General features: G+C 70.6%; 52 protein-coding genes and 1 tRNA gene (1 of these 53 only partly in view). 37 read left to right on the top strand and 16 right to left on the bottom strand.

The window, feature by feature from the left end:
• The 12 genes from atpD to KV106_RS32570 all read left to right on the top strand — a co-directional run.
• A protein-coding gene (gene atpD / locus KV106_RS32625) for a F0F1 ATP synthase subunit beta (protein WP_057593976.1) crosses the window boundary here: on the top strand, positions 1–1,293 show its 3' portion. 108 nt of this gene lie to the left of the window's left edge; only the last 1,293 of its 1,401 coding nucleotides appear in the window; its start codon lies off the left edge, out of view; its stop codon occupies positions 1,291–1,293.
• A gap of 12 nt (positions 1,294–1,305) precedes the next feature.
• The gene (locus KV106_RS32620) at positions 1,306–1,725 is read left to right on the top strand and encodes a F0F1 ATP synthase subunit epsilon (RefSeq protein WP_057593975.1); all 420 of its coding nucleotides are present in this window, start codon (positions 1,306–1,308) and stop codon (positions 1,723–1,725) included.
• 253 nt (positions 1,726–1,978) lie between these two features.
• Positions 1,979–3,148: an ROK family protein gene (locus tag KV106_RS32615; RefSeq protein ID WP_057593974.1), complete on the top strand. Its 1,170-nt coding sequence runs from the start codon at positions 1,979–1,981 to the stop codon at positions 3,146–3,148.
• Positions 3,145–4,662, top strand: a complete 1,518-nt coding sequence (locus KV106_RS32610; protein WP_261215519.1) for a sugar ABC transporter ATP-binding protein — start codon at positions 3,145–3,147, stop codon at positions 4,660–4,662. Before KV106_RS32615 ends, KV106_RS32610 begins: the two co-directional genes overlap by 4 nt.
• Positions 4,663–4,685: 23 nt before the next feature.
• Complete coding sequence (locus tag KV106_RS32605; protein WP_057593972.1) at positions 4,686–5,696, top strand: ABC transporter permease; 1,011 nt, start codon at positions 4,686–4,688, stop codon at positions 5,694–5,696.
• A gap of 67 nt (positions 5,697–5,763) precedes the next feature.
• Positions 5,764–6,726, top strand: a complete 963-nt coding sequence (locus tag KV106_RS32600; protein ID WP_057593971.1) for a substrate-binding domain-containing protein — start codon at positions 5,764–5,766, stop codon at positions 6,724–6,726.
• An 84-nt stretch (positions 6,727–6,810) separates the two neighbouring features.
• Positions 6,811–7,974, top strand: coding sequence for a Gfo/Idh/MocA family protein (locus KV106_RS32595; protein ID WP_261215516.1), 1,164 nt, complete (start codon positions 6,811–6,813; stop codon positions 7,972–7,974).
• Between the two features lie 49 nt (positions 7,975–8,023).
• Positions 8,024–8,734, top strand: coding sequence for a phosphatase PAP2 family protein (locus KV106_RS32590; RefSeq protein WP_261215514.1), 711 nt, complete (start codon positions 8,024–8,026; stop codon positions 8,732–8,734).
• Between the two features lie 88 nt (positions 8,735–8,822).
• Complete coding sequence (locus tag KV106_RS32585) at positions 8,823–9,368, top strand: DUF3617 domain-containing protein (protein WP_261215512.1); 546 nt, start codon at positions 8,823–8,825, stop codon at positions 9,366–9,368.
• Positions 9,369–9,466: 98 nt separating this feature from the next.
• Complete coding sequence (locus KV106_RS32580) at positions 9,467–10,513, top strand: ligase-associated DNA damage response exonuclease (protein ID WP_261215510.1); 1,047 nt, start codon at positions 9,467–9,469, stop codon at positions 10,511–10,513.
• Positions 10,510–12,165 (top strand): ATP-dependent DNA ligase, encoded by a 1,656-nt coding sequence (locus KV106_RS32575; RefSeq protein ID WP_261215508.1) that lies wholly within the window; start codon positions 10,510–10,512, stop codon positions 12,163–12,165. The genes KV106_RS32580 and KV106_RS32575 overlap by 4 nt, the downstream gene beginning before the upstream one ends.
• Complete coding sequence (locus tag KV106_RS32570) at positions 12,162–14,765, top strand: ligase-associated DNA damage response DEXH box helicase (protein WP_261215506.1); 2,604 nt, start codon at positions 12,162–12,164, stop codon at positions 14,763–14,765. Before KV106_RS32575 ends, KV106_RS32570 begins: the two co-directional genes overlap by 4 nt.
• 4 nt (positions 14,766–14,769) lie before the next feature.
• Here the strand turns inward: KV106_RS32570 and trxC are convergent, their stop codons facing one another.
• Positions 14,770–15,219, bottom strand: coding sequence for a thioredoxin TrxC (gene trxC / locus KV106_RS32565; protein ID WP_057593964.1), 450 nt, complete (start codon positions 15,217–15,219; stop codon positions 14,770–14,772).
• Between the two features lie 107 nt (positions 15,220–15,326).
• On the opposite strand from trxC, the gene pdeM reads away from it, so the two are divergent.
• Complete coding sequence (gene pdeM / locus KV106_RS32560; protein ID WP_261215504.1) at positions 15,327–15,992, top strand: ligase-associated DNA damage response endonuclease PdeM; 666 nt, start codon at positions 15,327–15,329, stop codon at positions 15,990–15,992.
• Positions 15,993–16,001: 9 nt separating this feature from the next.
• On the opposite strand, the gene KV106_RS32555 is transcribed toward pdeM, so the two are convergent.
• Genes KV106_RS32555 through KV106_RS32545 form a run of 3 tightly spaced genes read right to left on the bottom strand, consistent with a single transcriptional unit; the run spans position 16,002 to position 18,061 of the window.
• Positions 16,002–16,520, bottom strand: coding sequence for a TPM domain-containing protein (locus tag KV106_RS32555; RefSeq protein WP_261215502.1), 519 nt, complete (start codon positions 16,518–16,520; stop codon positions 16,002–16,004).
• Between the two features lie 2 nt (positions 16,521–16,522).
• Positions 16,523–17,446 (bottom strand): TPM domain-containing protein, encoded by a 924-nt coding sequence (locus tag KV106_RS32550; RefSeq protein ID WP_261215490.1) that lies wholly within the window; start codon positions 17,444–17,446, stop codon positions 16,523–16,525.
• Positions 17,447–17,461: 15 nt separating this feature from the next.
• On the bottom strand, positions 17,462–18,061 hold the full coding sequence (locus KV106_RS32545) for a LemA family protein (protein WP_395349219.1): 600 nt from the start codon (positions 18,059–18,061) through the stop codon (positions 17,462–17,464).
• A 47-nt stretch (positions 18,062–18,108) separates the two neighbouring features.
• On the opposite strand from KV106_RS32545, the gene KV106_RS32540 reads away from it, so the two are divergent.
• The 4 genes from KV106_RS32540 to KV106_RS32525 all read left to right on the top strand — a co-directional run bounded on the left by KV106_RS32540 (position 18,109) and on the right by KV106_RS32525 (position 21,076).
• The gene (locus KV106_RS32540) at positions 18,109–18,894 is read left to right on the top strand and encodes a hypothetical protein (protein WP_261215483.1); all 786 of its coding nucleotides are present in this window, start codon (positions 18,109–18,111) and stop codon (positions 18,892–18,894) included.
• 70 nt (positions 18,895–18,964) lie between these two features.
• Complete coding sequence (locus KV106_RS32535; RefSeq protein WP_057593960.1) at positions 18,965–19,417, top strand: YybH family protein; 453 nt, start codon at positions 18,965–18,967, stop codon at positions 19,415–19,417.
• Positions 19,418–19,443: 26 nt separating this feature from the next.
• Entirely contained in the window at positions 19,444–20,535 is a 1,092-nt protein-coding gene (locus tag KV106_RS32530) for a YheT family hydrolase (protein WP_409976581.1), read from the top strand.
• Between the two features lie 4 nt (positions 20,536–20,539).
• The gene (locus KV106_RS32525) at positions 20,540–21,076 is read left to right on the top strand and encodes a DUF2946 family protein (RefSeq protein ID WP_261215482.1); all 537 of its coding nucleotides are present in this window, start codon (positions 20,540–20,542) and stop codon (positions 21,074–21,076) included.
• 101 nt (positions 21,077–21,177) lie between these two features.
• Here KV106_RS32525 and KV106_RS32520 read toward each other — a convergent pair whose 3' ends face one another.
• From KV106_RS32520 to KV106_RS32505, 4 genes are all read right to left on the bottom strand, one after another.
• Positions 21,178–21,840: a c-type cytochrome gene (locus KV106_RS32520; protein ID WP_261215481.1), complete on the bottom strand. Its 663-nt coding sequence runs from the start codon at positions 21,838–21,840 to the stop codon at positions 21,178–21,180.
• A 139-nt stretch (positions 21,841–21,979) separates the two neighbouring features.
• Entirely contained in the window at positions 21,980–23,506 is a 1,527-nt protein-coding gene (locus KV106_RS32515; RefSeq protein ID WP_296739136.1) for an efflux transporter outer membrane subunit, read from the bottom strand.
• Positions 23,493–26,660, bottom strand: a complete 3,168-nt coding sequence (locus tag KV106_RS32510; RefSeq protein WP_057593956.1) for an efflux RND transporter permease subunit — start codon at positions 26,658–26,660, stop codon at positions 23,493–23,495. The genes KV106_RS32515 and KV106_RS32510 overlap by 14 nt, the downstream gene beginning before the upstream one ends.
• Positions 26,661–26,678: 18 nt before the next feature.
• Positions 26,679–27,968 carry an efflux RND transporter periplasmic adaptor subunit gene (locus tag KV106_RS32505; protein WP_057593955.1) on the bottom strand — a complete coding sequence of 430 codons (1,290 nt, stop codon included), beginning with the start codon at positions 27,966–27,968 and terminating at the stop codon, positions 26,679–26,681.
• Positions 27,969–28,146: 178 nt separating this feature from the next.
• Here KV106_RS32505 and KV106_RS32500 point away from each other — a divergent pair, with 178 nt between their 5' ends.
• Positions 28,147–28,818, top strand: coding sequence for a TetR family transcriptional regulator (locus KV106_RS32500; protein ID WP_261215472.1), 672 nt, complete (start codon positions 28,147–28,149; stop codon positions 28,816–28,818).
• 42 nt (positions 28,819–28,860) lie between these two features.
• Positions 28,861–28,935: transfer RNA gene (locus KV106_RS32495), tRNA-Arg, on the top strand.
• A gap of 79 nt (positions 28,936–29,014) precedes the next feature.
• Here the strand turns inward: KV106_RS32495 and KV106_RS32490 are convergent.
• The gene (locus tag KV106_RS32490; protein ID WP_261215470.1) at positions 29,015–29,638 is read right to left on the bottom strand and encodes an SGNH/GDSL hydrolase family protein; all 624 of its coding nucleotides are present in this window, start codon (positions 29,636–29,638) and stop codon (positions 29,015–29,017) included.
• 304 nt (positions 29,639–29,942) lie between these two features.
• Between KV106_RS32490 and baeS the strand changes: the two genes are divergently transcribed.
• Positions 29,943–31,328, top strand: coding sequence for a sensor histidine kinase efflux regulator BaeS (gene baeS / locus KV106_RS32485; RefSeq protein ID WP_261215468.1), 1,386 nt, complete (start codon positions 29,943–29,945; stop codon positions 31,326–31,328).
• 61 nt (positions 31,329–31,389) lie between these two features.
• Positions 31,390–32,097 carry a response regulator gene (locus tag KV106_RS32480; RefSeq protein WP_261215467.1) on the top strand — a complete coding sequence of 236 codons (708 nt, stop codon included), beginning with the start codon at positions 31,390–31,392 and terminating at the stop codon, positions 32,095–32,097.
• Here the strand turns inward: KV106_RS32480 and KV106_RS32475 are convergent.
• On the bottom strand, positions 32,079–32,864 hold the full coding sequence (locus KV106_RS32475; protein WP_261215465.1) for an AraC family transcriptional regulator: 786 nt from the start codon (positions 32,862–32,864) through the stop codon (positions 32,079–32,081). The two genes, KV106_RS32480 and KV106_RS32475, sit on opposite strands and share 19 nt — an antisense overlap.
• A 112-nt stretch (positions 32,865–32,976) precedes the next feature.
• On the opposite strand from KV106_RS32475, the gene KV106_RS32470 reads away from it, so the two are divergent.
• Both KV106_RS32470 and KV106_RS32465 read left to right on the top strand, forming a co-directional pair.
• Positions 32,977–33,801: a sulfite exporter TauE/SafE family protein gene (locus tag KV106_RS32470; protein ID WP_261215463.1), complete on the top strand. Its 825-nt coding sequence runs from the start codon at positions 32,977–32,979 to the stop codon at positions 33,799–33,801.
• 94 nt (positions 33,802–33,895) lie between these two features.
• Entirely contained in the window at positions 33,896–34,624 is a 729-nt protein-coding gene (locus KV106_RS32465; protein WP_261215461.1) for a glutathione S-transferase, read from the top strand.
• A 1-nt stretch (position 34,625) separates the two neighbouring features.
• Here the strand turns inward: KV106_RS32465 and KV106_RS32460 are convergent, their stop codons facing one another.
• On the bottom strand, positions 34,626–35,126 hold the full coding sequence (locus tag KV106_RS32460; protein ID WP_261215459.1) for a hypothetical protein: 501 nt from the start codon (positions 35,124–35,126) through the stop codon (positions 34,626–34,628).
• Positions 35,127–35,221: 95 nt separating this feature from the next.
• Between KV106_RS32460 and KV106_RS32455 the strand changes: the two genes are divergently transcribed.
• Both KV106_RS32455 and KV106_RS32450 read left to right on the top strand, forming a co-directional pair.
• The gene (locus KV106_RS32455; protein ID WP_261215457.1) at positions 35,222–36,115 is read left to right on the top strand and encodes a LysR family transcriptional regulator; all 894 of its coding nucleotides are present in this window, start codon (positions 35,222–35,224) and stop codon (positions 36,113–36,115) included.
• On the top strand, positions 36,112–36,672 hold the full coding sequence (locus KV106_RS32450) for an RNA 2'-phosphotransferase (RefSeq protein ID WP_261215455.1): 561 nt from the start codon (positions 36,112–36,114) through the stop codon (positions 36,670–36,672). The genes KV106_RS32455 and KV106_RS32450 overlap by 4 nt, the downstream gene beginning before the upstream one ends.
• Before the next feature lies 1 nt (position 36,673).
• Here the strand turns inward: KV106_RS32450 and KV106_RS32445 are convergent, their stop codons facing one another.
• Both KV106_RS32445 and aceE read right to left on the bottom strand, forming a co-directional pair.
• Positions 36,674–37,231: a MarR family winged helix-turn-helix transcriptional regulator gene (locus KV106_RS32445; RefSeq protein WP_057597384.1), complete on the bottom strand. Its 558-nt coding sequence runs from the start codon at positions 37,229–37,231 to the stop codon at positions 36,674–36,676.
• Between the two features lie 62 nt (positions 37,232–37,293).
• Complete coding sequence (gene aceE / locus KV106_RS32440; RefSeq protein ID WP_261215453.1) at positions 37,294–39,963, bottom strand: pyruvate dehydrogenase (acetyl-transferring), homodimeric type; 2,670 nt, start codon at positions 39,961–39,963, stop codon at positions 37,294–37,296.
• A gap of 328 nt (positions 39,964–40,291) precedes the next feature.
• On the opposite strand from aceE, the gene KV106_RS32435 reads away from it, so the two are divergent.
• From KV106_RS32435 to KV106_RS32420, 4 genes are all read left to right on the top strand, one after another.
• Complete coding sequence (locus KV106_RS32435; RefSeq protein WP_261215452.1) at positions 40,292–42,070, top strand: 1-deoxy-D-xylulose-5-phosphate synthase; 1,779 nt, start codon at positions 40,292–40,294, stop codon at positions 42,068–42,070.
• Between the two features lie 242 nt (positions 42,071–42,312).
• The gene (locus KV106_RS32430) at positions 42,313–44,190 is read left to right on the top strand and encodes a sensor histidine kinase (RefSeq protein WP_261215612.1); all 1,878 of its coding nucleotides are present in this window, start codon (positions 42,313–42,315) and stop codon (positions 44,188–44,190) included.
• A 42-nt stretch (positions 44,191–44,232) separates the two neighbouring features.
• On the top strand, positions 44,233–44,976 hold the full coding sequence (locus KV106_RS32425; RefSeq protein WP_261215450.1) for an energy-coupling factor ABC transporter ATP-binding protein: 744 nt from the start codon (positions 44,233–44,235) through the stop codon (positions 44,974–44,976).
• Positions 44,969–45,562 carry an energy-coupling factor transporter transmembrane component T family protein gene (locus tag KV106_RS32420; RefSeq protein ID WP_261215448.1) on the top strand — a complete coding sequence of 198 codons (594 nt, stop codon included), beginning with the start codon at positions 44,969–44,971 and terminating at the stop codon, positions 45,560–45,562. Before KV106_RS32425 ends, KV106_RS32420 begins: the two co-directional genes overlap by 8 nt.
• On the opposite strand, the gene KV106_RS32415 is transcribed toward KV106_RS32420, so the two are convergent.
• Complete coding sequence (locus tag KV106_RS32415; RefSeq protein WP_261215446.1) at positions 45,563–46,054, bottom strand: DUF6314 family protein; 492 nt, start codon at positions 46,052–46,054, stop codon at positions 45,563–45,565.
• Positions 46,055–46,340: 286 nt separating this feature from the next.
• Here KV106_RS32415 and KV106_RS32410 point away from each other — a divergent pair, with 286 nt between their 5' ends.
• The 7 genes from KV106_RS32410 to mnmA all read left to right on the top strand — a co-directional run bounded on the left by KV106_RS32410 (position 46,341) and on the right by mnmA (position 53,580).
• On the top strand, positions 46,341–46,721 hold the full coding sequence (locus KV106_RS32410; RefSeq protein WP_261215444.1) for a helicase SNF2: 381 nt from the start codon (positions 46,341–46,343) through the stop codon (positions 46,719–46,721).
• Positions 46,722–46,800: 79 nt separating this feature from the next.
• Complete coding sequence (locus KV106_RS32405; RefSeq protein WP_261215442.1) at positions 46,801–47,250, top strand: hypothetical protein; 450 nt, start codon at positions 46,801–46,803, stop codon at positions 47,248–47,250.
• A gap of 61 nt (positions 47,251–47,311) precedes the next feature.
• Positions 47,312–47,866, top strand: coding sequence for a DUF6891 domain-containing protein (locus KV106_RS32400; protein WP_261215440.1), 555 nt, complete (start codon positions 47,312–47,314; stop codon positions 47,864–47,866).
• Positions 47,863–49,695, top strand: coding sequence for a VanW family protein (locus tag KV106_RS32395; protein WP_261215438.1), 1,833 nt, complete (start codon positions 47,863–47,865; stop codon positions 49,693–49,695). Before KV106_RS32400 ends, KV106_RS32395 begins: the two co-directional genes overlap by 4 nt.
• Positions 49,692–51,365 carry a TFIIB-type zinc ribbon-containing protein gene (locus tag KV106_RS32390; protein ID WP_261215436.1) on the top strand — a complete coding sequence of 558 codons (1,674 nt, stop codon included), beginning with the start codon at positions 49,692–49,694 and terminating at the stop codon, positions 51,363–51,365. The genes KV106_RS32395 and KV106_RS32390 overlap by 4 nt, the downstream gene beginning before the upstream one ends.
• A 44-nt stretch (positions 51,366–51,409) precedes the next feature.
• On the top strand, positions 51,410–52,402 hold the full coding sequence (locus tag KV106_RS32385; RefSeq protein ID WP_261215435.1) for an LLM class flavin-dependent oxidoreductase: 993 nt from the start codon (positions 51,410–51,412) through the stop codon (positions 52,400–52,402).
• Positions 52,403–52,467: 65 nt separating this feature from the next.
• Positions 52,468–53,580: a tRNA 2-thiouridine(34) synthase MnmA gene (gene mnmA, locus KV106_RS32380; protein ID WP_261215434.1), complete on the top strand. Its 1,113-nt coding sequence runs from the start codon at positions 52,468–52,470 to the stop codon at positions 53,578–53,580.
• Positions 53,581–53,586: 6 nt separating this feature from the next.
• On the opposite strand, the gene KV106_RS32375 is transcribed toward mnmA, so the two are convergent.
• Positions 53,587–54,069 carry an NUDIX hydrolase gene (locus tag KV106_RS32375; RefSeq protein WP_057597609.1) on the bottom strand — a complete coding sequence of 161 codons (483 nt, stop codon included), beginning with the start codon at positions 54,067–54,069 and terminating at the stop codon, positions 53,587–53,589.
• Positions 54,070–54,160: 91 nt separating this feature from the next.
• A complete protein-coding gene (locus tag KV106_RS32370; protein ID WP_261215433.1) occupies positions 54,161–54,886 on the bottom strand; it encodes a response regulator transcription factor in 726 nt (241 codons plus the stop codon).
• A 446-nt stretch (positions 54,887–55,332) separates the two neighbouring features.
• Here KV106_RS32370 and KV106_RS32365 point away from each other — a divergent pair.
• A partial coding sequence (locus tag KV106_RS32365; RefSeq protein WP_261215611.1) for a hypothetical protein occupies positions 55,333–55,440 on the top strand: 108 nt, incomplete at its 3' end.

The raw sequence follows: 55,440 nt of genomic DNA, 5'->3' as shown, positions 1-55,440 counted from the left end.
CTGACCCTCGAAGTGCAACAACAGCTCGGTGATGGCGTGGTGCGCACGATTGCGCTGGGCTCGTCGGACGGCCTGCGCCGCGGCCTCGTCGTGACCAACACCGGCGCACCCATCACGGTGCCGGTCGGCAAGGCCACCCTCGGCCGCATCATGGACGTGCTGGGCGCGCCCATCGACGAGCGCGGTCCCGTCAGCCAGGAGCTGACCGCCCCCATCCACCGCAAGGCCCCCGCGTACGACGAACTGTCGCCCTCGCAGGACCTGCTGGAAACCGGCATCAAGGTGATCGACCTGGTGTGCCCGTTCGCCAAGGGCGGCAAGGTGGGCCTGTTCGGCGGCGCCGGCGTGGGCAAGACCGTGAACATGATGGAACTCATCAACAACATCGCGAAGGCCCACTCGGGTCTGTCGGTGTTCGCCGGCGTGGGTGAACGTACCCGCGAAGGCAACGACTTCTATCATGAAATGTCGGACGCCAAGGTGGTGGACCTCGACGACCTGCCGAACTCGAAGGTGTCGATGGTCTACGGCCAGATGAACGAACCCCCGGGCAACCGTCTGCGCGTGGCGCTGACCGGCCTGACCATCGCCGAGTCGTTCCGCGACGAAGGCCGCGACGTTCTGTTCTTCGTCGACAACATCTACCGCTACACGCTGGCCGGTACCGAAGTGTCGGCACTGCTGGGCCGCATGCCTTCCGCCGTGGGCTACCAGCCGACGCTGGCCGAGGAAATGGGCCGCCTGCAAGAGCGGATCACCTCGACCAAGGTCGGTTCGATCACCTCGATCCAGGCCGTGTACGTTCCCGCTGACGACTTGACCGACCCGTCGCCCGCCACCACCTTCGCCCACCTGGACTCGACCGTGGTGCTGTCGCGCGACATCGCTTCGCTCGGTATCTACCCCGCCGTGGATCCGCTGGACTCGACCTCGCGCCAGCTCGACCCGAACGTGGTCGGCGAAGAGCACTACAACGTGGCCCGTGCCGTGCAAGGCACGCTGCAGCGCTACAAGGAACTGCGCGACATCATCGCCATTCTGGGCATGGACGAACTGGCGCCCGACGACAAGCTCGCCGTGGCCCGCGCCCGCAAGATCCAGCGTTTCCTGTCGCAGCCCTTCCACGTGGCCGAAGTGTTCACGGGCTCGCCCGGCAAGTACGTGCCGCTGTCGGAAACCATCCGCGGCTTCAAGATGATCGTGAACGGCGAAGCCGACCACCTGCCGGAACAGGCGTTCTACATGGTGGGCAGCATCGACGAAGCGTTCGAGAAGGCCAAGAAGGTCGCTTAAGAAGGAATCACCATGGCAGGCACCATTCATGTGGACGTGGTCAGCGCGGAAGAGTCGATCTTCTCGGGCGAAGCCAGGTTCGTCGCGCTGCCCGGTGAAGCCGGTGAGCTCGGCATCTATCCGCGCCACACCCCGCTGATCACGCGCATCCGCCCCGGCGCCGTGCGCATCGAAACGGCCGACGGCAACGAGGAGTTCGTCTTCGTCGCCGGCGGCATCCTCGAAGTGCAGCCGAACGCCGTGACCGTGCTGTCGGACACCGCGATCCGCGGCAAGGACCTCGACGACGAGAAGGCCAACCAGGCCAAGGCCGCCGCCGAGGAAGCGCTGAAGAACGCCAAGAGCGACATCGACATCGCGATGGCGCAATCGGAACTGGCCGTGATGGCCGCGCAGATCGCAGCGCTGCGCAAGTACCGCCAGAAGAAGTAAGCCCGCGCGCTTGCTCCTCGCAAAAGCCGCCCCTCGAGGCGGCTTTTTTTTCGTCCCGGCCCGGGGCGGAGCGGGCCCGTCAAGATCGAATCGAGTCATCTTCGATCCGAATATGGTCGAAGTTCAGCCTTGCCCGGCTGAAGCCGGCCTCCTAGTATTCGCCTTCGCCCGCCGGCCTCGATGCCGCCGGGTCCCGACAAAGAACCGGAGACAAGCGCGCGTGGCACCCTGGAGCGGCATCACTGCGGACGAAATGCGTTTGCTGGAGACCACCTTCTGGTCGGCCGGCGGTTCGCGCCATGCCATGGCCGAGGAGCTCGGCTTCTCCAAGAGCAAGGCCAATGCGCTCATCGCCGGGCTGCTCGAGCAGGGCCTGCTGGCCGAAGCCGGCCTGCAGCGCTCCTCGGGCGGACGCCGCCCCGAAAACCTCCAGCTCCATGCCGACCTCGGCGTGCTCGTGGGCGTCGACATCGGCGCCACCAGCCTCGGCGTCGCCGTGCTGCAGCCCGACCTCACGGTGCTCGCGCAGCACGAGGAAGCGGCCGACGTGCGCGACGGCCCCGCGGTCGTGCTGGCGCGCGTGCGTGCGCTGATGCGCGAGCTGCTGGGCCGCTGCGGCCGCACGGCGCGCGACGTGTTCGGCATCGGCATCGGCGTGCCCGGACCGGTCAACTTCGAGATCGGCCAGCTCGTCAATCCGCCGCTGATGCCGGCCTGGGACAGCTTCTCGATCCGCGACTACCTGCGCGAGGACTATGCCGCGCCGGTGTTCGTCGACAACGACGTCAACCTGATGGCGCTCGGCGAGCTCTGGCGCCTCAAGCGCTCGCTCTCCAACTTCCTCGTCATCAAGATCGGTACCGGCATCGGCTGCGGCATCGTCTGCCACGGCGAGGTCTATCGCGGCGCCGCCGGTTCGGCCGGAGACGTGGGCCACATCTGCGTCGACCAGGAAGGGCCGCGCTGCCATTGCGGCAACCTGGGCTGCGTCGAGGCGATGGCGGCCGGTCCCGCGATCACGCGCATGGCGGTGCAGGCGGCCGAGGCCGGCGAGAGCGCCGTGCTGGCCGAGGTGCTGCGCAGCCAGGGCCGCATCGAGGCCCTCGACGTGGGCCAGGCCAGCCGCGCCGGCGATCCCGCGGCCAACGCCATCGTGCAGCGCGCGGGCAACCTCATCGGCCAGATGCTGGCTTCGGTCGTCAACTTCTTCAATCCGTCGCATGTGTTCATCGGCGGCGGCATCACGCGCATCGGCCCGCTGTTCCTCGCGGCCGTGCGGCAAAGCGTCTACCAGCGCTCGCTCGCGCTGTCGACGCGCCACCTCGAGATCCAGTACACGCCGCTGGCCGCGCAGGGCGGCCTGATCGGCGCCGGCGTGCTCGCGATGCAGCAGAGCCTCAAGGCGAGGGGGATCGCGCCATGAGCGAAGCGCAGAACAAGACCAGCGTGGCCGTCGAATTCGACGACGTGCGGAAATCCTTCGGCCCGGTGCAGGTGCTGCACGGCGTGAGCTTCGCGCTCGCGCCCGGCAAGGTCTACGGCCTGCTCGGCGAGAACGGCGCGGGCAAGTCCACGCTGATGAAGATTCTCTCGGGCTACGAGGGCCTCACGGGCGGCACGCTGCGCATCAACGGCCAGCCGCAGCAGTTCGCCGGCTCGCGCGATGCCGAGGCGCTGGGCATCGTGCTGATCCACCAGGAGTTCAACCTCGCCGAGGACCTGAGCATCGCGCAGAACATCTTCCTCGGCCACGAGAAGAAGAAGGGCCTGTTCCTCGACGACGCCGCGATGGAGCGCGAGGCCGCCGCCGCGCTGGCCGCAGTGGGGCTGCAGGCCGACCCGCGCACCAAGGTGCGCCGGCTCATCGTGGCCGAGAAGCAGCTGGTGGAGATCGCCAAGGCCATCGCGCGCCGCGCGCGCCTCCTGGTGATGGACGAGCCCACCGCCACGCTCACGCCCGGCGAGACCGAGCGCCTGTTCAAGCTGATCGCGCAGCTGCGCGCCGACGGCGTGACCATCGTCTACATCTCGCACAAGCTCGACGAGGTCGAGCGCGTGACCGACGAGGTGATCGTGATGCGCGACGGCCGCTTCGTCGCGCGTTCGCCCACGGCCGAGGTCACGCGCCAGCAGATGGCCAACCTGATGGTGGGCCGCGAGCTGGCCGACCTCTATCCGCCGCGCGACCCGGTGTCGGCCGCGCAGGCGCCCGCGATGCGCGTGCAGGGCTTCAGCGTGCCCGGCTGGGCACGGGACGCGAGCTTCGAGGTGCGCCCCGGCGAGATCCTCGGCTTCGCGGGCCTGGTCGGCGCCGGTCGCACCGAGCTGTTCGAAGGCCTGCTGGGCCTGCGGCCCGCGGCCGGCAGCGTCGAGATGCTCGGGCGCGCGGTGCCCGGCGGCAAGGGCTGGCGCAGCCCGCGCGATGCCGCGAAGCACGGCCTCACCTACCTGAGCGAGGACCGCAAGGGCAAGGGCCTGCACGTGCACTTCGGCCTGCGCCAGAACCTCACGCTGATGGCGCTCGAGCGCTACGCCACGCCCTGGCTCAAGCCCGAGGCCGAGCGCGGCGCGCTGGCCGAGGCGGTCAAGGACTACGGCATCCGCGCCGGCTCGCTCGAGGTCAAGGCCTCGTCGCTGTCGGGCGGCAACCAGCAGAAGCTCGCGCTCGCCAAGGTGCTGCAGCCGCGCCCGCGCGTGGTGGTGCTCGACGAGCCCACGCGCGGCGTCGACGTGGGCGCCAAGCGCGACATCTACTTCCTGGTCCAGCGCCTGGCGCGCGAGGGCTTGGCCGTGATCGTCATCTCGTCCGAGCTCATGGAGCTGATCGGCCTGTGCCACCGCGTCGCGGTGATGCGCGCGGGCCGGCTGGTCGCCACGCTCGACGCCGACCACCTGAGCGAAGAAGCGCTCATCGCCCACGCCACCGGCGCGCACTGAGCCACGACCCACACCCGGCCCCCATGAACAACAGCCCCGAACCCACCGCCGACACCCACCGCGCCCAGCCCAAGGCGCGCTGGACCGAGCACCTGCACGGCCTCGGCCCCGTCATCGGCCTGGTGCTGCTGTGCATCGCCGGCACCCTGCTCAACGGCGACTTCGCCACCGTCGACAACGCGATGAACGTGCTCACGCGCACCGCCTTCATCGGCATCATCGCGGTCGGCATGTGCTTCGTGATCATCTCGGGCGGCATCGACCTGTCGGTGGGCTCGATGGCCGCGCTGATCGCGGGCAGCGTGATCATGTTCATCAACTGGGCCGGCCCGGCCACCGGCTCGCCGCTGATGGCGGTGATGCTCGGCGCCGTGCTCGCGGTGGTGCTGGGCGCGCTGTTCGGCCTCGCGCACGGCCTGCTCATCACCAAGGGCCGCATCGAGCCCTTCATCGTCACGCTGGGCACGCTCGGCATCTTCCGCGCCTACCTCACCTACTTCGCCGACGGCGGCGCGCTCACGCTCGACAACGAGCTGTCGGACCTCTACGCGCCGGTCTACTACGCGAGCCTCGCGGGCATCCCGGTGCCGGTGTGGGTGTTCGTCATCGTCGCCATCGTCGGCGGCGTGATCCTCAACCGCACCGCCTACGGCCGCTACGTGCAGGCCATCGGCTCCAACGAACAGGTGGCACGCTACGCCGCGGTCGACGTCGACCGCGTGAAGATCCTGACCTACGTGCTGCTCGGCGTCTGCGTGGGCATCGCCACGCTGCTGTACGTGCCGCGCCTGGGCTCGGCCTCGCCGACCACGGGCCTCTTGTGGGAGCTCGAGGCGATCGCCGCGGTGATCGTCGGCGGCACCGCGCTCAAGGGCGGCGCGGGCAGCATCACCGGCACCGTGGTGGGCGCGATCCTGCTCTCGGTCATCAGCAACATCCTGAACCTCACCAGCATCATCAGCGTGTACCTGAATGCCGCGGTGCAGGGCTTCGTGATCATCATCGTGGCCTTCCTCCAGCGAGGAAAGCGATGACGCCGTTGGGCGTGGCCACACCTGGTTCCTTCCCGTTCCGTTCCATCCACCAAGAGGAGACATCAGCATGACCCGTTTCACCCGACGCATCGCGCTCACGGCCGTGGCCGCCGCGGCATTCGCCAGCCTGCCCGCGCTCGCCGCGGACAAGGTCAACCTCGGCGTTTCGATCCCCGCCGCCACCCACAGCTTCATGGGCGGCATCAACTACTGGGCCAACCAGGCGAAGAAGGATCTCGAGAAGGAACACAAGGACCTGAAGATCACGATCAAGACCGCCGCCAACGCGCCCGAGCAGGCCAACCAGCTGCAGGACCTGTCGACGGTCACCAAGATCAACGCGCTGGTCGTGTTCCCGTTCGAATCGGCCGCGCTGACCAAGCCGGTCGCGCAGGTCAAGGCCAAGGGCGCCTACGTCACCGTGGTCGACCGCGGCCTGACCGACACCAGCGCGCAGGACGCCTACGTGGCCGGCGACAACACCGCCTTCGGCCGCATCCCGGCCGAGTACATCGTCAAGCAGCTCGGCGGCAAGGGCAACGTGGTGGCATTGCGCGGCATCGCGACCACGCTCGACAACGAGCGCATGGACGCCTTCAACGCGGTGCTCAAGAACAGCCCCGACGTGAAGCTGCTCGACGCCAAGTACGCCAACTGGAACCGCGACGACGCCTTCAAGGTCACGCAGGACTACCTCACGCGCTTCAAGCAGATCGACGCCATCTGGGCCGCCGACGACGACATGGCCGTGGGCGTGCTCAAGGCGATCGAACAAGCCAAGCGCGACGACATCAGAATCGTGTTCGGCGGCGCCGGCGCCAAGGGCATGGTCAAGACCATCATGGACGGCAAGGACAAGCGCATCACGGCCGACGTGAGCTACTCGCCCAAGTTCATCTACGACGCCATCAAGCTCACGGCCGAGGCGCGCCTGAAGGGCGAGAAGCTGCCCGCGACCACGATCATCCCGTCGGTGCTGATCACCAAGGACAACGCCAAGGACTTCTACCACCCGAACTCGCCGTTCTGAACGGGATCGGCCGGCCGGCCGATCGCTTCGCTCCCTCTCCCCGCGGGGAGGGGGAACCCCGTCTCTGGAACCTCAAGGAGTTGGATGACCGACACCCCCCATCGCAAGCTGCGCTACGCCATGGTCGGCGGCGGCCGCGATGCCTTCATCGGCGGCGTGCACCGCAAGGCGATCGCGCTCGACGGCCAGATCGAACTCGTGGCCGGCGCGCTGTCCTCCGATCCCGCCAAGGCGCGCGCCTCGGGCGCCGACCTCGGCCTGGCCGACGCGCGCAACCATGGCGACTGGCAGGCCCTGCTGGCCGATGAACTGAAGCGGCCCGCCGGCGAGCGCATCGACTTCGTCTCGATCGTCACGCCCAACCACGTGCACTACCCGGTGGCGCGGGCCTTCGTCGAGGCCGGCTTCCACGTGGTGTGCGACAAGCCGCTGGTCCACACGCGCGAGCAGGCCGATGCACTGGTCGCCAGCGTGGCGGCACAGGGCACGATCTTCGGCGTCACCTACAACTACACCGGCTACCCCATGGTGCGGCAGGCCCGCGCGATGATCCGCGCGGGCGAGCTCGGCACGCTGCGCAAGGTGGTCGTGGAATACAACCAGGGCTGGCTCGCGAGCCAGCTCGAGGGCACCGGCAACAAGCAGGCCGACTGGCGCACCGACCCCGCGCGCAGCGGCGCGGCCGGCGCCATCGGCGACATCGGCTCGCATGCGGAGAACCTCGTCGCCACGCTGACCGGCCTCGAGATCGAGAGCCTGTGCGCCGACCTCACGGCGCACGTGGCCGGCCGCCAGCTCGACGACGACGGCAGCCTGTTGCTGCGCTACCAGGGCGGCGCGCGCGGCGTGCTCATCGCCTCGCAGATCAGCACCGGCCTCGAGAACGACCTGCGCGTGCGCATCGCGGGCACCCTGGGCACGCTCGAGTGGCACCAGGAACAGCCGAGCCGGCTGCTGCACCTGCCGCACGACGGGCCGCTGCGCGTGCTCACGCGCGGCGCCCCCTGGCTGCACGAGTCGGCGCGCCGCGCGAGCCGCCTGCCCGCGGGCCATCCCGAGGGCTTCATCGAGGCCTTCGCCAACGTCTATGCGGGCGTCGCCGCCGACATCCGCGCGCGCCTCGAAGGCCGGCGCGCCGATCCGCTGGACGCCGACTATCCGCGCGTGGAGGATGGGGCGCGCGGCGTGCGCTTCGTCGAGCGCACGGTGGCCTCGGCGCGAAGCGATTTAAAGTGGACGCCCTGGTGATGCCGCGGCCCCGCACCCGCGGGGCCCGCGCGCATCGCCTCCGGCGCCCATGACCTCCTTCCCCGACTCCAAGCCCTTAGCAACGCCAACGCCCTGGGCCCGCGCCCTGGGCCGCCGCGCGCTCGCGCAGTGGCCGCTCAAGCTGATCGGCAACACCCTCGCCACCATCGGCTTCTTCCCGCTGTACTTCTGGGTCATGCGGCATTCGGGCGAGGCCTGGGTGCTGCCGCTCACGCCGATCGACCGGCTCGTCGCCTTCTGGCCCGCGCTGCTGCCGGTGTACCTGTCGCTGTGGCTCTACATCGCGCTGCCGGTGCTGTTCTCGCGCGACCGGCGCGAACTCACGGCGTTCTCGCTGGCCTGCGCGCTGATGACGACCATCGCGCTCGTCGTGTTCTGGTGCCTGCCGACCGCGATCCCCAACTTCACCATCGACACCAGTCCCGGCACCACGCTGCACTTCCTCAAGACCAAGGACTCGGCGGGCAATGCCTTTCCCTCGCTGCATGTCTCGTTCTCGGTGTTCGCCTGCGTGGTGCTCGCGCGCCAGCTGCGCAGCGTGGGCGCGCCCGCCTGGCTGCGCGGCCTCAACATCGCGTGGGCCGCGGGCATCGTCTACTCGACCATGGCGGTGCGCCAGCACGTGCTGATCGACGTGGGCGGCGGCTTCGTGCTGGGCGTGGTGTTCGGGCTGGCCACGCGCGTGCGCGCGGCGGCGAGCGGCACGAGCGGCATCGCCGGGGCCGGCCGCGCGGCGTAGACCGATCGCGGTATTCCGCGCCGCGGGGGCGCCCTGTACAAACCGGGGCATCGTCGAGCCTTCGACACGCCGCGCCCGGAGCCGCCCCATGAAGACCCTTCCCCTCGTCCTGGCCTTCCTCGCCGCCTGCGCCGCGGTGCTGCCCTGCACCGTGCTCGCCGGACCCGCGGTGGCGATCGACTATCCCGCGCGCAAGCCCGGCCTGTGGGAGATGCGCAGCGACGACGGCAGCGGCGCGAAGGAGGGCAGCCACACCATGCAGCAGTGCATCGACGCGGCCACCGACAAGGCCCTGCGCGAGATGGGCCAGGGCATGGGCCGCAGCCTGTGCTCGAAGCAGGACCTGCGCGCCGAGGGCGGCAAGCTGGTGATCGACTCGGTCTGCAAGATCGGCAGCACCACCGCCACCTCGCGCGCCGTGATGAGCGGCGACTTCGGCTCGGCCTACCGCGTGGAAAGCAGGTCGACCTACAGCCCGCCGCTGATGGGCCGCAGCGAAGGCATGGCCGTCGTCGAGGCGAAGTGGGTCGGCCCTTGCAAGGCCGGCCAGAAGCCCGGCGACATGGTGATGGCCAACGGCATGAAGATGAACGTGCTCGAGATGACGGCCGCGCGCCGCGGCAAGCAACCCTGAGCACCCGGGACAGGCGCGCCGGGTAGGCGCCGGCCCACGGCGCCTCGCGGCATCCGGACCGAGGCGCCGCGGGCCGCGAGCGCCTACGATGGCATGCCATGCCCGCGCAGGAAGAAGATCTCGTCGTCGCGCGCCCCGAGGGCCTGTACTGCCCGCCGGGCGATTTCTACATCGACCCCTGGCGGCCGGTCGCGCGCGCCGTCATCACGCACGCGCACTCCGACCATGCGCGCACCGGCCACGGCCACTACCTCGCCCACACCGACAGCGCCGGCACCTTGCGCGCGCGCCTGGGCGCCGACATCCCGCTGCAGACGCTGCCCTACGGCGAGGCGATCGAGCACCGTGGCGTGCGCGTGTCGCTGCATCCGGCCGGCCACGTGCTGGGCTCGGCGCAGGTGCGGCTCGAACACGGCGGCCGGGTCTGGGTGGCCTCGGGCGACTACAAGACCGAGCCCGACGGCACCTGCGCGCCCTTCGAGCCGGTGCCCTGCGACACCTTCATCACCGAGTCCACCTTCGGCCTGCCGATCTATCGCTGGCCCTCGCAGGCGCAGCTCATCGCGGAGATCGACGCCTGGTGGCGCGCCAATGCCGAGGCCGGCCGCGCCTCGGTGCTGTTCTGCTATGCCTTCGGCAAGGCGCAGCGCATCCTGCATGGCGTCGACGCCTCGATCGGGCCGATCGTCGTGCACGGCGCGGTCGAGCCGCTCAATGCGGTCTACCGCGCCGCGGGCGTGGCGCTGCCGGCCACCTTGCGCGTCACCGATCCCGGCGTCGACGCGGCGCTGCTGAAGCGCGCGCTGGTGCTGGCGCCGCCCTCGGCACAGGGCACGCCGTGGATGAAGCGCTTCGGCGCCTATGCCGATGCCTTCGCGAGCGGCTGGATGCAGTTGCGCGGCACGCGGCGCCGGCGCGGCGTCGACCGCGGCTTCGTGATGTCGGACCATGCGGACTGGCCCGGGCTGCAGCAGGCGATCGCGGGCACGGGCGCCGAGCGCGTGTTCGTCACCCATGGCAGCGTGCAGGTGATGGTGCGCTGGCTGTCGGAGAACGGGCTCGACGCGCAGGGCTTCAAGACCGAGTACGGCGACGAGGACGACCAGGAAGCGCCGCCGCCCGCCGGGGAGGCGGCGCCGGCATGAAGGACTTCGCCGCGCTCTACCGCGAGCTCGATGCCAGCACCTCGAGCCTCGCCAAGCAGGCTGCGCTGCAGCGCTATCTGCGCGCGGCCGACCCGGCCGATGCCGCCTGGGCCGTCTACTTCCTCGCGGGCGGCAAGCCGCGCCAGCTGGTGCCGACCAAGCTGCTGCGCCTGCTCGCGCAGGAGGCCGCGGGCCTGCCCGAGTGGCTGTTCGACGAGAGCTACGAGGCCGTCGGCGACCTCGCCGAAACCATCGCGCTGCTGCTGCCGCCGCCGAGCGAAACGCACGAGCTCGGGCTCGCGGCCTGGGTCGAGCAGCACCTCTTGCCGCTGCGCGAGGCCGCGAAGGCCGCGCCCGAGGAACTGGCCGACAGGCTGCGCGCGCAGTGGCGCCGGCTCGCGGCCGAGGAGCGGCTGGTCTACTTCAAGCTCATCACCGGCGCCTTCCGCGTCGGCGTGTCGAAGCTGCAGGTCACGCAGGCGCTCGCGGCGGTCGGTGGCATCGATGCCAAGCGCGTCGCGCAGCGGCTCATGGGCTACACCCACATCGGCGCGCGGCCGCAGGCCGGCGACTACGGCACGCTGATCGCGCCCGAATCGGATGCCGAGCAGGTCCAGAAGACCAGCGGGCAGCCCTATCCCTTCTTCCTCGCGCATCCGTTCAACCTGCCGCTCGAGCAGTTCGACGCGGCGCTGGGGCCGCCCTCGGACTGGATCGTCGAATGGAAGTGGGACGGCATCCGCGCGCAACTCGTGAAGCGCGCGGGCGTGGCATGGCTGTGGTCGCGCGGCGAGGAACTGGTGACCGAGCGCTTCCCCGAACTCGCGGCGCTCGGCGAGGCGCTGCCCGACGGCACGGTGGTCGACGGCGAGATCGCCGTGTGGCGCGACGGCCGGGTGCAGCCTTTCGCCGAGCTGCAGAAGCGCATCGGCCGCAAGACGCTGGGCGCGAAGCTGCTGCGCGAGATCCCGGTGGTGCTGCTGGCCTACGACCTGCTCGAGTGGGAGGGCCGCGACCTGCGCGCGCTGCCGCAGGCCGAGCGCCGCGCGCTGCTCGACGAGCTGGTCGCGCGCCTTGCGCATCCGCTGCTGCTGCCGAGTCCGATGCTCGAGGGCGCCGACTGGGCCGATCTCGCGCGCCAGCGCGAGGCGGCGCGCAGCATGGGCGTCGAAGGGATGATGCTCAAGCGCCGCAGCGCGCAGTACGGCGTGGGCCGCACCAAGGACGTGGGCGTGTGGTGGAAGTGGAAGATCGATCCGCTGAGCATCGACGCGGTGCTGGTCTATGCGCAACGCGGCCATGGCCGCCGCGCCAGCCTCTACAGCGACTACACCTTCGCCGTGTGGGACGGTCCGCCCGAACAGGCCGAGCGCAAGCTCGTGCCTTTCGCGAAGGCCTACTCGGGCCTCACCGATGCCGAGATGGCGCGTGTCGACGCGGTCATCCGCAAGACCACCATCGAGAGCTTCGGGCCGGTGAAGAGCGTCAGGCCCACGCTGGTGTTCGAACTCGGCTTCGAGGGCATCGCGCGCAGCGCGCGCCACAAGAGCGGCATCGCGGTGCGCTTTCCGCGCATGCTGCGCTGGCGCGAGGACAAGCCGGTGCAAGAGGCCGACACGCTGCAGACGCTGGCCGCGCTGCTGCCGTCATGAACCAGGCGGTCAAGGCGGCGCTCGACGCCTGGTTCGCCGCGCGCGGCTGGAAGCCCTTCAAGTTCCAGCGCGAGGTCTGGAAGGCCGTGGCGCAGGGCCGCTCGGGCCTGCTGCATGCGACCACCGGCGCGGGCAAGACCTATGCCGTGTGGCTCGGCGCGCTGCTGGCCCATGCGCAGGCCGCGCGGCCGCGCAAGGAAGGCGCGCGGCCGGCACCGGCGCCGCCGCTCAACGTGCTGTGGCTCACGCCGATGCGCGCGCTCGCGGCCGACACCCTGCGCGCGCTCCAGCAGCCGCTGGAGGCGCTCGGTGCCGGCGTGCAGCCCTGGAGCGCGGGCGCGCGCAGCGGCGACACCTCCTCGGCCGAGCGCAGCGCGCAGAACACGCGCCTGCCCACGGTGCTGGTCACCACGCCCGAGAGCCTGTCGCTGCTGCTCGCGCGCGCCGATGCCGGCGAGGTGCTGGGCACCGTGAAGATGGTGGTGGTCGACGAGTGGCACGAGCTGCTCGGCAACAAGCGCGGCGTGCAGGTGCAGCTCGCGCTCGCGCGGCTTCGTCGCTGGAACGCGGGGCTCGCGGTCTGGGGCATGTCGGCCACGCTCGGCAACCTGCACGAGGCGATGCATGCGCTGCTGGGCCACGGCGACGGCGTGCTGGTGCAGGGCCAGGTGCCGAAGAAGCTGGTCATCGATTCGCTGCTGCCGGGCCGCGCCGAGCGCTTTCCCTGGGGCGGCCACCTGGGCCTCACGATGCTGCCGCAGGTGCTCGAGGAGATCGCGGCCAGCAGCACCACGCTGGTCTTCACCAACACGCGCTCGCAGTCGGAGATCTGGTACCAGGCGATGCTCGAGGCGCGGCCCGAATGGGCCGGCACCATCGCGCTGCACCACGGCTCGCTCGACCGCGAGGTGCGCGAGTGGGTCGAGCTGGGCCTCAAGAGCGGCGAGCTCAAGGCCGTGGTCTGCACCTCGAGCCTGGACCTCGGCGTCGACTTCCTGCCGGTGGAGCGCGTGTTGCAGATCGGCTCGCCCAAGGGCGTGGCGCGGCTGCTGCAGCGCGCGGGCCGCTCGGGCCATGCGCCGGGCCGGCCCTCGCGCATCACGCTGGTGCCCACGCACAGCATCGAGATGGTCGAGGGCGCGGCGGCGCGCGCCGCGATCGCCGAGGGCCACATCGAGGCGCGCCATTCGCCCGACCAGCCGCTCGACGTGCTGGTGCAGCACCTCGTGACCGTGGCGCTCGGCGGCGGCTTCGTGCCCGACGATCTCTACGAGGAGGTGCGCGGCACGGCCGCCTATGCCGGCCTCACGCGCGCGCACTGGGCCTGGTGCCTGGACTTCGTCGCGCAAGGCGGCGCCTCGCTCGCGGCCTATCCCGACTACAGGCGCGTGGTGCCCGATGCGCAAGGCGTGTGGCGCGTGCCCGATGCGCGGCTCGCGCGGCGCCACCGCATGAACATCGGCACCATCGTGAGCGACGCGAGCATGGCGGTGCAGTACCTCGGCGGCGCGAAGATCGGCAGCGTGGAGGAGGGCTTCGTCGCGCGCATGAAGCCCGGCGACTGCTTCCTGTTCGGCGGCCGGCTGCTCGAGCTGGTGCGCATCCACGACATGACGGCCTGGGTGCGGCGCGCCAGCGGCCAGCGGCCCGCGGTGCCGCGCTGGAATGGCGGGCGCATGCCGCTGTCGAACACGCTGGCCGACGCGGTGGTGCAGCAGCTCGCGCTGGCCGACCAGGGCCTGTGGGAGTCGCCCGAGCTGCGCTGCGTGCGGCCGCTGCTCGAGCTGCAGCAGCAGTGGTCGGCATTGCCCACGCCGCGAACGCTGCTGGCCGAGACGCTGAAGACGCGCGAGGGCTGGCACCTGTTCCTCTATCCCTTCGCGGGCCGCCACGTGCACCTGGGGCTCGCGAGCCTGCTGGCCTGGCGCGTGGCGCAGCACGAGGCGCGCACCTTCTCGATCGCGGTCAACGACTACGGCTTCGAACTGCTGAGCGCGAGCGAGGTCGACTGGCCCGCGCGGCTGCCCGAGGTGCTCGGCATGCCGGCGGGCGACGCGGCACAGGCGCATGAGGCACTGCTGCACGAGGTGCTGGCCTCGCTCAACGCGGGAGAGCTCGCGCAGCGGCGCTTTCGCGAGATCGCGCGCGTGTCGGGGCTGATCTTCCAGGGCTATCCGGGCGAGAAGCGCAGCAGCCGGCAACTGCAGGCCTCGTCCTCGCTGTTCTGGGAGGTGTTCCGCAAGTACGACCCCGACAACGCGCTGCTCGCGCAGGCCGAGCGCGAGCTGCTGTCGCAGGAGCTCGAGATCGGCCGCCTCGCCGCCAGCCTCGCGCGCATGGGAACGCAGCAGCCGGTGCTGCGCGCGCTCGAGCGGCCGACGCCGTTCTCGTTTCCGCTGATGGTCGAGCTGTTCCGCGAGAAGCTGTCGAACGAGAACGTGGCCGACCGCATCGCGCGCATGGTCGAGCAGCTCGAGAAGGCGGCCGGCGGTGCCGTGACCGCGGGCGGTGCGGAGCGGGTGCGCGGCTCGCTGGCCTTCGGGCAGGAGGGCGCCGCCCGGCCGCCGGCACCGCGGCGCGAACGCCGGCGGCGGCCTTGACGCTTCAGCCGGCGCCGTGGGCCCTGGCCCAGCGCACGATGTCGGCCGCGCCCATCGCGCCGGCCTGGCGCGCGACCTCGCGGCCGCCCTTGAACAGCGCCAGGGTCGGGATGCTGCGGATGTTGAAGCGCGCGGCCAGCGCGGGCACGGCCTCGGTGTCGACCTTGGCGACGCGCACGCGCGGCTCGAGCTGCGCCGCGGCCTGCTCGTAGGCCGGTGCCATCTGGCGGCACGGGCCGCACCACGGGGCCCAGAAGTCGACCAGCACCGGGATCTCGTTGCGCGCGATGTGGCGGTCGAAGCTCGCCACGTCGGGCAGCGCGGCCGAATGGGCGCCGAACAGCGGCTTGTGGCAGTTGCCGCAGTCGGGCGCGCTGGCCAGTTGGGCCTCGCGCACCCGGTTGGTGGTGTGGCAGTGCGGGCAGACGATGTGCAGCGTGGGCGATTCGGTCATCCGGCAAAGCTAGGGGCGGGGCGAGCGAATTGCAAGTCGGACGCGGCCGCACGGTGCTTTTGCGACACTGGCCGGCGATGCGTTCCCTTCCGTCTTCTTCCACCTCCATGCCGCTGTCGCTCCAATGGGCGGGCGAAATGGTGCAGCTGCTGCCCGAGCGCGCGCTCTGGTGGCCGGCCGGGCGGGCGCTGTTCGTCGCCGACCTGCACCTGGGCAAGGCCGCCACCTTCCGCGCGCTGGGCCTGCCGGTGCCGGGCGGCACCACGCTCGAGAACCTCGCGCGGCTCGATGTGCTGATCGCGCGCCATGCGCCCGAGCGCCTGGTGTTCCTCGGCGACTTCCTGCATGCGGCGCCCGCGCGCACGGTGCTGCCCGTGGTGCGGGAGTGGCGCGAGCAGCATGCGGCGCTCGCGATGACGCTGGTGCGCGGCAACCACGACAGCCGCGCGGGCGATCCGCCGCCCGCGCTTCGCATCGAGGTGGTCGACGAGCCCTGGCTGCTCGGCCCCTTCGCCTGCTGCCACCATCCGCAGGCGCATCCCACGCACTTCGTGCTCGCGGGCCATCTGCACCCGGCGCGCCGGCTGCACGGGCCGGGGCGCGACAGCGTGCGGCTGCCGTGCTTCGTGCACGAGGAAGTACAAGGACAAGGTCAGGCCGTGCTGCCCGCCTTCGGCGAGTTCACGGGTGGCTGGACCATGGAGTCGGCGCCGGGTCGGCGCTTCTATGCGGTGGGTGGATCGACCGTGTGGGCGTTGCCCGCGGCCGAATGAGGAAGAGACTCAGAGCACCACGGGTTCGTCGGGCAGCTCGTTGCGGTCGGGTTCGTCGTCGCGCAGCGGGAAGTGCTCGACCAGCAGCGCCGACATCTCCTCGAGCGCCTGCGTGAGCCCGTCCTCGAAGCGGCCTTCGCGAAAGGCCGCGCCCATGCGCAGCGCCATCGCGCGCCAGTCGTCGTCGCTCACCCGTGCATCGATGCCGCGGTCGGCCACGATCTCGATCGCGTGCTCGGCCAAGAGCAGGTAGATCAGCACGCCGTTGTTGTGCTCGGTGTCCCACACGCGCAGCTTGCCGAACAGCGTGACCGCGCGCTGCCGTGCCGGCGCCTCGCGGCGCAGGTAGGACATCGGCAGGCCGGCCTCGATGCAGATGCGGATCTCGCCGCTGTGGCGCCGCTCGCTCGCGCCCACGCGCGCGGCCAGCCGCGCGAGCGCGTCGGCCGGCAGCACGCGGCGCACCGCGGCCTCGTCGATCCAGCGATGGCGCCACATGCGGCCAAGCTTGGAGAAAAGGGTTGCCATGCTCACCAGTCTCCCGAGGCGCCGCCGCCGCCGAAATTGCCGCCGCCGCCCGAGCTGAAGCCACCGCCTCCGCCGCCACTGCGGCTGCCACCGCCCCAGCCGCCACCTCCGCCGCCGCTCCAGCCACCGCCGCCACCCCCGCTGCTCCAGCCGCCACCGCCGAAGCGCGCGAGGCCCGAGGCCAGCGAGACCACGAGCGCGACCATGCCCGCGAGCACCGCGATCACGAGGCTGGTGGTGAGGAAGAACGCGACCACGCCGATGCCGCCGCCCATGACCACCGAGCCCAGGGTCTTGCCGAGGATCGCGCGCACGATCGGCGCGCCGATGAAGACGCCGACGAACAGGAAGATCGCGAGGTTCTCCCAGTCGAAGCCCTGGCTGCCGCCATTGCCCCCGTCGCGCGCGGGCTCGGGCAGCGGCTCGCCGTCGACCAGGCCGATCAGCCGGTCGACCGCCGCGTTGATGCCGCCCGCGAAGTCGCCGTTGCGAAAGCGCGGCTTCATCTCCTCGTCGACGATGCGTGCCGCCGCGAGGTCGGGCACCGCGCCCTCGAGCGCCTTGGCGGGGGCGATGCGCATCCGGCGGTCGTCCTTGGCGACGATCACGAGCAGGCCGTCGCCCACGCCCTTGCGGCCGATCTTCCAGGCATCGCCCACGCGCTGGGTGTAGCTCTCGATGTCCTCGGGCTGCGTGGTCGGCACCATCAGCACCGCGATCTGCGAACCCTTGCGCTGCTCGAAGGCCGCGAGCTTGGTCTCGAGGCCGGCGCGCTGCGCGGCGTCGAGCGTGCCGGTCTGGTCGATCACGCGCGCCGTGAGCGCGGGCACCGGCAGCGGGGCCTGCGCGAAGGCCGGCAGCGCGGCCCAGCCGAGCGCCACGGCGAGGAACGCGGCCAGCAGGCGGCGGATCAGGGCTGCGGCCATCGGCGCAGCTTTGCCTTACTTCTTCGGCGCGCCGAAGTCGACCGTCGGCGGCACCGAGATCTGGGCTTCGTTCTGCACCGAGAAGTTGGGCTTGGGCGCGTAGCCGAAGACCTTGGCCGTGAGGTTGGTCGGGAAGCTGCGCGCGAGCACGTTGTACTCCTGCACGCTCTCGATGTAGCGGTTGCGCGCCACGGTGATGCGGTTCTCGGTGCCCTCGAGCGTCACGCGCAGGTCGCGGAACGCCTGGTTGGCCTTGAGGTCGGGGTAGCGCTCCGACACCACCATCAGCCGCGACAGCGCCGAGGAGAGCTCGCCCTGCGCCTGCTGGAACTTGTTGAAGGCCTCGGGGTTGTTGAGCGTCTCGGGCGTGACCTGGATCGAGGTCGCCTTGGCGCGCGCCTCGATCACCTTGGTCAGCGTGTCCTGCTCGAAGGCGGCTTCGCCCTTCACGGTGGCGACGATGTTGGGCACGAGGTCGGCGCGCCGCTGGTACTGGTTGAGCACCTCGCTCCAGGCCGACTTGCTGGCCTCGTCGAGCGACTGGAACTGGTTGTAGCCGCATCCGCTCAGGGACAGGACCGCCGCGAGGATCAGGAGCCAGCGCTTCATCATCATTTGCATTACCTCCACAGAATGGGGCCGAAGTTAGCATAGGTGCCGCTATGTCCCTCGATCCTCTGCAGGCCCTGCGCGGCGCGAACCGCCCGGCGGTGCCCATCCCCAACGCCTCCGCTGCCTTCGGCACGCTGCTCATTGCCGGTGCCACCGGCGCGCTGGGCCAGGACCTGCTGCACCGGCTCGCGGGCAGCCACCGCCACGCGCATGTGCGCGTGCTGGTGAGCGAGCCCATGCACGACGGGCTGCCCGGCGTCGAGTCCTGCCTGTGCCCGCCGCTGCCGATTGCGCAATGGCCGCCGACCTCGGCCCAGGCCGCGATCGTGGCCTTCGACGCGCCGCGCCTGTACCACGGCCGCGAGCGCGCGCTGTGGCTGCCCGACCCCGAGCAGCTGCCGGCGCTCGCGCGCTGGCTGCGCGGCTGCGGCGTGCAGACGCTCGTCATCGTGCAGCCGCACGACCAGGGCCGGCTGCCCGAGGCGCTCAAGCGCGGCCTCGCGAGCCTCGACGAGCAGGCCGTGGTGGCCTGCGGCTTCGAGCGCCTGCTGATCCTGCGCTCGGCGCGCAAGCCGGCCGCGGCGCAGCGCGCGAGCCGCCCCGAGCGGCTGGCGGCCTGGATGCTGGGAACGCTGAGCTACATGGTGCCCAGCAGCGAGCAGCCGGTGCGGCCCTCGAAGCTGGCCGAGCTGGTCGACCTCGCGCTGCGCATCGCGCCGCCCGGCGTGCACATCGCGGCGCCCGAGGTGGTGTGGCGCGCGGCGCAGCCCGGGGCGATGCAGGCGGTGGCGCGCGAGTGGCTCGGCGCGCCGGCCGAGGCGCCGGACGCTGCCTGAAACCGGCGCCGCGGCCGGGCGAAAGCGCCTGCAGTGGGCGCGTCACGTTGGGCGCGGCAGAATCACGCCCATGCCCAAGTCCCCACTCCGCACCGCCGCGGCCATCGGCGGCACCGCCGACGACATCGAGGCCGCCTTCTACGAGGCGCTGCAGCGCGGCGACATCGACGCGCTGATGGCCTGCTGGGCCGACGAGGACGAGGTGTTCTGCGTCCATCCGGGCGGTCCGCGGCTGGTGGGCACGGCGGCGATCCGCTCGGCGTTCGAGCAGATGTTCGGCAACGGCGCGATCCACGCCACGCCCGCGCACGTGCGCAAGATCGACTCGATCGCGAGCGCGGTCCACAACGTGCTCGAGCGCATCGAGGTGCTCACGGTCGAGGGGCCGCGCCATGCCTTCGTGCTGGCGACCAACGTCTATCACAAGACCGCGCAGGGCTGGCGCATGGTGGCGCACCATGCGAGCCCGGGCAGCGCGCGCGAGCCCGACGACGCGAACGAGCTCCCGCAGATGCTGCACTGAGCGCCGGCGTCCTCTTCCTTCGTTCGATGTCCGCGTTCCTTCCTTCTTCCTTTCCCTCCGGCACGCCCGACGCGCCGACGCCGTCCGCGATGGACTACCTGGCGCCACGCTGGCTGCCGGGCGGCAACCTGCAGACGATCTGGGGCGCGCTCTATGCGCGCCGCTTCGAGGGCGCGGCGCCGGTGTACCGGCGCGAGCGCTGGACCGCGCCCGACGGCGACTTCGTCGACGTGGACTTCGCCGATGCGCCCGGTTCGCGGGGCGAGTCCGGCGGCCGGCCCCTGCTGGTGCTGTTCCATGGCCTCGAAGGCTCCTCGCGCAGCCACTATGCCGAGGCCTTCGCCGACTTCGCCGCCGCGCGCGGCATGGACTTCGCGGTGCCGCATTTCCGCGGCTGCAGCGGCGAGATGAACCTCGCGCCGCGCGCCTACCACTCGGGCGACTTCGAGGAGATCGGCTGGATCCTGGCGCGCATGCGCGCGAGCCGCAAGGACGGCGCGCCGGTGCTCGCGGCCGGCGTCTCGCTCGGCGGCAACGCGCTGATGCGCTGGGCCGGCGAGGCCGGCGACAGCGCCTCGCGGGTGGTGAGCGCGGTGGCCTCGGTGTGTTCGCCGCTCGATCTCGCGGCCGGCGGCGACGCCATCGGCCGCGGCTTCAACCGGCTGGTCTACACCCGCATGTTCCTCGCGACCATGAAGCCCAAGGCGCTGGCCAAGCTGGCGCAGTTCCCGGGGCTGTTCGATGGCGCCCGGCTCGCGGCCGCGCGCGACCTGCGGACCTTCGACGACGTCTTCACCGCGCCGCTGCACGGCTTCGTCGATGCGGACGACTACTGGCGGCGCGGCTCGGCCAAGCCGCACCTGGGCGCGATCCGCGTGCCGGCGCTGGCGGTGAATGCACGCAACGACCCCTTCATTCCCGCGGCCAGCCTGCCGCGGCCCGGCGAGGTCGGCCGCCACGTCACGCTGTGGCAGCCCGCGCACGGGGGCCACGTGGGCTTTCCGATGGGGCGGCCGCCGGGCCATGTGCGCGGCATGCCCGAGCAGGTCGGGCGCTGGCTCTGCCGCCAGGCCGGCGTGCCGGCCGACGCGGTGCGCGCCGCGCCGCGGGGACAATGAGGCCATGGACGACATCGTCAGACAGGCCCTGGCCAAGTGGCCCCACGTTCCGCACTGCTACGGCTGGCTCGGCCTCGACGCGCGCGGCAACTGGTACATGCGCGACGACCGCACCCAGGCCCAGGGGCCGTTTCCGGCCGCCAAGGGCTCGATGCTGCGGCACGATAAGCTGATCGACTTCATCCACCGCAACTACGAGCACGACGACGAGGGCCAGTGGTTCTTCCAGAACGGGCCGCAGCGCGTCTACGTGGAGCTGGAGGCGGCGCCGCTGGTCTGGCGCATCGCCGAGACCGGCTTCGCGGTAACGGCGCACACGGGGCAGGCCGTCGAGGTCACGGGCTGCCTGCTCGACGAGCACGGGCATCTCTATCTGTCGGCGGCGCCCGGGCTGGGGCTGGTTCACACGCAGGACGTGGGTCTCGCGGCCGATGCGATCGAGCAGGGGCTGTGGACGCCCGAGACGGTGACGGCGGCGGAGCTGCCGGCGCGCTTCGGACATGTGCTGAGCCCGGCCGAACGCCATGCCACGCAAGCCTGAATTGCTATCTAAAGCGTAGCAAGCGAACGCAAAAAAGCCGGCGCGAAGCCGGCTTTTTGCTGGGCGGACGCGGCGCGCGAGCCGCGATCCTCTGCGAAGAACTATTTGCTGGCGCTGGCCGCCGGAGCGGCAGGCGCCGCGCCAGACGCTGCGGGGGCCGCGCCCGAAGCCGCGGGTGCCGCGGCGGCCGAAGCGCCATCGGCCGGGGCTGCCGCCGCCGGACGGTCGGGCACCGGGAACTTGGCGCCGCCGGCATTGGCCATGTAGACCACGGCACGGCCGATCTCGAGGTCTTCGAAGTCGCCGCCACCCTGGGCAGGCATCGCGCCCTTGCCCTTGAGCGCATGCTCGAGCAGCGTGGCGTAGCCCTGGCCGATGCGCGGGCCCCAGGCGGCCGCGTCGTTCAGGTGCGGTGCGCCGGGAATGCCGGGCGCGCCGTGGCAGGTCACGCACTGGGCCTTGAACACCGCTTCGCCGGCCGCCAGCGGGCGGTTGGCATCGCGGATCTCGATCGCGCCGATCTTCTTCAGGCGATCGGCCACCTCGCGGTCGCGCGCTTCCTGGGTGACGCCGTAGAGCGCCATGTTGTCGCCCTCGGCGGTACCGGCCGGCTTGTTGCCGGACACCACGTAGGCCACGAGGCCCACGATGATGAAGATGGGTGCGAGGAAGGAGAAAAAGACCGCCAGCAGCAGTTGCTTGGGATTCTTGATCGGACCGGTGTGGGCTTCTTCGGTGGCCTGGTAATGCGGGTCTGCGCTCATGGCGTCCTCAAAATCGGGGGCTCGTCGGGGGGCGTTTTTCGAATCAACCGACGATTATAGAGAGGCCCTTCGCCGCAAGGCGAAGGGCCGGTCGCATGAGCGTGCGCGGATTTGCGCGCAAACAACCTTCGAAGCGGGTTCAGCCCTTGCGGCGGATGACGACGGCGGGCGGCGTCGAGGCCGCACCGGTCGTGGCCGCGGGGGCCGCGCCACCGCTCGCGCCGCTGGTCGCGGTGCCGGCCGCGGCCGCATCGCGCGAGGCCCAGCCGCCGCCCAGCGTCTTGTACAGCGTGACCTGGTTCTGCAGCAGTTGCAGCTGCGTGGTCACGGCCGACTGCTGCGCCGTGAACAGCGAGCGCTGTGCGTCGAGCAGGTCGAGCGCGCTGGCCACGCCGTTGCGATAGCGCAGGTCCGAGAGCTTGAAGCGCACCGCCTCGGCATCGGCCTGCGCGCGCTGCGCGCGTGCCTGCTCGCCGAAGGTGGCGCGACCCGCGAGCGCGTCGGCCACTTCGCGGAACGCCGTCTGGATCGACTTCTCGTACTGCGCCACCGCGATCTCGCGCCCGGCCTTGGCCGAGTCGAGGCCCGCGATGTTGCGGCCCGCGTCGAAGATCGGCAGCGTGACCGTGGGCGCGAAGCTCCAGGCCTTGGTGCCGCGGTCGAACAGGTTCGAGAACTCGCTGCTCGCGGTGCCGATCGAGGTGGTCAGCGAGACGCGCGGGAAGAAGTTCGCGCGCGCCGCGCCGATGTTGGCGTTGGCGCCGATCAGCTGCTGCTCGGCCGCGCGGATGTCGGGCCGCTCGGCCAGCAGGTCGGAGGGCAGGCCCGCGGGCACGTCGGGGATCGGGCGGATGCCGCCCAGGCCCTTGGCGCCCGCGAAGGCGCTGGCCGGCACCGGCGCGCCCAGCAGCAGCGCGAGCGCGTTCTCGTCCTGCTGGCGCGTGCGCAGCTGCTGCGCATAGGCGGCGCGCGCGGTCTCGGCCAGCGAGTTGGCGGCCTGGAAGTCGAGCTCGGACGACACGCCGTTGTCGAAGCGCAGCTTGGTCAGCCGCACCGATTCCTCGCGCGTGCTCAAGGTCTGGCGCGTGATCTCGAGCAGCTCGTCGTCGGCCAGCACCGTGAGCCAGCCGTTGGCGACCGCGGCGATCAGGCTGATCTGCGCGGCCTTGCGCGTTTCGTCGGTCGCGAGGTACTGCGCCAGCGCCTGGTCCTTCAGCGCGCGGATGCGGCCGAAGAAGTCGATCTCCCAGGCGGTGATGCCGAGGTTGACCGAGTACTGCGACGTCACGCTGCCCTGGCTGCTGTCGATCGCCTGATACGGGTTGGGGCTCGAGCGCGAGCCGTTGCCCGACAGGCCCAGCGCGGGGAACAGGTCCGCGCGCTGGATCTGGAACTGCGCGCGCGCCTGCTCGATGTTGAGCACCGAGACGCGCAGGTCGCGGTTGTTGGCCAGCGCGGTCTGGATCAGGCCCGCGAGGCGCGGATCGGTGAAGAAGTCCTGCCACGGGATCGACGAGGCGGCCGGCCCGGCCGGCTGCGCCGGATCGCCCGGGTAGGTGGTGGGCACCGGCGCCGCGGGGCGCTCGTAGGTCGGGATCAGCGAGCAGCCGGCCAGCAGCAGCGCGGCCGCCAGCGCGGTGGGAATCAGTTTGTTATTGAGGTTCATGTTTTTCCTCCGTGATGCCGGCGGCTTGCGCATGCCGCTTGTTGGCTTCGCGCTGGCGCTCGCTGCCCTTGAACAGCGTGCGCACCACCACGAAGAAGACCGGCACGAAGATCACCGCGAGCAGGGTGCCCGTCACCATGCCGCCGAGCACGCCGGTGCCGATCGCGCGCTGGCTCGCCGAGCCGGCACCCGAGGCCGTGAACAGCGGCACCACGCCGAGGCCGAAGGCCAGCGAGGTCATGATGATCGGCCGGAACCGCAGGTGCGCGGCCTCGAGCGCCGACTCGATCACGCCGCGGCCCTGCGCCTGCAGGTCCTTGGCGAACTCGATGATCAGGATCGCGTTCTTCGCCGACAGGCCGATGATCGTGATCAGGCCCACCTGGAAGTACACGTCGTTCGAGTACGAACGCAGCAGCGTCGCGAGCAGCACGCCGATCACGCCGAGCGGCACCACCAGGATGACCGACAGCGGGATCGACCAGCTCTCGTACAGCGCGGCCAGGCAGAGGAACACCGCCAGGATCGCGAAGCCGTAGAGGATCATGGCCTGCGAGCCGGCGAGCTTTTCCTCGCGCGACTGGCCGGTCCACTCGAAGCCGAAGCCTTGCGGCAGCTGCGCGGCGAGCTTTTCCATCTCGGCCATCGCGGCACCGGTGCTGTAGCCGGCCGCCGCGTCGCCGCTGATGCGCATCGCGGGATAGCCGTTGTAGCGCACCGTCTGCGTCGCGCCGTTGACCCACTTGGTGGTCGCGAACGCGCCCAGCGGCACCGGCTGGCCCTGCGTGTTGGTGGCATTGAGCTTGAGCATGTCCTCGGGCTGCATCCGCGCCGGCGCATCGGCCTGCACCACCACGCGCTGCAGGCGGCCGCGGTTCGGGAAGTCGTTGATGTAGCTCGAACCCAGCGCGGTCGACAGCGCGCCATTGATCGCGTCGAAGGTCACGCCCAGGGCGTTGGCCTTGTCGCGGTCGATGTCGATCTGCAACTGCGGTGCGTCTTCCAGGCCGTCGGGACGGACCTGCGACAGGATCTTGCTCTGCGAGGCCATGCCCAGCAGCTGGTTGCGAGCGTTGACCAGTGCCTCGTGGCCCGCGCCCGCGCGGTCCTGCAGCCGGAAGCTGAAGCCGCTGGCGTTGCCCAGTTCGGGAATCGGCGGCGGGCTCAGCGGATAGATGAAGGCGTCGCGGATGCCCGAGAGCGCGCCGAAGGCACGGCCGGCGAGCGCGCTGGCCGAGTTGCCCGGGTCCTTGCGCTCGTCCCAGTCCTTGAGCGTCACGAAGGCGAGGCCCGCGTTCTGTCCCTGGCCCGAGAAGCTGAAGCCCATCACGCTCACGATGCTCTGCACTTCGGGCTGCTTCATGATGAAGCCCTCGACCTGCTGCATCACCGACAGCGAACGTTCCTGCGTCGCGCCCGGGGGCAGCTGCACGTTCACGATGATGTTGCCCTGGTCTTCCTGCGGCAGGAACGAGCTCGGCAGATGGGTGTAGAAGTACACCACCGCGCCGATGATCGCCGCGTAGATGATCAGGTAGCGCGCGGCGCGGCGCAGGATGCGCGCGACGATGCCTTCATAGCCCTTGGCGGTGCGCGAGAAGCCGCGGTTGAACCAGCCGAAGAAGCCGCGCTTCTCGTGGTGGTGGCCGGCTTCCACCGGCTTGAGCAGCGTGGCGCACAGCGCCGGCGTGAGCGACAGCGCCATGAAGGCCGAGAAGCCGATCGAGGCCACCATCACCGCCGAGAACTGGCGGTAGATGTTGCCGGTCGAACCCGCGAAGAAAGCCAGCGGCACGAACACCGAGATCAGCACCACGGTCACGCCGATGATGGCGCCCGAGATCTGCTGCATCGCCTTGCGCGTGGCCTCCAGCGGCGAGAGCCCTTCCTCGCTCATGATGCGCTCGACGTTCTCCACCACCACGATCGCATCGTCCACCACGATGCCGATCACCAGCACCATGCCGAACATGGTCAGCACGTTGATCGAGAAGCCTAGAGCGAGCAGGGTGGCGAAGGTACCGAGCAGCGCGATCGGCACCACGATGGTCGGGATGATCGTGTAGCGCCAGTTCTGCAGGAACAGGAACATCACGAGGAACACCAGCGCGATGGCTTCGAACAGGGTCTTCACCACCTCGGTGATCGAGATCTGCACGAAGCGCGAGCTGTCGTAGGGGATGTCCCATTTCACGCCCTTGGGGAAGTAGCGTTCGAGCTCGCCCATCTTCGCGCGGATGGCCTTGGCCGACTTCAGCGCGTTGCCGGTCGGCGTGGGCTGCACGCCGACGCCCACCGCGGGCACGCCGTTCAGGCGCGCCGAGGTGGCATAGCTCTGGCCGCCGAGCTCGACGCGCGCCACGTCCTTCAGGCGCACGGTCGAGCCGTCGGTGTTGGCGCGCAGCACGATCTCGCGGAACTGCTCGACGCTGGTGAGCTGGCCGTTGACCGTCACCGTGGCGGCGATGGCCTGGCCCGGCACGTTCGGCAGGTCGCCGAGCGTGCCCGAGGACACCTGGGCGTTCTGCGCGCGGATCGCGTTGTTGACGTCGGCCGGCGACAGGTTGAAGCCCTGCAGCTTGGCCGGATCGATCCAGATGCGCATCGCGTTCTCGGAGCCGAACAGCTGCACCTGGCCCACGCCGGCGATGCGCTGCAGTTCCGGCACGATGTTGCGCGCGGCATAGTCGCCGAGCGCCACCGGGTCGACGTCGGGGTTGTCCGACGAGAGCATCGCGAACAGCAGGAAGTTGTCGCGCGACTTGTCGACGCGCACGCCCTGCTGCGTCACCGCCGAGGGCAGCCGCGGCGTGGCGCGCGAGAGCCGGTTCTGCACGTCGACCTGCGCGAGGTCTTCATTGGTGCCGGGCTCGAAGCTGATGGTGATCGCACCGGTACCGTCGGCCTGCGCCACCGATTCCATGTAGATCAGGCCGGGCGAGCCGTTCATTTCGCGCTCGATCACGGACAGCACGCTGTCCTCGAGCGTCTGGGCCGAGGCGCCCGGATAGGCCACGTTGATCACGATGGCGGGCGGCGCCACCGGCGGGTACTGGGCGATCGGCAACTGCGTGATGGACACGCCGCCGAGCACGAGGATGAACAGCGCGATCACCCACGCGAAGATGGGTCGATCGATGAAGAATTTGGCCATTGCGGGCGCGCTCCTTGATTACTTCTTCTCGGCCGGGGCCGAGGCTGCCTTCTGGGGGGCGGGTGCCGCGCCAGAGGCTGCCGGCGCGGCGGCGGGCGCCGCACCGTTGGGATTCGGTTTCGTCCACGGGACCGCCTTCACGGGCGTGCCCGGCGGCATCATCTGCAGGCGCTGGAAGCCGTCGACCATCACCTGTTCGCCGGCCTTCAGGCCTTCGAGCACCACCCACTGGTTGTCCTTGGCGGCGCTGATCTTCACCGTGCGCTGGCTCAGCTTGCCGTCGGCGCCCACCACCGTGAGGTGGTCACCCTGCTGGGTGCGCGTGACCGCCTGCTGGGGCACCGTGATCGCGTTGCTGGCCTGCGCCTGCTCGAGCTTCACGCGCACGTACAGGCCCGGCAGCAGTTCGCCCTTGGGGTTGGGGATCTCGGCGCGCAGCGTGACCTGGCCGGTGGTGGCGTCGACCGTGAGGTCGGAGAACAGCAGCTTGCCGTCCTGGCCGTACTCGGTGCCGTCCTCGAGCACCAGCCGGATGCTGGCGGCGTCCTCGCCGCCGGCGCGCTTGTACTGGCCCGCGGCGACCGCGCGGCGCAGCTTCAGCACGTCGGAGGCCGACTGCGTGAAGTTCACGTACAGCGGATTGATCTGCTGCACCACGGCCAGCTCGGTGGCATCGCCCTGGCCGACCAGCGCGCCCTCGGTGACCAGCGCGCGGCCGATGCGGCCCGCGATCGGCGAGGTCACGTCGGCGTAGCCCTGGTTGATCTTCGCGGTCTGCAGCGCGGCGCGGCTGGCGGCCACGTCGGCCTCGGCGGTCTTCTGCGAAGCCACCGCGTTGACGTATTCCTGCTTGCTCACTGCATTGGCCTCGACCAGCGGCTTGTAGCGGTCGGCCAGTGCCTTGGCCTGCGCGGCATTGGCTTCGGAGCGGGCCAGCGCGGCCTGCGCGTTCTGCGTGGCGGCCACCAGCGGTGCCGGATCGATGCGGAACAGCAGCTGGCCGGCCTTCACGTCGCTGCCTTCGCGGAACTCGCGCTTGAGCAGGATGCCGGCGGCGCGGGCGCGCACCTGGGCGACGCGCGAAGCCTCGAGGCGGCCCGGCAGTTCGGTCACCAGGCCGACGTCGGTCGGGGTCGCGACGATCACGCCCACTTCGGGGGCGGGATGGGCGCCGCCACCGCCGCCCGCGCCGGCACCGGCGGGGGCATCGCTCTTCGAACAACCCGCGATGACCAGCAACACGACGGCAGCCACGGTCGCGAGGCGCGGCGAAAGAAACGATGGGCGCGAAACATGCAGGAGAGGCATGCGATTCCTTTGAAGCGAAGACGGGAGACGGCGATTTCTGCGGCCGCGCCGGAAAGCCAGCACGGCCAGGTGGGCCATCGGGAAGGGCGACAGTTTACATACATTCATGGATGTATAGTGACATCCACGCAATGGCCCCACGATATGCAAAGGGCGTTGCCTTTACAAATCAGGAGACTTGGTGGCACGTCGTACGAAGGAAGAAGCACTGGCGACGCGGAATCGACTGCTCGATGCCGCGGAACTGCTGTTTCAGGCGCAAGGGGTCTCCCAGACCACGCTGCAGCAGATCGCGCAGCAGGCCGGGGCGACGCGGGGCGCCATCTATTGGCACTTCAAGGACAAGGCCGATCTTTTCAACGCGATGATGGAGCGGGTCATCCTCCCGCTCGAGGCACCGCCGAAGGCCGTGGCCGTCGGCCACGACGACCCGCTGGCCGAGATCGAGGAGGGCATGGTGCATGCGCTGACCCTCATGACCACCGACCCGCAGGTGCGCCGCGTGTTCGACGTGGCGACCCACAAGGTCGAATACACCCACGACATGGCCTCGGTGCAGCAGCGGCATCTCGATGCGCGCAATGCCTGCGTGGGCGATTTCGAGAAGGCCCTGCGGCTGGCCGCGCGCCGCGCCCGCATCAGGCTGCCGGTGCCCGGCAGCGTGGCGGCGCAGGGGCTGCATGCGCTGATCAGCGGACTGATCCAGAACTGGCTGCTCGATCCCGCGGCCTTCGACCTCGTGCCCACGGGCCGGCGCACCTTCCGGGTGTATCTCGCGGGCCTCGGTTTCGCGCGGCAGACGGGGGCGAATGGCGCGGCCGCGCACGAAGCCGAAACGGCGGCCGCCTGATAGGCGATAATGCGAGGCTCCGGTTCGACCGGAAACCCATTTCTCGCTGTATTTCAACGGATAGAATTCGGCCCTCCGAAGGCTGAGATCCAGGTTCGATTCCTGGCGGCGGGACCAGACACACGGCAAAAAGGCCGGAAGCTCCAAGGGGCTTCCGGCCTTTTTCATTGGGAATGCGGCCCGATCGATGGCTGCTTCAGACCCGGCAGTCGGGCGCCAGCCGGTCGAGCGTCTGCACGATGCGCATCGACAGCCGCTGCGAATAGGCGCCGGCCGGATGCAGGATGTCGGCCATCTCGGCGGCCCTGAATTCTTCCGCGCCCCAGTCCGCGAAGCCCGCGCCGGTCTCCAGCGCCACCTTGCGGATGGCCGCGTCGTACTGGTCGCGGCCCGGCACCGGGATGCGCTGGCGCGACAGCCCCGTGACGATCACGACCCGGCCTTCGCGCACCGCGGTGGCGATCATGCTGCGCAACGGCGCCTCCACCGGCAGCGAGAGCGCCGCGTCGTTGAGGCCGTGGGCGATGACGACGAAGCGCGCGGCGCGCTTCTCGTTCGCGAAGCCCGCCGCGCGCGCGGTGGCCGTCTCGCCGTTGGCGCTGCGGTCGTCGACCGTGTAGCGCGGCCGCAGCCGCTTGAGCGCCGCCGCCGGCGGCTCGGCCAGCCGCAGGTTGCCGCCATAGCCGCCGTGCAGGATCGAGTCGCCATAGAGCACCACGCTGCAATGGGAGGCCGCGGCCGTGGCGGCAGGGAGCGCGGCGGCTGCCGCCGCTGGAGCGGCTGGGGCGGCCGGCGCGGTCGCCGTCGGGGGCGGCGGCACGGGAGCGCGCGGGGTGTCGGGCTTCAAGAGACCGCAGGCCGCGAGCATGCCAATGCACAGGAAGGCGATGACGCTTCGCGGCGCGCGCGAAGCTTCGCGCGCACCGCGATGCGCTGCTTGAAAAGGGGGCATGGGGAGGGAGGGGAGTCGGGTTCCGTGAGCCCCGATCTTGCGAGCGCAATGTGGAGCAACTGTGAAGATCGTACCGCCGGCATGGCCTTCCTTGCTTTTGCGGGCCGCGGCGCAGCCAATGGTCCCGGACCCGCCACGGGCGCCGCCGCGCGCGGCATCATCGGCATTCATCATGAGAATCGGCATCCGGACCAAGCTCTTCTTCTTCGTGCTGGTGGCCTGCGCCGCCGTGGTGGTGGTTCAGGCCAGCGCCATGCGCTTCGTGTTCGCGCGCGGCTTCCTCGGCTACCTCAACCAGCAGGGCCGTGCGCATGTCCAGGAGATGGTGCCGCGCGTGGCCGCGGCTTATGCGGCGCACGGCGACTGGCAGTTCCTGCGGCAGGACTTCCGCAACTGGATGGAGCTGGTGCTGCCGATCGCGCGCGAGCCCGGCGTGGATCCGGCGCCGCAGCTCGCCTCGTCCGACCAGACCGGCGCCCTCGCGCGCATCGGCCTGCTCGATGCACAACTGCGCCGCGTGGTGGGCAATCCCTCGGTCGGGCCGGACTCGATCCGGCTGCCGGTGTCGGTCGACGGGCGCATCGTCGGCTGGGTGGCGATGGTTCCCTTCGAGGACGTACTGCCCAAGGACGACGCGCGTTTCCTCGAGCGGCAGTTCAAGGCCCTGACGCTGATCGGCCTGGGCTCGATCGCGGTGGCGGCGCTGCTGACCTTCGTGCTGTCGCGCGCGCTGCTGCGGCGGGTGCGCGGCATGGCCGGCGCCACGCAGCGGCTGGCGGCCGGCGACTACGCCTCGCGCATCGAGGTCGGCTCGAACGACGAGCTCGGCCATCTCGCGAAGGACTTCAACCGCATGGCGCAGACGCTGGAGCACACCGAGCGCGCGCGCCGCACCTTCATGGCCGACATCTCGCACGAACTGCGCACGCCGCTGGCGGTGCTGCGCGCCGAGCTCGAGGCGATCCAGGACGGTATCCGTCCGACCACCGCGCAGTCGGTCGATGCAATGCACGCCGAGGTCGGCCGCCTGGGCAAGCTGGTCGACGACCTGCACGACCTCTCGCTGACCGACATCGGCGCGATGACCTACCGGCGCACGCCGATCGACGTCGCCACGGTGTTGCGCACGGCGGTCGGCGGCATGCAGGGCCGGCTCGAGGCCGAGGGCCTCGAGCTGCGCGTGCATGTCGCGCCGTCGCCGCTGTCCATCAGTGGCGACGAGCGGCGGCTGCAGCAGCTGATCGCGAACCTGCTCGAGAACTCGCTGCGCTACACCGATCGCGGCGGCGTGGTGCAGCTGCGCGCCGATCGTCACGAGAGCGGCGTGCGCATCGTGGTCGAGGACAGCGCGCCCGGCGTGCCGCTCGACAAGCTCGAGAAGCTGTTCGAGCGCTTCTACCGCGTCGAGGGATCGCGCAACCGCGCCAGCGGCGGCAGCGGACTGGGCCTGGCGATCTGCCGCAACATCGTCGAGGCGCACGAGGGCCGCATCCAGGCCCAGGTCTCGCCGTTCGGCGGGCTGCGCATCGTCATCGACCTGCCGGGGATCGACGCATGAGCGCCGCGCCGGGCCGCCCCAAGCAAGCTCGCACCGCAGTGCGAAGCACGAAGGTCTTTCAATGAGCACCGGCCTTCCGGCCCAGGGCCATGTGCTCGTCGTAGAGGACGAGCCGCGGCTGGCGGCCGTGCTCGGCGACTACCTCGCGGCGGCCGGCTACACGCACCACTGGGTCGCCGACGGCAACGCGGCGCTGCCGGCCTTCCATGCGCAGCGGCCCGACCTGGTGCTGCTCGACCTGATGCTGCCCGGGCGCGACGGCGTCGAGATCTGCCGCGACCTGCGGCGCCTCGGCGCGGTGCCGGTGATCATGGTGACCGCGCGCGTCGAGGAGGTCGACCGCTTGCTGGGTCTGGAGATCGGCGCCGACGACTACGTGTGCAAGCCCTTCAGCCCGCGCGAGGTGGTGGCGCGCGTGGGCGCGGTGCTGCGGCGGCATCGCGCCGCGAACGCGAGGCCCTCGGCCGCGCCCTTGCCCGCGCAGGCCGCATTGCTGGTGGTCGATGCCACGGGCCGTGCCAGCGTGCGCGGCCGCGAACTCGACCTCACGCCGGTCGAGTTCCGCCTGCTGGCCGTGCTGCACGGCGCGCTCGGCCGCGCCTTCTCGCGCGACCAGCTGCTCGGCCGCATCTACGACGACCGGCGTGTCGTGACCGACCGCACCATCGACAGCCACATCAAGAACCTGCGCCGCAAGCTCGCCGAGGCCGGCGGCTCGGAGGACTGGATCAAGTCGATCTACAGCGTCGGCTACCGCATGGAGCTCTGAGCGCCGGCATCCGCGAAGTGCGAGGGCGGGCGACCCAGCGCGCGGCGGAACATGGTCGAGAACGCCGCCGGACTGTCGTAGCCCAGGTCGAGCGCCACCGCCGTCACCGTGTCGCCGGACGCCAGTCGCGACAGCGCCAGCAGAACGCAGGCGCGCTGGCGCCACTGGCCGAAGGCCATGCCGGTCTCGCGGCCGAAGCGGCGACTGAAGGTGCGTTCGCTCACGTGCAGCCGCGCGGCCCATTGCGCCGGCGTGGCATGGATGTCGGGCGTGCGCAGGAAGTCCAGGCACAGCGTGGCCAGCGCCGGCTCGCGCGGCAGCGGCAGATGCAGCGGCAGCGCCTCGGCGCGCGCCAGTTCGTGCAGCGCGAGCCGCATCAGCAGGCCGTCTCGGCCCTGGCGTTCGTATTCGGCGGGCACCTCGACGGCCGCCAGCAGCAGCTGGCGCAGCAGCGGCGACACCTCGAGCACCTCGCACTGGCGGCCATGGCGCGGCGCCTCGCGCGGCTCGATGTAGAGGCTGCGCGTGCTCACGCCCAGCATGCGCACGCGGTGCGGCTGGCCCGCCGGTATCCACACGCCGCGCTGCGGCGGCACCACCCAGGCGCCGTCGTCGGTGCCGACCTCCATCACGCCGGTGGCGCCGTAGAGGAACTGCGCGCGCCGATGGCTGTGCGTGGGCAACAGCTGGCCCGGCGGGTAGTCGGTGCCGATCGCGAGCACCGGGCGGGCGATGGCGTCGACGGTATCGATCGGGACGTTGCGCATGGGGGAGGATGGGTTGGCCGGAACGAGAACATCATTGTCCGACTTGCGCGGGCGCGCCGCGGGGTGCCGGCCTATCGTCGAGGCCTGTCTTCGTTCTCCTGGAGTGCCTCTCGTGTGGATCTATCTCCTGCTCGCGGTCTTCGGTGGCCTCGCGGGCGTCACCACCGTACTGTTCGGTTTCGGTGGCGGCTTCGTCGTGGTGCCGCTGCTCTACCGCGTGCTGCTGCTCGCGCATGGCGAGCACAGCGCCACCGGCCGTGCGGCCATGCACATCGCCGTGGCCACCTCGACCTGCGTGATGATCGCGAGCGCGCTGCTCGCCACGCGGCGCCACCAGCGCGCCGGCACCATCGACTGGCCGCTGATCCGGCCGCTGCTCGGTTTCATCGGGCTCGGCGCCATCGTCGGTGCCGCGGCCGCCGTGCGGGCCGATGGCGAATTCGTGCGGCTGGCCTTCATCGTCTACCTGGGCGTCACCATTCTCGACTGCCTGTTGCGCCCGGGTTTCGTCGTGCGCCGTGCCGCGGCGACGGCAGCCATCGCGCCGCTCTCGCGCGGCATCGCCACCGCGGGCAGCTTCGTCATCGGCCTGATCGCGGCCTTCCTCGGCGTCGGCGGCAGCGTGATGACCGTGCCGCTGATGCGCCGCCGCGGCATCGACATGACGCGCGCCACCGCCATGGCCAATCCGCTGTCGCTGCCCATCGCGCTGGCCGGCACCGCCACCTACATGGCGCTGGCCTGGCGCTCGGGCGCGGCGCTCGAGGGCTGGCACCTCGGCTACGTGGACCTGCCGGCCTTCGCCGCGCTGGTCGCGGGATCGCTGCTGGGCGTGCGCGCCGCCGCGCCGCTGATCGGCCGCCTGCCCGACCGCGTGCATGCCTGGGGCTACCTCGTGCTGCTGGTGGCGGTGCTGCTGGGCATGCTGCTGCGCTGAGCGGTTTCGCCGAACGCGCGCCTCCTTGTCATCGAAGTTCCACAGTTCGCTGCCGGCGGTTGCGGCGCCGCGCCGGGCCTGCCACCATGGCCGCATGCCTTACCAACTTCACTACTGGCCCACCATCCAGGGCCGCGGCGAATTCGTCCGGCTCGCGCTCGAGGCCGCCGGTGCCGACTACGTCGACGTGGCGCGCGAGCGCGAAGACCAGGGCGGCGGCGAAAGCGCCCTCGGCCGTCGCCTCGCCGATCCGCTCGCGACGCGGCCGCCGTTCGCGCCGCCCTTCCTCGTCGATGGCGACATCGTCGTCGGCCAGACCGCCGCGATCCTGCTCTACCTGGGCCCGCGCCTGGGCCTGGCCGGCGTCGGCGAATCGGACGGCCTGTGGACGCACCAGCTGCAGCTCACCATCGCCGACGCGGTGGCCGAGGCGCACGACACGCACCACCCGATCTCGACCGGCGACTACTACGAGGACCAGCGCGACGCCGCGCTGGCGCGTGCGAAGGCCTTCCGCGAGCAGCGCATCCCGAAGTTCCTCGACTGGTTCGAGCGCGTGCTGCGGCGCAATCCCTCGGGCGACCTGCACCTGGTGGGCGACGTGCTGACCTATGCCGACCTGTCGCTGTTCCAGCTGGTCGATGGACTGCAGTACGCCTTTCCCAAGGCCACCGCGCAGGCGCTCGCGAAGACGCCGGCGGTGGCGAAGCTGCATGCCAACGTCCGGCGCCGCCAGCGCGTGCACGACTACCTGCAGAGCCCGCGCCGCATCGCCTTCAACGAGGACGGCATCTTCCGGCGCTACCCTGAGCTGGACGCCTGATTCAGCGCACCAGCGCCGCCGCATCGCGCCATGCGGGCAGCGGCACCAGGCCGGCCATGGCCACGGGCCTGGCCTGCGGGCCGAACAGGTAGCGGTTCGGCACGATGCCCTCGAGGTGGCGCAGCACGTCGCTGCGGTCGTCGATGAAATGCGTGATGCCCAGTTCGCGGCAGTGGTCGGCCTTCTGCGGACGCTGCAGGCAGAAGCGCAGGTTGCCGGGCGCCATGCCCGTGCGTTCGAAGAAGCGGTGGTGCGCGAGCCAGGCGCGGCTCTTGGCCTGCACGCTCGGCCCGCACTTCGACACCAGCCAGACGCGGCCCTCGAAGCGATCGACCAGCGGCGCGACGGCCTCGAACATGCCTTCGTAGGGCGGCGTGTCGAGCGCGTCCCGCAGCGAGCCGCCGATGAAGGCGGTGTCGCCGCCGTCGGCCCGTTCGGCCGCGATCAGCACGCGGCCGATGTCGATGCCCAGGCGCGGGAAATGTTGCGATGCGTTCTTCATGTCGTGTTCCTTTCTCTTGTGTGCGGTGGATCGTAGGAACGAAGGCAATCACCAGGAACTACCGATATGCGATGGGCTATCCATAGAATGGATAGGTGGACATCCCCCGCACCAACCTCGACGCGCTGCAATCCTTCGCCGTGTTCGCCGACACGCTGAACTTCAGCGAGTCGGCGCGCCTGCTGCACATCAGCCAGCCGGCCCTGCATGCGAAGGTGCGAAAGTTGTCGGAGCAGCTCGACGCCAGGCTCTACCTGCGCGTGGGCAGCGCGCTGCAGCTCACGAGCGCGGGCGAGCAGGTGGCGCGCCATGCGCGCGAGTTGCTGCTGCTCAACCAGCGCTTCGTGAAGGGGCTCGCGCAGGGGCAGGAGCAGGTGGTGGTCAGCCTCGCGGCCGGCGAGGGCGCCTACCTCTACCTGCTGGGCAAGGCGCTGTCGCAGTTCTCGGGGCCGGGTGCCTCGCCGCACCTGCAGCTGCTCACGCGCAACCGCGACGCCTCGGTGCAGGCGGTGCGAGCGGGCCAGGCCCAACTGGGCATCGCGCCGCTGGGCGCCGTGCCGGCCGATCTGCATGCGGTGCGGCTCACGGTCGTCGGCCAGGTGCTGGTGCTGCCGCGCGCGCATGCGCTGGCCTCGCGCCGTTCGGTGCGCCTGCGCGATCTGCAGGGGGCGCAACTGATCGTGCCGCCCGCGGGGCGGCCGCACCGCGAACTGCTCGGCCGGCTGTTGCAGGCCGAGTCGGTGTCGTGGCAGCCCTCGCTCGAGGCCGATGGCTGGGAGCTGATGCTGCGCTTTGCCCAGCTCGGCTTCGGGCTGACGGTGGTGAATGCCTGCTGCCGCATTCCCAAGGGCCTGGTGGCGGTGCCGCTGCAGGGCTATCCGCCGCTCGAGTACCACCTGTTCCGCGCGGCCGACCGTCCGCCGTCCGTGCATGCGCAACGCCTGTGGAATGCGCTGCTCGCGCAGGCCGATCATTGGAAGAGTGCATGACGCCCGAGGACGCGAGCCGGTTCATCGCCTACGTGCTGCGTCATGCGCCCGAGTCCATCGGCCTCGCGCTCGATGCCGAGGGCTGGGCCGAGATCGATGCGCTGGTGACCGGCGCTGTGGCCTCGGGCCGCGCGCTCACGCATGCGCAGGTCGTGCAGGCGGCCGATCCGGTCGAGGTGGGCGCGAAGAAGCGCTACGCGCTGTCGGCCGACGGCCGCTGCATCCGCGCGCTGCAGGGCCATTCGACGCCGCAGGTCCGCCGCAGCTTCGAGCCGGCGGAGCCACCGGCCGTGCTCTTCCATGGCACGGCCACGCGCTTCCTCGCATCGATCCGTGCCGAAGGCCTGCGCTCCGGCACGCGGCAGCATGTGCACCTGTCGGCCGACGAGGCGACCGCCGTGCAGGTCGGGCGGCGCCATGGCAAGGCGCATGTGCTGCGCGTCGACGCGGGCGGAATGCAGGCGCTGGGCCATGCCTTCCATCGCGCGGAGAACGGGGTCTGGCTGACGGAGGCCGTGCCGCCGCGATTCCTGTCGGGCTGGCCTTCGTCCGTCTGAGCTACGCGCCCGAGCGCTGGGTGGTCGAGCGCGAGCGCGAGCGCTTGCGGGTGCTTCGGGGTTCGGCGGCGGGCTGCGCCGCGGCGCTGCGCAGGTCCTGGTTGCGCTGGTGCGCGCCCGCGATCACGCGGCGCAGGCCGCGCTCCATCGACTCGAGCTCCGAAGCCGTCATGTGCTCGTTGAACATCTCGTGGATGAGCTTCTGGTAAGGCGGCCACATCCTGCGGCGCAGCGCGCGGCCCTGCTCGGTCAGCACCGCGACGCGGCCGCGCCCGTCGGTCTCGTCGACCTCGCGCACCACCAGCCCCTCGGCCTCGAGCGTGGTGACGATGCGCGAGATGAAGCTGCGGCTGTAGACCGCGCGCTCCGCGAGCTCGTGCATGCGCATGCGGCCGTTCGGCGAGGCGTCGAGCAGCCACAGCACGTCGTACCAGGTCAGCGGCGGCAGGCCTTCCTTGCGGAAGCTGTCCTCCATGAAGTCGAGCACCAGCACATAGGCGCTGATGAAGGAGGCCCAGGTGGAGGTGCCGCGCACGGCGGTGGAACGGGGCGTTGCCATACGGGGGAGAGCGTTTTCGAGAGTGGACCTCGATTCTCTCTCCGCCGCCCCGGCGCGCATCGTCAGGGCAGCGCCGCGTACCTGGCTTCGGGGTCGATGCCGTAGAGCGACAGGGCCCGCGCCGGCAGTTCCGCGTCGACCGTGCCGTCGTCGGCCAGCGCCTTGAGCGCCGCGAGCGCGACGTGATGGCGGTCGACCTCGAAGAAGGCGCGCAGCGCTTCGCGCGTGTCGGAGCGGCCGAAGCCGTCGGTGCCCAGGGTCACGAAGCGGCGATCGCCGACGAAGGGGCGGATCTGGTCGGGCACGATCTTCATGTAGTCGGTGGCGGCGATCGCCGGTCCATCCTCGCCGGCCAGGCAGTGCGCGACGTACGAAGGGCGCGGCGCCTGCGCCGGATGCAGGCGGTTCCAGCGTTCGGCTTCGAGGCCGTCGCGGCGCAGCTCCGAGAAACTCGTGACGCTCCAGATGTCGGCGCTCACGCCGAAGTCGCGCTCCAGCAGCGCAGCGGCCGCGATCACCTCGGAGAGGATCGCGCCGCTGCCCATCAGCTGCACGTGCGGCGCGCCGGCGGCACGGGCGCCCCGCTTCAGGCGGTACATGCCTTTCACGATGCCTTCCTCGGCACCCTCGGGCATCGCCGGATGCGCGCTCTTCTCGTTGATCAGCGTGAGGTAGTAGAAGACGTCCTCCTGCGGCTCGCCGTACATCCTGCGCAGCCCGTCCTGCACGATCACCGCGATCTCGTACGAGTAGGCGGGGTCGTAGGACACGCAGGACGGGATCACCGACGACAGCACGTGGCTGTGGCCGTCGTCGTGCTGCAGGCCCTCGCCCTCGAGCGTGGTGCGGCCCGAGGTCGCGCCCAGCAGGAAGCCGCGCGCGCGGATGTCGCCGGCCGCCCAGGCCAGGTCGCCCACGCGCTGGAAGCCGAACATCGAATAGAAGATGTAGAACGGGATGGTGGCGACGCCGTGCGTGCTGTGCGCCGTCGCCGCCGCGATCCAGGACGACATCGCGCCCGATTCGTTGATGCCTTCCTGCAGGATCTGTCCCTGGCGGTCCTCCTTGTAGAAGCTCAGCTGGTCGGCATCCTGCGGCGTGTAGAGCTGGCCCACGTGCGAGTAGATGCCGACCTGGCGGAACATGCCGTCCATGCCGAAGGTGCGTGACTCGTCGGGCACGATCGGTACCACGCGCGGGCCCAGCACCGGGTCCTTGAGCAGTTGCGCGAGGATGCGCACGAAGGCCATGGTGGTGGCGTACTCGCGCTCGCCGCTGCTTTGCAGGTGGCTCGCGAAGGCCGCGAGCGCGGGCGTTGCCAGCGGGCCCGGTCCGCGCGAGCGTGACGGCAGGAGCCCGCCGGCGCGCTGGAGGCCAGCCTCGAGGCAGGCGGCTTCGGGGCTGCCGGGCGCGGGCTTGATGTACGGGATCTCCTCGAGCCGTTCGTCGGGCACCGGGATCGCGAAGCGGTCGCGGAAGGCACGCACGGCCGGGTCGCCCATCTTCTTCAGCTGGTGGTTGATGTTGGCCGCTTCGCCGGCGGCGCCCATGCCGTAGCCCTTCACCGTCTTGGCGAGGATCACGGTCGGCTGGCCTTGGTGGCGCACGGCGGCGGCATAGGCCGCATGCACCTTGAGCGGGTCGTGGCCGCCGCGGGCGAGGGCGCCGATCTGCGCGTCGCTCAGGTGCGCGACCCGCTGGCGCAGCTCGGGGTCCTTGCCGAAGAAGTGTTCGCGCACGTAGTCGCCGCCGTGCGCCTTGAAGGCCTGGTACTCGCCGTCGACGCATTCCATCATGCGCCGGTGCAGCCGGCCGTCGTGGTCCTGCGCCAGCAGTTCGTCCCAGCCGCTGCCCCAGACGACCTTGATCACGTTCCAGCCCGCGCCGCGGTAGACGCTCTCGAGCTCCTGGATGATCTTGGCGTTGCCGCGCACCGGGCCGTCGAGGCGCTGCAGGTTGCAGTTCACCACGAAGATCAGGTTGTCGAGCTTCTCGCGGCCCGCCATTGCGACCGCGGCCAGGGTCTCGGGCTGGTCCTGCTCGCCGTCGCCGAGGAAGGCCCAGACCTTGCGGCCCTGCGCCGGGATCAGCCCGCGGTCCTCGAGGTAGCGCATGTAGCGTCCCTGGTAGGCCGCCATCAGCGGACCGAGGCCCATCGAGACGGTCGGGAACTGCCAGAAGTCCGGCATCGTGCGCGGATGCGGGTAGGAGGCGAGGCCGCCGCCGATCTCGCGCCGGAAGCGGTCCATCTGCTGCTCCGACAGGCGCCCCTCGAGGTAGGCGCGCGCATAGATGCCGGGCGAGGAATGGCCCTGGATGTAGAGCATGTCGCCGAGGAACCCGGGCGTGGCGGCGCGGAAGAAGTGCCGGTAGCCGGTCTCGTAGAGCGTGGTGGCCGAGGCATAGGTCGCGATGTGGCCGCCGACGCCCGAGTGCTTGCCCGCGCGCAGCACCAGCGCCATCGCATTCCAGCGCAGGTAGGCGTCGAGCCGCAACTCGATGTTCACGTCGCCCGGAAAGGCCGGCTGGTCGGCGACGCGCACGGTGTTCACGTAGGGCGTGGTGCGCGGCGCGGCATAGCGGCCCGCGGCCGCGTGGTCCTGCTCGATCAACTGGTCCAGCAGGTAATGGGCCCGGTCGCGGCCTTCGTGGATCACCACGGCGCGCATGGCGTCGAGCCATTCGCGTGTCTCTTGCGGATCGATGTCGTCCGCGCTCGCCAAGTCGTTCATTCGTTGCTCCTTCGTTGTGCGGTTCGTTGTTCGAACGTCGTTCGCATCGCCTCTAAATTTCATTATGTGGATATGAATCGTGCAATGCGCAACGGCAATGTATCCCTAGTTCATTGCAAATGCAATCAGTTGTGATGTAACCTGCCTGGCGTGGATCGAGGCGATGTGGGGGATGAAGAAGGCTGAATTGGCCATGATTCGCCGCCATGACCTCGATCTCGGCGGATCTATCTGCATGCGATAGCAACTATTGGTGTGGCAGATCCGTACCCATGCCCATGGCGCCCGCCGGGGCCGAAGACAACCCCTCGAGAACCCAAAGGCATCCATGCCGCCCTCCGACCCGTCATCCAGCTTTCCCACGCCCGCGCAGTTGCGCGACCTCGATCCCGCGGACCTCGTCGAAGTGGCCACCGATCTCCGAAGCGCGCTGCTGCGCAGCGTGTCGCGAACGGGCGGCCATCTCGCCTCGAACCTCGGCGTGGTCGAGCTCACCCTTGCCTTGCACCACGTCTTCGACACGCCGCGCGATGCGCTGGTCTGGGATGTCGGCCACCAGTGCTATGCGCACAAGATCCTCACGGGCCGTGGCCCGGCGATGGCCACTTTGCGCAAGGTCGGCGGCCTGTCGGGGTTCACCTCGAGGGACGAGTCGCCCTACGATCCCTTCGGTGCCGGCCATGCGGGCACCGCCGTCTCGGCGGCGGTGGGCATCGCGATGGGCATGCGGGACGACGGCAGGCATGCCGTCGCCATCGTCGGCGACGGCGCGCTCTCGGCGGGAATGACCTTCGAGGCGCTCAACCATGCGGGCAGCTTCGCGGCCCTGCCGCTCGTCGTGGTGCTCAACGACAACGGGATGTCGATCTCGCCCGCGCTGGGCGCGCTGCACCAGCACCTGCGCGGCCTGGTCGAGCGGGGCGCATCCGCTCGCGCCGACCACCGCTCGCTGTTCGAGCTGCTGGGCCTGCGCTACACCGGCCCCATCGACGGCCACGATGCCGAGGCGCTCGTGGCCGCGTTCCGCGCCGCGAAGCGATCGCGCGCGCCGCAGGTCCTCCACGTCGTCACGCAAAAGGGCAGGGGCTATGCGCCGGCCGAGGCCGACCCGACCACCTACCACGGGCCCGGCCCCTTCGACCTCGCCGTGGGCGTGGCCGCCAAGGCCGCGAGCCGCCCGAGCTTCAGCCAGGTCTTCGGCCAATGGGTGTGCGACGCGGCGGCCGACGACCCGGCCATCGTCGCGATCACGCCCGCGATGCGCGAGGGCTCCTGCCTGGTCGATTTCGAGCGGCGATTCCCGGCGCGCTTCGTGGACGCCGCCATCGCGGAGCAGCATGCGGTGACGCTGGCCGCGGGACTCGCCGTGGCTGGCATGCGGCCGATCGTGGCGATCTATTCGACCTTCCTGCAGCGCGGCTACGACCAGCTCGTCCACGACGTCTGCCTGCAGAACCTGCCGGTGCTGTTCGCGATCGACCGCGCGGGAATCGCGGGCGGGGACGGTGCCACGCACCTGGGCGCCTTCGACGTGGCGGCGCTGCGCTGCGTTCCGAACCTGTTGCTGATGACGCCGGCCGACGGGCACGAGTGCCGGCGGATGCTCGCGCTGGGGTTGGATCACGACGGGCCGTCGGCGGTGCGCTACCCGAGGGCCGTCGTCCCCGCGGACGACGGCGTTCGCACGGACCAGCCCTTGGCACTCGGCCGCGGCGTGGTCGTGCGCAGGTCGACGGGCAACAGGCCCGTCAGGGTGGCGCTGCTCGCCTTCGGGCCCTTGCTCCATGCCGCGATGGAGGCCGCCGAGGCGCTCGACGCGAGCGTCGCCAACATGCGCTTCGTCAAGCCGCTCGACGAGGCGTTGCTGCTCGACCTGGCCGCGACGCACGAGGTGCTCGTCACGCTCGAGGAGGCCTCGGTCATCGGTGGCGCGGGCGCGGCCTGCGCGGAGCGCATCGCGATGGAGGGGCTGCCGGTGCGGCTGCTGCGCCTGGGCCTGCCCGATGTCTTCATCGGGCATGGAGATCGGGGCGAACTGCTCGCGTTGCAGGGCCTCGATGCGGCAGGCATCGTCGCGTCGATCCGGGCATTCGTCGAGCGGCACTGACGGCCGGTGCAACGGGCCGGTGTAGGGCAAACGCGCCTCTTGCCCCGCCGGCATGGCGCGGCGCCGGGGCTCTGCCCGACAATTCGCGCCGAATCCTCCGCATCCGGCGCGCCTTGTTCTCCAAAAACGCTTCCACCGACGTCCGCCGCGAAGGCGAGGGGCCCCTGGCCCGGGCGAAGGCACGCCTGCCGTCGCCGATCGCCTGCCTGGTGTTCGTCGTGTCGGTGGCGCTGCTGGTCGCCATGGGGGCCTTCTTCGGCGACCACTCGGGCGGCAAGTACCCCCCGGGCGCGACGCAGCACATCACGCGGGCCGACTGGCAGGTGCAGCGCGCGAACGGTTTCATGGCGCCGCCGCTGATCTTCAGCGGCCAGCAATTGCCCGATGCCTGGCAACCGGTCGAGCTGCCGCTGGCGCTGCCGATCGCGCTGCTCGACCAGGCCGACGCCAACACGATCTCGGACCCGGGCAAGGAGACGCGCACCACCTGGCTGCGGCTGAAGGTGCCGCCCCATCCCGGGCTGCGCGGTCCGCTCGCGCTGTACGGCTCGCGCGTGAAGACCGACGGCACGATCGCGATCTATGCCGATGGCCGGCTGGTGTATCGCGCGCAGGAACTGGGACCGCTGTGGAACAGCACGCGCACGCCGCTGTGGGTGGTGTTCGAGCAGCGCGACGACGGCTCGGCCGCGCGGCCGGCCGAGATCCTGATCCGGCTCGAGCACACCCGCGCCGCGCAGGTGGGCATCGCCTCGCTGTGGCTGGGGCCGGTCGACGCGCTCAAGGGCCGCTACCAGATGCGCCAGTGGCTGCAGCAGGAGCTGCCCGCGATGCTGAGCGCGGCCTTCATGGCGGTGGGCGTGTTCGCGCTGTTCGTGTGGCTGTGGCGCCGCCACGAGACCGGCTACCTGCTGTTCTTCAACCTCGCTACCACCTCGTACCTGCGCGGGCTGCATTTCTACGTCTCGCTGCCGATCGCCAACGACTGGTTCGCCTGGCTCACGGTCAATGCGCTGTTCTGGCTGGTGGCGGTGGTGCACTACGCGCTGCGACAGCTGCACGAGCGGCCGCTCACGCTGCTGACCTGGGCCGTGACGACGATCACCTTGCTGGTCAGCGTGCTGACCCTGCCCGGCATCGCGCTGCTGCCGAACACGCCGCAGGTCACGCCGCTGATCTACCTGGTGGTGGCGGGCATGGCCACGGTGGTGGGGCTGGTGGGCGGCATCAGCGCCTGGCGCCGTTCGCCCGAGGGGCGGCTGGTGGCGGCCGGCATCGGCGTGTGCGTGCTGCTCGGCGCCACCGACTGGATGGTGCAGAACAACATCGTGAGCCCCGAGGGCTGGTACCTGGGCGCCTACACCAACGCCGTCACCTTCGCCGTCTTCGGCATCCTGCTGTATCGGCGCTACGTGCACGCGATCGGCGAGGTGGAGCGCGTCAATGCCAGCCTCGCGCAGCGGTTGCAGGCGCGCGAGAGCGAGCTCGACCTGAGCCATCGCCGGCTGCGCGAGGTCGAGCGGCAGAAGACCATCAGCGACGAGCGCCAGCGGCTGATGCAGGACATGCACGACGGGCTGGGCTCCTCGCTGATCAGCGCGATCCGCTCGGTGGAGGAGGGCCGGCTCAGCGACCAGAAGGTGTCGCAGATCCTCCAGGGCTGCCTCGACGACCTGAAGCTCACGATCGACTCGATGGAGCCGATCGACGCCGACCTGCTGCTGCTGCTCGCGACCCTGCGCTACCGGCTCGGCCCGCGGCTCGAGGGCATGGGCGTGTCGCTGACCTGGGAGGTGCAGGAGATCCCGCCGCTGCCGTGGCTCGATCCGTCGAGCGCGCTGCACGTGCTGCGCATCGTGCAGGAAAGCATCTCCAACACCCTGCGCCACACGCGCGCCACCACCATCCGCGTGGCGACCGGCACGGATGCCGCGCACGTGTGGGTGCGCATCGAGGACAACGGCCAGGGCTTCGACGTCGAGCAGGCCCTGACCGGCGGCCGGGGCCGCGGCCTGCAGAACATGCAGCGCCGCGCGCTGGCGGTGCAAGGGCACGTGGCGTGGGAGTCGGATGCGGCGGGTACGCGCTTCCTGCTGTGGCTGCCGCTGGTGCGGGCCTGACATCCCCAAGGGGCGCGAGCCGTCGGGTACAGTGGCGGCCCCTTGCCGTCGCACACCGATCCCTCCTCCTCCGCCGACCACGGCATCCGTCTCGAATCCGTCGTGCTGGAGCGCGGCGCGCAGCGCGTGTTCGACGACCTCTCGCTCGCGTTGCGCGAGGCGCGCATCGGCGTGATCGGCGACAACGGTGCCGGCAAGAGCAGCCTGTTCCGCCTGATCAGCGGGCTGGAGCAGCCGGGCTCGGGCAGCGTGCGCGTGCATGGCTGCGACACGGTGGTCGACCGCCGCCGGCTCTCGCAGCACGTGGGCCTGATGTTCCAGAACCCCGACGACCAGATCATCTTTCCGACCGTGGCCGAGGAACTGGCCTTCAGCCTCACGGCGCGCGGCGAATCGCGTGCCGAGGCACGCCGGCAGGCGCGCGACTTCCTCGCGCGGCGCGGCCTTGCGGCCTGGGCCGAGCGCGCCATCGGCGAACTGAGCCAGGGCCAGCGCCAGCAGGTCTGCCTGCTGGCATTGCTGATCAGCCGGCCCGCCACCTTGCTGCTCGACGAACCGTTCGCGAGCCTTGACCTGCTGAGCCAGGCCCGGCTGTCGGCGCAGCTCGCCGCGAGCGACCAGCAGGTGCTGGTGTCCACGCATGTGCTCGAGCACGTGCACGATTTCGAGCGCGTGCTGTGGCTGGCGCAGGGCCGGGTGCGGGCCGACGGCCCGGGCCGCGAGGTCTGCGAGGCCTATGCGCAGGACGTGCGGCAACGCGCGGCGATGGACCTGCCGCATGCGTAGCCTCTATCTCGACAGGCGCACCTGGATGCACGCGGTGCCGGCGTGGCTCAAGCTCGCGCTGCTGTCGGCCGGCGGCACCGCGCTCGTGCTGACCAACCGGCCTGCGCTGCTGGGCGCGGCCTGCGGACTGTCGCTCGCGCTGTTCGCCTCGCTCGGCCGACCTGCTTGGGGCCGGGTGCGCACGCTGTTCGGCATTGCGATCGCCTGCGCGCTCATCGTCGGCTTCCATGCACTGCTCGGAACCACGCTGCTCGGCGTGGCGAGCGCGCTGCGCATCGCCACCGCCGCAGTGCTCGCGCTGATGCTGACGCTGACCACGCGCTTCGAGGACCTGCTCGCGGTGCTCGAGACGGTGCTGCATCCGCTGCGCCGCCTGGGCGTGCCCACCGACCGCATCGCGCTCGGCCTCGGGCTCACGCTGCGGTTCGCCGAGAACTTCTACGTGCAGTGGCAGCGGCTCGACGACGCGCATCGTGCGCGCGCTGGCCGGGGCGGCGGGCTGCGGCTGCTGGCGCCGCTGACCATCCGCACGCTGCAGACCGCGGAGCGCGTGGCCGATGCGCTCGCGGCGCGGCTCGGGCGCTGATCAGCAGGCTGCGCGGCGGAAGTTCGTGAGGCTCACGTAGTCCTTGCGTGGACCGCGCACGGTGTGGCGCAGCGTGAAGCTGCCATCGTCCAGGAAGCGGTAGAGGCTGTCGTAGAGGTCGGCGGCGCACAGGTGCGCGGCGGTGCCGGTCCAGGCCGTGTCGCCGTCGTCGCCCGGCAGCAGCGCGATCTCGTGGAACAGGCGTGGCGGCCGTTCGGCGAACAGCACCGCGAAACCGCCGGGACTGCCCTGGTACAGGTACTCGCGGTGGGCGTCGAAGCTGCGGCCGTCGAGCAGGCGCAGCCGGCCTTGCTCGCGACAGTGCAGGGTCGCGGGTATCGCGTCGGGCACGGCATGGAAGACAGCGGTGCCGTGCATCGAGGCCTGGCCTTCGATCGCGCGTTCGAAGGTCCAACTGCCCGCGAGACGGCGCCAGACATCGTCGGCTTCGCCCCATGGCGAGAGAGAAAGGGTGGGGTTGGCCGCACGCATGGGGCGACTCTATCCCTCCGGGGAAAGCCCCTCCATGTCGGACGCGGACCATCGATTGTTTCCTTCCCGTGAACGCCGCGGTTCCATTTGCCTAGGGTTTTTACCTAGATTCGAGGCGCACAATTCGTCTCACGGACCAGCCGCCGACTCCAAGACAAGCAGAAGGCAGCGACTGATCTGGGTGAACAGGCACTGACGAGGTGGCCGCCCCCGAAGGGACGGCGCCCCACCAAGACCGGTTCGAATCATCCAAAGTCAAGTCACAAGAATTGAAGGAATACTCAAAATGAACGCCTCGAAGCTCCTCTCCGCCGTTGCCCTCTCCCTGCTCGCCGCTGCCGGTGCAGCCCATGCAGAAACCTATGAGGGTGTGCATCCCCTGACCTCGGCCGCCAGCCGCGCCGAAGTCGCCGGCCAGGCCGTCATCGCCGCCCGCAGCGCCGACCCCTATGCCGAAGGCGCCAACGCCGGCCCGGCCCAGGTGGTCGCCTCGGATACCAGCCGTGCCGCCGTCCGTGCCGAAGCCGTTGCCGCTGCGCACAGCGCCGACCCGTACGCCGAAGGCGCCTCGTCGGGCGTGGCGCCGCTGGTCGCCAGCACCGTGGACCGCAATGCGGTGCGCGCACAAGCCCGCGCCGCTGCCCGCGGCGACTCGCTGCCGCTGTAATCGGCGCCCAGAACTCGGTCGCATCGCGGGGCTCGCTCCCGCGGTGAGTCGAGTGGTTTAGCCACCCGGAGGCCGGCCCTTGCGAAAGCAGGGGCCGGCCTTTCGCTTGGATGTCGGTCAATCCAAAGCATTAACGGCGGATGCAGCGCACTTCGCGGCCGATGCGGCCGTGAAACCGGGTCTGTCGCGCAAATCGCACAGAGCCGCATGCGGCGTATCGAGCGCTTTTGGCCTCCATGCCGTCGCGCGCGAACCCGCGCGGTCGCTGGGACACCGCGACACGCCACTGCAACGTTGCACCGCTGCGGTGCGGTTCGCTCTCCCATTCGGCCGATCGCACGAGCCGTCGTCCGCCGAATGGCGCATTGCCATGCTGCAATGCATGATCGATGATGTTGCTCGCGGCTCGATGGACCGCACAACGTCATGCTTTCGGCCTACAGCGCCATTGTGGTGCGGGCACGCGAAAATGTACGGGCGCTTCTGCCACGACAAAAGCAAGCACGACCCCGCCGCCGAGCGCGGCTGACCCATTACGCATGGCCCTCACTCTCGACACCGAAGACACGCGACAAAGGATCCACGATCTCGTGTGGTCAGGCTTTCATCACGACGCCGACGTCGAATGGATGATCACCGACGAGTACCTCGATCCCGACGAGCTGACTTCCGATGACCGGGCCTGGGTCAAGGCCGAGACCGCGCGCGCCTGCGCCGCCAAGCATGCGGCCGAAGCCGAGTGGCCCGCGCAGACCGAATACGACCGCCTCGAGACCGCGTTCGCGCAGCTGCGCGAAGAGAAGATCATCGCGCTGCACCGCGCGGGCAACACGCTGGCCGACGGCCAGGACGACGTGCGCGATGCCTGGCGCGCCGCCGGCCGCGACGCCTCGGGCATCGTGGGCTGCTGCTTCTATCACGCGCAGGACCTCGAGCGCGCGGTGCGCACCGGCCGGCTGCACCTGGCCTTCAGCGGCGGCCTGATTCCCGAGATCGCGCGGCGCGAGGCCAATACCGTGGCGGTCGGGCAGCGCATCGCCGCGCTGCTCCAGGGCGTCGGCTTCGCCGTGCACTGGAGCGGCAACATCGACGAACGCATCGAGGTCGACCTCGGCCAGTGGCGCAAGCGAGGCCCATCGGCGTGAGCGTGCAGGCCTGGCAGCCGCCGCGCCGCATCGATGCGATCGATTTCTGGCTGCGCTCCCGGTTGCTGGTCATCGCGCATGGGTTGCGCGAAACCTGGCGTCCTTCCGCGCGCCGCTGGCCCATGGCCGATGCGCTGGCCGATGCGCCCGTGCTGGCGCGCTTCAGCAGCCCGCTGTGGACCGATGGCCGCGACGACGAATTCGCGCTGGTCGCCGGCAAGGTGCAGAACCTGCGCGTGGCGCGCGCCGCCTTCGATGCCATCGAGGTGCCCGCGGGCGAGCTGCTGAGCTTCTGGCGCCAGCTCGGCCGGCCCAGCGCATGGCGCGGCTTCGTGCAGGGCCGCGAACTGCGCGGCGGCTGCGTGGTGCCGACACTGGCGGGCGGGCTCTGCCAGCTCTCGAATGCACTGGCCACGGTCGGCGCTCGCGCGGGGCTCGAACTGGTCGAGCGCCATGCGCACACCGCGCGCATCGAGCAGGCCGCGGCCGGGCCCGACGATGCGGTCGACGCGACCGTGTTCTGGAACTACGTCGACCTCAAGCTGCGCGCGCGCCATGCGTGGCGGCTCGAAGTCGAAATCACCGCCACCGAGCTGGTGCTGCGCATCCGCGCGCATGCGCCGCCGGTCGCGCCGCGCGTGATGTGGCGCGCGCCGCGCGATGCCGGCGCCGACGCGCTGGCGCCGCCCGTGGCGCGCGGCTGCCTGAGCTGCGACCGCAACGACTGCTTCCGTCACCGGCCCGCGCTGCCGGTCGCGGCCCAGGGGCGGACCGCCGTGCTGCTCGACGCATGGACGCCCGAGTTCGCGCGCTACCTCGAGGCCCGGCATCCCGAGGCCGATCGCATGCAGCGCGCGCCCGTGCGGCTGGCTTTCTGGCGGCCGATGAGGGACTGGCGTGGCGGTGAGGCCTCGGTGCACCGCCCCTGGCTGGCCAGCGTTCGCGGCGCGTTGTGGCGCCGCCTGTGGGCGCGCCGGGAAGGCGGGCGGCGGCAGGCCGGCGTGATCGATGCGCAGCGCTGGCTCGCGCGGGCCTTCGCGGCACGGCTTCGGCCCGAACACACGCAGCTGGTGGTCGACCAGGCGCTGCTGCCGCATCTGCAGCGCCTCGGCGCGCTCGACGGACGCGCGTTCACCGTGCTGGCCGGCGCGCTGCCGATGGCCGAGATCGAGGCACGTCTCGATGCGGCCGCGGCGCGCTGGCCCGACGACACCACGTTGCGCGACTTCCGTGCCGCGCCGTCGTTGGTGCGTGCCGAAGCCCAGGCATTCGCGCGCGCGGCCACGGTGGTCACCCCACATGCGGCGGTGGCGGACGTGATGGCCACCGCGGCGCCGCAGGCCACGCTGGAGCGGCTCGAATGGGTGCTGCCCGGCATGTCGCCGCGTGCGAATCGGACACCGGACGACGGCGCGCCGCTGGTCGTGCTGCCCGCCAGCGCTCTCGCGCGCAAGGGCGCGCGCGAACTGGCCGCGGCATTGCGCGGCAGTGGATGGCGCCTGCGCGTGCTCGGCTCGCCATCGGCCGATGCCTCGCTCTGGCAGGGCATCGCGCTGGATGCGGCCCGCGATCCGCGCGGCGACTGGCTCGACGGCGCCCGCGTGGTGGTGCTGCCCGCGCATGTGGAGCATGCGCCGCGCGCGGCGCTGCGCGCGCTCGCGGCCGGCGTGCCGGTGGTGGCCTCCACCGCCTGCGGCCTCGCGGGCCGGCAGGGCGTGCGCGAAGTGCGCGCGGGCGACATCGAGGGCCTGCGCGCCGCGCTGCGCGAGGCGATCGACGGCCAGTGCCATTCCAACGAACAAGACGACAACGACCAGCGCTTCCCATGACCATCGATCTCCAGACGCTCAAGTGCGGCGAATGCGGCAGCAGCGTGCTCAAGCGCACCGGCCTCAACGAATTCACCTGCCAGCACTGCGGCTCCGTCACGCTGGTGGAGGACGACATCTCCGACCGCCTCGACCGCGTGCTCGACCAGGTCAAGGATGCGGCCGCGCGCCGTCTCGCCGACGAGCAGGCGGCGCGGCAGAAGGTGGCGATGCGCACCGCGGGCTTCGCGGTCGCGGCCGTGGTCGGCATCACCCTGCTCGTGACGGTGGTGCAGATGTTCACGCGCAAGGACACGTCCGACGGCGGCCGCCGCGCCGCGGTCGCCTCGGTGGTCGACCGCAACATTCCCACCGATGGCCTCAAGCTCGGCGAACCGCGCCAGGTGCTGGTGGGCAGCGGCAGCTCGGCGCGGCCCAAGCTGCTGGTGGTGGCGCGCAACGAGACCGGCAAGCCGCTCGAGCGCGCGAGCGTCAAGGCCACCTACTACGACGGCGAGACGCGGCTCGAGGAGCGCGGCGAATCGCTGCCGATCTCGGTGCTCGAGCCCGGCGAGAGCGCGCCGCTGCTGATCGACCTGCCGAGCGGCAAGAACGTCACGCGCCAGGAGCTGCAGGTGCAGCGCCTGTCGGCACCCTACCGCTCGGCCGACGGCCCGCGGCTCGCGTTCTCGCGCCTGCGGCTGGTGCAGCAGGGCGACCGCGTGCGGCTGGTGGGGCGCGTGGTCAACGAGCGCAAGGATGCGGCGATCGGCGGCGTCGAGGCGCTCGCCACGCTCTACGACGACGCCGGCAACGTGATCGGCTTCGGCCGCGGCTATGCGCAGGGCAACGACATCCCGCCCGGCGCGCGCAGCGCGATCGACATCGACCTCGCACGCTTCGGCCGCGCCGCGCAGGTCGCGGCCTGGGATTACCGCATCGCCTACAGCACCGTCGAAGCCGGCGGCTCGCGCAGCGCGGTGCGCAGCGCCGACCGCGTGATCCGCACCGCCGGCGCGCCCGAGGTCTTCCATGCCGACCTGCGCCTGAGCACCGAGGACCTGCTGGCCGACGACAGCGAGCGCTTCGACCTCAAGGAGCTCGAACTGCTGCCGCTGGTGGCGGGCCGCAGCAACATCCAGCGGCCGCTGTTCCTGACCGAGTTCGTGAACCGCAGCAAGGAGGCGGTGGTGATCGCGCCCGGCGGCGTGATCTCGCGCTTCGGCGGCAGCAAGGCCGACGGCGCCACCGCCATCCAGGGCCTGGCCTATCTCTACCCGGGCGAGCGCTTCCCGATCCTGCTGGAGCCGCGCGAGGTCGACCGCATCACCCAGACCCGCGTCGAGTGGAAGCCGATGCGCCGCGCGGCACTGCCCGGTCCGCGCACGCCGCTCGAGGTGCAGGTGACCGGCACCAAGGCCGAGACCGGCAGCGTGCTGCTCAACTTCAGCCAGCGCTTCCTCTACAAGAGCGTGCAGGTCACGGGCAAGGTCGGCAACCCGGGCACGACCATCGTCGGCAAGGTGCGGCTGTGGGTCAGCCTGCGCGACCGCGACGGGCAGCTCAGCGGCTTCAAGCTGGTCGACAACCTGCCGGCCATCGCGCCCGGCGAGAGCGTGCCGTTCCAGGTCAACGTGGAGCAGAACGGCCGCGACTTCGCGAGCGTCGGCACGCTATACCAAACCGAATAGCCCCGCAGCCAGCGTTCGCGGGCGCTTCGCGCCATGATCGGCGGATGACCGATTTCTCGATCCTCGACCTCTCCCCGATCGTCGAAGGCAGCGATGCCGCGCAGTCCTTTCGCAACTCGCTGTCGTTGGCGCAGCACGGCGAAAAGCTCGGCTACCGGCGCTACTGGCTCGCCGAGCACCACGGCATGCCGGGCATTGCCAGCGCGGCCACCGCGGTGCTGCTGGCGCACGTGGGCGCGGGCACCTCGACGATCCGCATCGGCGCCGGCGGCGTGATGCTGCCCAATCATTCGCCGCTGGTCATCGCCGAGCAGTTCGGCACCCTCGAGTCGCTCTACCCGGGCCGCGTCGACCTGGGCCTGGGCCGCGCCCCCGGTTCCGACCAGCGCACCGCGCGCGCGCTGCGCCGCAATCTCGAATCGGACGCCGACCAGTTCCCGCAGGACGTGATCGAGCTGATGGACTTCATGTCGAAGAACCCGCAGCAGGCGGTGCGCGCCGTGCCGGGCGCGGGGCTCGAGGTGCCGGTGTGGATCCTCGGCTCGAGCACCTTCGGCGCGCAGCTGGCCGCCCACCTGGGCCTGCCCTACGCCTTCGCCTCGCACTTCGCGCCGCAGCAGATGATGCAGGCGATCCAGATCTACCGCGAGACCTTCAAGCCCTCGGCGCAGCTTGCCAAGCCCTACGTGATGCTGGGCTTCAACGTGTTCGCGGCCGACACCGACGCCGAGGCCGAGTTCCGCGCCACCTCGTGGCAGCAGGCTTTCGTCAACCTGCGCAGCGGCCGGCCCGGCCGGCTGCCGCCGCCGGTCGAGGGCTACCGGCAGAAGGTCGGCCCGGCCGAGAACGCGCTGCTCGACTCGGTGCTGTCGTGCTCGGCCGTGGGCTCTCCCGACACCGTGCGCGCGGGCGTCGAGGCCTTCATCGAGCGCACCGGCGCCGACGAGCTGATGATCACCTCGCAGGTCTTCGACCACGCCTCGCGGCTGCGCTCGTACGAGCTGCTGGCCCGCATCCGCGACAGCCTGCGCGCCTGAACGGGCGCCCCCGGATTTCCCCCACGCCGACCCCGCCTCGCCGGGGCTGGGACAATGTCGCCCCTATGGCAAAGCAACGGATCGTGGTCGGGCTGAGCGGCGGTGTGGATTCCGCGGTGACCGCGCACCTGCTCAAGCAGCAGGGGCACGAGGTGGTCGGCATCTTCATGAAGAACTGGGAAGACGACGACGACAGCGAGTACTGCTCGTCGAACATCGACTTCGTGGACGCCGCCAGCGTGGCCGACGTGCTGGGCATCGAGATCGAGCACGTGAACTTCGCGGCCGACTACAAGGACCGCGTGTTCGCCGAGTTCCTGCGCGAGTACAAGGCCGGCCGCACGCCCAATCCCGACGTGCTGTGCAATGCCGAGATCAAGTTCAAGGCCTTCCTCGACCATGCGATGCGCCTGGGCGCCGAGAAGATCGCCACCGGCCACTACGCGCGCGTGCGGCTCGACGAGGCCACGGGCCGGCACGAGCTGCTCAAGGGGCTCGACCCCTCGAAGGACCAGAGCTACTTCCTCCACCGCCTGAACCAGGCGCAGCTGTCGAAGACGCTGTTCCCGGTCGGCGAGCTGCACAAGACCGAGGTGCGCCGCATCGCCGAGGAGATCGGCCTGCCGAACGCGAAGAAGAAGGACTCGACCGGTATCTGCTTCATCGGCGAGCGGCCGTTCCGCGAATTCCTGAACCGCTACATCTCGAAGGAACCGGGCCCGATCAAGGACGACCGCGGCCGCAGGCTCGGCGAGCACCAGGGCCTGAGCTTCTACACGCTAGGCCAGCGGCAGGGGCTGGGCATCGGCGGCGTGAAGGAAAAGGGCGCGCAACGCGGCGCGGGCGACCATTCGCCGTGGTTCGTGGCGCGCAAGGACGTCGAGAACAACACGCTGTGGGTGGTGCAGGGCCATGACCATCCCTGGCTGCTGTCGACCTCGCTGCGCGCCGACGACGCGAGCTGGGTGGCGGGCGAGCCGCCGGTGCCGGGTGCCTATGGGGCCAAGTCGCGCTATCGGCAGGCCGACGCGGCCTGCGAGATGGTGGCCGGCGACGAAGCTCCGCGCGACGATGCCTTCGCATTGCGCTTCGGCCAGACGCAATGGGCGGTGACGCCGGGCCAGTCGGCGGTGCTGTACGACGGCGAACGCTGCCTGGGCGGCGGCGTGATCGTCTGAGTTTGCTCAGCGCGGCTCTTGCCGCACCGAATCGTCGACGTGGATCAGGTCCAGCGGATGCCGCTGGCCGGCCAGGTGGTCTTCGACGCACTGCAGCAGCAGCGGGCTGCGATGCCGCGCCACGCTGGCGCGGATCTCGTCGGCCGTCATCCAGAGCGTGCGCACGATGCCGGTGTCGAGTGCCCGGCCCGCTTCGCGTTCGCCGAGCTCGCCGCTGAAGGCGAAGCGCATGTAGGTCACGGCGGGATCGTCGGCCGAACGCGCGAGATAGATGCCGACCAGCGCGGTCGGCACGAAGGCATGGGCTGTTTCCTCGAGCGCCTCGCGCGCGCAGCCTTCGGCCGGTGATTCGCCGGGATCGAGGTGGCCGGCCGGGGTGTTGAGGCGCAGGCCCTGCTCCGTGCGCTCCTCGACCAGCAGGAAGCGGCCCTCGCGTTCGATCACTGCGGCGACGGTGACGTTGGGTTTCCAGCGGACGGTGGTGTTCATGGGGATGGATTCCTTCGACGCTCGCGCGGAAGGCGGGCCATGGGCTGGCACGCCGCCGCGCGAATCATCCCCGTATTGGACGCGAACCCGCTCAGGAGCTGCGCGCTTCGCCCCCGCGTGCGCCGAGCTGGCCGGCTTCGACCGTTTCGAGCCGGTAGCCGAGCCCGTAGATCGCCAGCAGCAGGAAGCCGTTGGCGGGCCGCAGGTCGAGCTTGGTCCGCAGGCGCGAGATGTGGGTGTCGAGCGAGCGCGAGAGCGCCTCGACGCCCAGGCCCCATACCGCTTCGTGCAGGTGCTCGCGCGACAGCAGGCGGCCGAGGTTCTGGAACAGGAACAGCGCCAGTTCGTACTCGCGGTTCTTGAGCTCGACCGGCATGCCGCGCACCTTGAGCGTTCGCGAGGGTGGATAGAAATGGTAGGGGCCGAAGACCAGCTCGGTCTCGTGCTGCGCGGGGTACGAGCGCCGCAGCAGGGCGTTGACGCGCGCCTCGAGCTCGGTGGCCTGGATCGGCTTGCTCATGAAGTCGTCGGCTCCCGCGTTGAGCCCGGCGACCATGTCTGCGTCGTCGTGCCGTGCGGTGACGAACAGCACGGGCAAGCGGCTCTTGAGGTCGTGGCGAATCGTCTTCACCACGTCGAGGCCGCGGATGTCGGGCAGGTGCCAGTCGAGAAGCAGCAGATCGAAGGTCTGTCGCCGCATCGAATGCAGCAGCGATTTTCCGTCCGCGTACTCATGGCACTCGTGCCCGAGCGACGCCATGGTCTGATGAATCAGTTTTCTCTGATGGGCCTCGTGGTCGAGGACAGCAATGCGCATTTTTTTACCCCCTTACTTCCTCCCATGGGCCGCCTCTGTGTACGGCTCCAAGTGAGGCGAAGTGTATCTATCTGCGTCTAAGGTAAGCAATCTGCCCTGCAACTAATGCACATGAACCCTTCTTTTAAATCAATCCATGGAAGAATGATTACAAAGGCCTACATCTTTGTCCTGTAGATGACACGAAGTTCGTGCAAACGCCGGCGTTGTTTTTGCGCCGCACGATGCCGCCGCGCCGGCGCCGCCTGAGACCGGTTTCCTTACAGCGCGTCAGAGGGAAAGGCCTCGATCCATCACCAATAAGCTATCAAATGGATAGCTAGATTTTCAGCAGCCACGGACGTTGGAGCATGGATACTTCGCCCCTTGCGCGACAGATCGGGCCGAATGTCTTGCTGTAAGCTTCGCCCGCATTTCGCGCTGCACCTTGCCCTGAGGAGAACTCTATGCTGATAGGCGTGCCTGCCGAGACAACGACAGGCGAAACCCGAGTGGCCGTGACCCCGGAGACGGCGAAGAAACTGGTGGCGTTGGGGCACACGGTGCGTGTGCAG

The sequence above is a fragment of the Variovorax endophyticus genome, assembly GCF_025376855.1.
Classification (GTDB): domain Bacteria; phylum Pseudomonadota; class Gammaproteobacteria; order Burkholderiales; family Burkholderiaceae_C; genus Variovorax.
This window is presented reverse-complemented; position numbering and strand designations above follow the sequence as displayed.

Excerpts from the sequence above, each read along its gene's own strand:
- KV106_RS32620 (WP_057593975.1), top strand. The coding sequence starts at position 1,306 with ATGGCAGGCACCATTCATGTGGACGTGGTCAGCGCGGAAGAGTCGATC.
- KV106_RS32615 (WP_057593974.1), top strand. The coding sequence starts at position 1,979 with ATGCGTTTGCTGGAGACCACCTTCTGGTCGGCCGGCGGTTCGCGCCAT.
- KV106_RS32610 (WP_261215519.1), top strand. The coding sequence starts at position 3,145 with ATGAGCGAAGCGCAGAACAAGACCAGCGTGGCCGTCGAATTCGACGAC.
- KV106_RS32605 (WP_057593972.1), top strand. The coding sequence starts at position 4,686 with ATGAACAACAGCCCCGAACCCACCGCCGACACCCACCGCGCCCAGCCC.
- KV106_RS32600 (WP_057593971.1), top strand. The coding sequence starts at position 5,764 with ATGACCCGTTTCACCCGACGCATCGCGCTCACGGCCGTGGCCGCCGCG.
- KV106_RS32595 (WP_261215516.1), top strand. The coding sequence starts at position 6,811 with ATGACCGACACCCCCCATCGCAAGCTGCGCTACGCCATGGTCGGCGGC.
- KV106_RS32590 (WP_261215514.1), top strand. The coding sequence starts at position 8,024 with ATGACCTCCTTCCCCGACTCCAAGCCCTTAGCAACGCCAACGCCCTGG.
- KV106_RS32585 (WP_261215512.1), top strand. The coding sequence starts at position 8,823 with ATGAAGACCCTTCCCCTCGTCCTGGCCTTCCTCGCCGCCTGCGCCGCG.
- KV106_RS32580 (WP_261215510.1), top strand. The coding sequence starts at position 9,467 with ATGCCCGCGCAGGAAGAAGATCTCGTCGTCGCGCGCCCCGAGGGCCTG.
- KV106_RS32575 (WP_261215508.1), top strand. The coding sequence starts at position 10,510 with ATGAAGGACTTCGCCGCGCTCTACCGCGAGCTCGATGCCAGCACCTCG.
- KV106_RS32570 (WP_261215506.1), top strand. The coding sequence starts at position 12,162 with ATGAACCAGGCGGTCAAGGCGGCGCTCGACGCCTGGTTCGCCGCGCGC.
- trxC (WP_057593964.1), bottom strand. The coding sequence starts at position 15,219 with ATGACCGAATCGCCCACGCTGCACATCGTCTGCCCGCACTGCCACACC.
- pdeM (WP_261215504.1), top strand. The coding sequence starts at position 15,327 with ATGCCGCTGTCGCTCCAATGGGCGGGCGAAATGGTGCAGCTGCTGCCC.
- KV106_RS32555 (WP_261215502.1), bottom strand. The coding sequence starts at position 16,520 with ATGGCAACCCTTTTCTCCAAGCTTGGCCGCATGTGGCGCCATCGCTGG.
- KV106_RS32550 (WP_261215490.1), bottom strand. The coding sequence starts at position 17,446 with ATGGCCGCAGCCCTGATCCGCCGCCTGCTGGCCGCGTTCCTCGCCGTG.
- KV106_RS32545 (WP_395349219.1), bottom strand. The coding sequence starts at position 18,061 with ATGATGATGAAGCGCTGGCTCCTGATCCTCGCGGCGGTCCTGTCCCTG.
- KV106_RS32540 (WP_261215483.1), top strand. The coding sequence starts at position 18,109 with ATGTCCCTCGATCCTCTGCAGGCCCTGCGCGGCGCGAACCGCCCGGCG.
- KV106_RS32535 (WP_057593960.1), top strand. The coding sequence starts at position 18,965 with ATGCCCAAGTCCCCACTCCGCACCGCCGCGGCCATCGGCGGCACCGCC.
- KV106_RS32530 (WP_409976581.1), top strand. The coding sequence starts at position 19,444 with ATGTCCGCGTTCCTTCCTTCTTCCTTTCCCTCCGGCACGCCCGACGCG.
- KV106_RS32525 (WP_261215482.1), top strand. The coding sequence starts at position 20,540 with ATGGACGACATCGTCAGACAGGCCCTGGCCAAGTGGCCCCACGTTCCG.
- KV106_RS32520 (WP_261215481.1), bottom strand. The coding sequence starts at position 21,840 with ATGAGCGCAGACCCGCATTACCAGGCCACCGAAGAAGCCCACACCGGT.
- KV106_RS32515 (WP_296739136.1), bottom strand. The coding sequence starts at position 23,506 with ATGAACCTCAATAACAAACTGATTCCCACCGCGCTGGCGGCCGCGCTG.
- KV106_RS32510 (WP_057593956.1), bottom strand. The coding sequence starts at position 26,660 with ATGGCCAAATTCTTCATCGATCGACCCATCTTCGCGTGGGTGATCGCG.
- KV106_RS32505 (WP_057593955.1), bottom strand. The coding sequence starts at position 27,968 with ATGCCTCTCCTGCATGTTTCGCGCCCATCGTTTCTTTCGCCGCGCCTC.
- baeS (WP_261215468.1), top strand. The coding sequence starts at position 29,943 with ATGAGAATCGGCATCCGGACCAAGCTCTTCTTCTTCGTGCTGGTGGCC.
- KV106_RS32480 (WP_261215467.1), top strand. The coding sequence starts at position 31,390 with ATGAGCACCGGCCTTCCGGCCCAGGGCCATGTGCTCGTCGTAGAGGAC.
- KV106_RS32475 (WP_261215465.1), bottom strand. The coding sequence starts at position 32,864 with ATGCGCAACGTCCCGATCGATACCGTCGACGCCATCGCCCGCCCGGTG.
- KV106_RS32465 (WP_261215461.1), top strand. The coding sequence starts at position 33,896 with ATGCCTTACCAACTTCACTACTGGCCCACCATCCAGGGCCGCGGCGAA.
- KV106_RS32460 (WP_261215459.1), bottom strand. The coding sequence starts at position 35,126 with ATGAAGAACGCATCGCAACATTTCCCGCGCCTGGGCATCGACATCGGC.
- KV106_RS32450 (WP_261215455.1), top strand. The coding sequence starts at position 36,112 with ATGACGCCCGAGGACGCGAGCCGGTTCATCGCCTACGTGCTGCGTCAT.
- KV106_RS32445 (WP_057597384.1), bottom strand. The coding sequence starts at position 37,231 with ATGGCAACGCCCCGTTCCACCGCCGTGCGCGGCACCTCCACCTGGGCC.
- aceE (WP_261215453.1), bottom strand. The coding sequence starts at position 39,963 with ATGAACGACTTGGCGAGCGCGGACGACATCGATCCGCAAGAGACACGC.
- KV106_RS32435 (WP_261215452.1), top strand. The coding sequence starts at position 40,292 with ATGCCGCCCTCCGACCCGTCATCCAGCTTTCCCACGCCCGCGCAGTTG.
- KV106_RS32430 (WP_261215612.1), top strand. The coding sequence starts at position 42,313 with ATGGGGGCCTTCTTCGGCGACCACTCGGGCGGCAAGTACCCCCCGGGC.
- KV106_RS32420 (WP_261215448.1), top strand. The coding sequence starts at position 44,969 with ATGCGTAGCCTCTATCTCGACAGGCGCACCTGGATGCACGCGGTGCCG.
- KV106_RS32415 (WP_261215446.1), bottom strand. The coding sequence starts at position 46,054 with ATGCGTGCGGCCAACCCCACCCTTTCTCTCTCGCCATGGGGCGAAGCC.
- KV106_RS32410 (WP_261215444.1), top strand. The coding sequence starts at position 46,341 with ATGAACGCCTCGAAGCTCCTCTCCGCCGTTGCCCTCTCCCTGCTCGCC.
- KV106_RS32390 (WP_261215436.1), top strand. The coding sequence starts at position 49,692 with ATGACCATCGATCTCCAGACGCTCAAGTGCGGCGAATGCGGCAGCAGC.
- KV106_RS32385 (WP_261215435.1), top strand. The coding sequence starts at position 51,410 with ATGACCGATTTCTCGATCCTCGACCTCTCCCCGATCGTCGAAGGCAGC.
- mnmA (WP_261215434.1), top strand. The coding sequence starts at position 52,468 with ATGGCAAAGCAACGGATCGTGGTCGGGCTGAGCGGCGGTGTGGATTCC.
- KV106_RS32375 (WP_057597609.1), bottom strand. The coding sequence starts at position 54,069 with ATGAACACCACCGTCCGCTGGAAACCCAACGTCACCGTCGCCGCAGTG.
- KV106_RS32370 (WP_261215433.1), bottom strand. The coding sequence starts at position 54,886 with ATGCGCATTGCTGTCCTCGACCACGAGGCCCATCAGAGAAAACTGATT.